The organism is Dubosiella muris, assembly GCF_004793885.1.
GTDB classification, from domain to species: Bacteria; Bacillota_I; Bacilli_A; order Erysipelotrichales; family Erysipelotrichaceae; genus Dubosiella; species Dubosiella muris.
Genome location: NZ_SRYG01000005.1, coordinates 1 through 55450, shown reverse-complemented (window position 1 = coordinate 55450; position 55450 = coordinate 1). Strand labels below are relative to the sequence as shown.

The following is a 55450-nucleotide window of genomic DNA, read 5'->3' as shown; positions in this document are numbered from 1 at the left end:
TTTGCATGCGGGAGTACGCGTCGCCGATTCGATACACCCAGCCAAACAAATCCGGCGTATGCTGCACAAACGTCATGTACGTCGTGCCCACAACGTGGGCGAGATGGTCGCTTTGGAGCGAGTAGGGATCAAAAAAAGTGACGGTATGGCCACTTTCCTTAAGCTGCGAGACGATGGCTTTCGCCGCCGCGTTGTGTCCTCCTCCGGTGGAGCAGGACAACACTAGCGCTTCCATATCGGCTCCATGCTGAATTCTTCTTTATGCTCCTTGCTTGTCAGCAGCCGGACGATGATGGCGGACGCGATCAGCAGGGCGCCGGTTCCAACCGAAACGTTGATATTCAGCGTCAAAATGCAAGGCAGGAACACGATATACGTGACAAGCGTGCGGTAGTAGTTGGGCTTAATGACCAAAATGCACGAAAAGAACAAGAATAAAATTGCCAGAAACGCGATGGGCTGCCAAATCGGCAGGATGGCCGCCAGACTTCCGAAGGAGGATGTGATGCCTTTTCCGCCCTTAAAATCGTGGAAGAGCGGGTAAATGTGGCCGATGACCGGCGCGACCATGACGAGGGCGGCGCCAATCGACGAAAGCGAGTGGCTTGTCAAATGCAAATAGAGGTAGACCGGAAGGAACGCTTTGAAAAAGTCGCCGACCAGCGTGAACGTTCCGCATGCGAATCCGCCGTTTTTAAACGCGTTCGCCACGCCTGGATTGTGGTCGCGGGAGTTGATCCGAATATCGGAAAGTTTGAACATTTTCACATAAAGCAAAGAGTATAGCACACTGCCGGACAAGTAGCCGATCAATGTATAAAGGACGACATCTGTTAACATGGGAAAGCTCCTTTCTATGGATTTTCTACTTAAAATATACTAAATCGTACAAGATCGAACCAAGTAAGATGCCTTATTTGCGAATATTTATTGAAAAAGCGCTTACAAGTGGATACGATAGTACATATCGGAAAGTTTATAAGGAGAATACATTATGAATATTGTGATTATCGGCGACGGGAAGGTGGGTTTCGCCCTGGCGACCCAGCTGGATCACGAAGGCCACAACGTGACGGTGATCGACAACAAGGCGTCCGTTCTGGAAAAGACGATCAACTCGCTGGATGTCGTCGGCGTGCTTGGCAACGGGGCCACGCCGGAAACGCTGAAAGAGGCGGGCGCCCAGCACGCCGATGTCGTGATCGCCGCGACATCCAAAGATGAAATCAATATTATCAGCTGCCTGCTGGCCCGCAAGCTGGGCGCGCGGCACACGATCGCGCGCATCCGCTCCCCCGAGTATGTCGGCTCGCTGAACATGGTCAAGGAAGAGCTGGGGCTTTCGCTGGAAATCAATCCCGAGCTTGTCGCGGCCCGGGAGATCCGCCGGTCGCTGCGGTTCACTTCCTCGATCCGGACGCAGTCGTTCGCCAAGACGAGGCTGGAAATCGCGGAAATCAAGATTTTTGAAAATTCGCCGCTGGCTGGCCGGAAAGTCATAGACATCGCGAACATGTACCGCCAAAGTGTGTTGTTTTGCATCGTCGAGCGGGAAGGGGAGCTGCTCATTCCCAACGGAACGACCGTTATTCGTAAGGGGGACAAGGTGGCGCTGACCGGGCGCACGAAGGAGCTGCAATCCTTCTTTAACGAGTTGCGGATCTTGAAAAACGACAAGATCAAAGACGTGATGATCGTCGGAGGCGGCCGGATCACGTATTATTTGACGTCCATGCTGCTGGATTTAGGCATTGACGTCACAATCATTGAAAAGGACGGGGAGAAGTGTCTGGCGCTTGTGGAGAAATTTCCGCGCGTGACCATCATTCATGGCGATGGAACCGACCACGAGCTGCTTTTGTCGGAAAACCTCGAAAACATGGACGCGTTCATCGCCCTGACCGACAACGACGAGGAAAACGTCATGATTTCCATGTTCGCCAACTCAAAGGGTATCGAGCACGTCATTCCCAAAGTGAACCGCGTCGAGCTGGGATTCATTTTGGAAAAGCTTGGGCTTGAAAACGCGATCACCCCGAAAAACATTACCGCCGACCACATCGTTTCCTACGTGCGGGCGATGCAAAACTCGCTAGGCAGCAACGTGGAGTCGCTCGTCAAGCTCAAAGACGAGCGGATCGAGCTGCTCGAGTTCCGGGTGCGCGACAACTGCCGGTTTCTCAACCGCCCCATCAAAGACGTGGCGTTCAAGCCGGGGATCTTGATCGCGTTCGTGACGCACAAAGGCGAGCCGCGCATCGCGACGGGCGCAACGCGGGTCGTTTGCGGGGACACGGTCGTCGTGATTTCGAAACGGAAAGGGTTGAGTGATATCAATGACGTTTTGGCTCAATCGTAACATCAACAAGCTGAACTGGCGGGTCATTCTGAATATGATTGGCTTCGCCTTGATCGCCTTGTCGGGACTGCTGATGCTGCCCGTCATTGTCGCCTTGCGTTACCGGGAGTTTCATTTGCTTTCGCCGTTTTTGATCACGATTGGCGTGTGCGCGCTGTGCGGGCTCTTTTTGTCGCGGTTGAAAGTGAAGCGAAACGCTTACTTCGCCCGCGACGGGATGATCGCGGTCGGCCTGGTGTGGATTTGCGTCTCGTTTTTTGGCTGCCTGCCGTTTTACTTCTCCGGGCAGATCCCGGCGCTGGTGGATTGCTTTTTTGAAACAGTGTCGGGCTTTACGACGACGGGGGCGACGATTTTGACGGACATCGAGTCGCTGTCCAAATCGCTGCTGTTTTGGCGCAGCTTCACGCACTGGATCGGGGGCATGGGCGTGCTGGTGTTCGTTTTGGCTTTTTTGCCGAAAAACAACGAGCATACGATGCACATCATGCGGGCTGAAGTGCCCGGACCGACGATTTCCAAGCTCGTTTCGCGGCTAAAGACGACGGCGATGATTTTGTACGCGTTGTATATGGCGCTCTCGGTCATCGAGCTTTTGTTTTTGCTGGCAGGCGGCATGCCGCTCTTCGACGCGTTGTGCAATACGTTTGGTACCGCCGGGACGGGTGGTTTCGCTATTTACGGCGCGAGTATCGGCGCGTACGGCAGCGTGTATTTCGAAGTCGTGATCACGGTGTTCATGTTTTTGTTCGGCATAAATTTCAACTTGTATTTTTTTCTCATTCTTCGGGACTTTAAGCCGATTTTGAAAAACGAGGAGCTCCGATGGTATATTGGCATCGTGGCGTTGTCGATCGTGGCGATTACGATCAATATCTTGCCGTTATACCATACGCTGGCCGAATCGCTACGGTACTCGTCGTTTCAAGTCGTGTCGATCATCACGACGACAGGCTACGCGACGGCGGACTTCAATTTGTGGCCGACGCTGTCGAAAATGATTTTGTTTTTTTTGATGGTCGTTGGCGCGTGCGCGGGAAGCACGGGCGGCGGCTTGAAAGTGACGCGGCTGATGATCGTTCTCAAGAAAATCAAGCTGAACGTGCAAAAGCTGTGGCATCCGCACAAAGTGGAGGCGATCATGGTGGATGGAAAGATCGTGGACAAGGAAACGGTCGACCAGGTCATGGCGTTTTTTGGCGCGTGGATGATTTTGATCGCGGCCGCGACGCTCGTGGTCGCGCTTGACGATTTTGATTTTGAAACGACGCTGACGGCGGTGTACACGTGTCTTGGCAATGTCGGACCGGGGTTGGGGCTTTGCGGGCCGACCGGATCGTTCGCGCTGTTTTCGGCGCTGTCGAAAATCGTCTTGTCCCTTTGCATGCTTTTGGGACGGCTGGAAATTTACCCGATTCTCATTTTCCTGTTTCCTTTGCTGGAAATCGACAAAAGAAAACCCGTCTTGCGCAGAAGACGGGAGGATTGAGCTGTTTGCGTTGTCAAACGGCTTTTTTTAACGCCACACGATATAAATGGCGTAGATGATATAGGCGCACAGCATGAGCAGGCCGCGGGCGCGCGACATTTTCTCGCTGCGCATCGTCATGAAATAAAGGAACACGGCGATCACGCACAAGATGACGATGTCGATCAAGTTGAGCGCGGTGACCTGGATCGTCGAAGAGAGCGAGGCGACGCCGAGAATGAACGTGATGTTCATGATGTTGCTGCCGATGGCGTTGCCAAGCGACAAGCCGCTTTCGCCTTTTTTCGCGGCGACCATACTCGTGACCAGCTCAGGCAGCGAAGTGCCGACCGAAACGATCGTCAGCCCGACAAGCGTTTCGGACATGCCCCACGTCTGGGCGATCCATGTCGCGTTGTCGACGACAAGATTGCCACCCAGAATGATGCCGGCCACGCCGACGCAAATCAGGGCGACGCTTTTGGGAACCGGCATGATTTTCGCCTCGTCGTCTTCGTTGTTTTCCTTTGGCTCGTGCGCTTTGGTGTCGCGCACGAGCGAAACGATGTACACCGTCAGCAAGACGAGGAAGCAGACGCCGTTGATCCAGTTGAGCCGGTGGTTGAAGACGGCCAGCAAAAGGACAAACGTAATGAGGATGTTCCAAAGCAAGTCGCGTTTGACGATTTGCCGGTCGATCAGAAACGGGCGCATGAGCGCGGAGCAGCCCACCACGACAAGGGTGTTGAAAATGTTGCTGCCGATGACGTTGGAGAGGGCGAGCTCGTTGCTTCCTGCCAGCGAGGCGGTGACGGAAACGCTCAGTTCGGGCAGCGAAGTGCCCAGCGCCACGATCGTCAAGCCGACGATAAAGGTGGGAATGTGAAATTGATAGGCGATGGACGCGCTGCCATCGACGAAGAGATCGGCTCCTTTGATGAGCAGAGCCATCCCGATGAGTAAAACGATATAAGCCATGTCAAAACCTTTCTTTTAGTATCCCAATGTTTTGAGGGCGTGGACGATTCCATCCTCGTGATTGGAACGGGTGACATGCGCGGCTTTTTCTTTCACAAAGTCTTTGGCGTTTTCCATCGCGAACGAGTCCTTGACGACTTCGAACATGGAAATGTCGTTTTCGCCGTCGCCAAACGCGACGACTTCGTCGGCTTCCCAGCCGTTCAGATTCATTAAATACAGCAAAGTCTTTCCTTTGGAGAAGCCGTAGGGCAGCACTTCGAGCTGTCTGGGCGTCGTTCGAAAAATCTCGAACTTGTTGCCGTATTTTTGCTTCAAATCGTCGTAAATCGCGAGCAGCGGCTCCTCTTCCTGCATGATTTGCAGTTTGTTGATGGGAGCCGTGATCTCCTCGACGGCTTGAATGTATTTGATGTTGGGATAACCGTCGCGCATGTCGGCAAGCCAGCTCCACGGACCGGCGGTCCAGGGATAGTCGATTGGAAGATGCTGGTCTTGCCGAATGGCTTCCTTGACGGTTTTTAAACTTTGCGGGAAGAAGTCGAACAACCCGTCGTCGAAGCAGGCCATCGTTTCGCATTCCATATTCATTAAATACTGGAAGATGGACGCGATTTCTTCGGGCTTCATTTTTTTGAGCACATGGCGCTTTCCGGTCGACAAGTCGTACCACGCGATGCCATCCACTTCAATGAGCAAGCCGTTGTACTTTTCCATTTCCAGCTCTCTGGCGTAAGGAAGAAGCCGCGTATAAGAGCGCCCGCTTGCTAAAATGAGCCGCACGCCTTTTTTTTGCAGTTCGAAAAGCTTTTGCTTTGTGGCGGGCGGAATCGTGTTGGTAGAATCCAGCAGGGTTCCATCCATATCCATAATGATTGCTTTGACCATGGGTATCACCTCGCAAACGATTTTAGCACAAATCCGAAAAAAGAGGGACGATAAGAGCCTGCGCGGCGAAAGAAAATTTATGAAAAAAAGATTTGCGTTTTGAAAAGGGGAATGCTATTATAAATAGGCATTGAGGAGATGCCTGAATAGCTCAGTCGGTAGAGCATCCGGCTGTTAACCGGCAGGTCACAAGTTCGAGTCTTGTTTCAGGCGCCATCATGTAAGAACAGCTGACTTCGGTCGGCTTTTTTTTGCTTGTATCGAAGGAAGCGGTTTGATACAATTTCAAAAACACAAGCATTGCAGCCACCGGGTTGCCGGCATTCGCCTCTGTTCGTTAGGTCTTGGAAGAGCGGGGAAACGAATGCCGTTTTTTGTTGACAGGAGGAAAAACGATGTTTCGAACCATGCGAAGAAAAAGGCAGGCACTAGATGAAAAGACGTGCCGGAAGATTTTGGAAAACGGAAGCGCAGGCGTGCTGGCGCTTTATGGGGACGACGGGTACCCGTACGCGGTGCCGATCAGCTACGCGCTGGAAGGGGACACACTGTTTTTCCATAGCGCGAAAAGCGGACATAAAATCGACGCGATCAAACGCGGCGACAAGGCGTCGTTTTGTGTCATCGACCAGGACGAAATCGTGCCGGCGCGATTGACCACGTATTTTCGAAGCGTCATCGCGTTTGGGCGCGTTCGAATCGTGGAACCGGCATCCGAAAAGCGGCGCGGCATCGAGGCTCTGGCGAAAAAATACGCGCCGGATATCCCGCAAGAGGAAATGGATCGGGAAATCGACCGGACATGGAAGGCGCTGACGGTGCTCGCGCTGGATGTCGAGCATTGCACCGGCAAGGAGGCCATCGAGCTGGTGGAAAAGAAGGAAGGCGTCAAATGATCGTGGATCCATTTGTTCTTGTCTTTGACGCACGCAAAAAGGTATCCTGGAAAAGGAAAAGAAAGAGAGGGAGAAGATGAACTATTTAAAATTGCCGAACACGGATCTGGAAGTTTCGCAAATCGCGCTTGGATGCATGCGGATCGCCGATAAAACCGTCGACGAGGTGGAGCGTCTGGTGCAATGCGCGCTGGATCTTGGCGTCAATTTTTTCGACCATGCCGATATTTATGGCGGCGGGCGCTCGGAGCGGCTGTTTGGAGAAGCGCTGGCGCGCCATCCGGAATGGCGCGAGCGGATGGTGATCCAGACGAAATGCGCGATCGTGCCGGGACAGCGCTATGATTTTTCTTACGACCACATCGTGGACAGCGTGAATCAGTCGCTTGAACGCCTGCACACCGATCACGTGGAGATTTTGCTGCTGCACCGTCCGGACGCCTTGTGCGATCCGCAAGAAGTGGCGCGCGCATTTGACGACTTGTACGAGGCGGGAAAGGTGAAATACTTTGGCGTCAGCAATCATACGCCGCTGCAAATCCTGCTGCTGGAAAAATATTTGAAACACAAAATCGTGATCAATCAGCTTCAGTTGTCCATCGTGCACTCCGTCATCATTGATTCGGGATTGAACATGAACATGACGGACGCTTTCGCGCAGGACAAAGATGGCGGCGTTCTCGACTGGTGCCGCTTAAACGACGTGCAAATCCAGGCGTGGAGCATCGTCCAGGCGTCGTGGGCGGACGGAACGTTTTTGAACAATCCGAAATACGGCCGGCTGAACGAAACGCTGGAACGAATCGCCGCGCGGTACGGCGTCAGCAAAGCGACGATCGCGACCGCTTGGATCTTACGGCATCCGGCGCGTATCCAGGCGATTGCCGGCACGACTTCCTGCGACCATCTCAAGGAAAACATCGACGCGTGCCGTATTGAACTGACTCGTCAGGAATGGTACGACTTGTACATGGCGGCGGAGAAACCGCTGCCTTGACGCGCTAAATTGTAAAATAGGACTTGAATTGAATGACCTTGTGTGCTATTATGGTTAGGCATTGAGGAGATGCCTGAATAGCTCAGTCGGTAGAGCATCCGGCTGTTAACCGGCAGGTCACAAGTTCGAGTCTTGTTTCAGGCGCCATCATGTAAGATCAGCTGACTTCGGTCAGCTTTTTTTTCGTCTTGAAAAACCGGCTCCTGCCGGTTTCTTTTGGTTTAGCGCATTTGCCCGGAACGCAACGCGGCCAGCTCTTTTTGGTATTGCAGCGCCAAGGCGAAGTCCTTTTGGGCCTGCGCCAGTTCGACGAGCCATTCCAGCACGCAAACGCGCAGCGGGTCCATCGAGAACGCCTGCTTCGCCTGCTCCAGCAAGGAAATCGCGGCCGGGAAATTTTCGTCTTTCCACGCGACGATTCCATCCAGCAGCGCGTTCCACGGCATGAAGGTATCGAAAGGATCGCTGTCCTGCGTCAAACAAAGGGCGTCTTTGGCGGTATGGACACGCACCGCAAAACAAGGATCGTCGAGCCGGAAGGCGGCGAAAACGAGGATAAAGTGAAGCACCGGCTTCGTGGCGCCGATTCGGAGGGCGTCTTTCGCGGTTTGTAAGGCGGCATGGATATCGTTTTTCCGAAAATAGGCGAATGCCAGGATCGACAGACAGCCTTGATACAAAACCGGATCGAGCGATTGCCCTTCGTTGATCAAGTTTTTCAAGCATGTGATTGCCGTTTCATAGTCGCCCAGATCCATATGGATTTGCGCTTCCAGCGAAGCCACCTGCACAAAGCGGAAAAGCGAGCCGACTTGAAAGGAAAGCGTCTTGCATACGGCCACGTGGCGATCGGCTTCGAGCAGACGCTGGCGAAAATACGCGTTCATCGCCATGTGCAAGCGGATCAAAAACGATTCCGGGTCGTAGCGCAGCGCTTGTTTAAAATACCGGGTTTCGTCGTGAAGGTCGAGCGCGACCACGCCAAGCAAGTCGTAGTAAACGGCTAGCTCTTTGGAGTCGAAAAACTCGAGCGCCGGTTCGAGTTCGCTTCGCAACGCCTCGATTTCCGCTGCCGGGGCGTCGGCGCATACGCGGTCGTACAACCCCAAAAACAAGAACTGCGGAAACAAAAACGAAGCCATCCACGTCCTGTCCTTCAACAGGGCGCCGGTCAGTTTTTTTCTTTCTTCGCTGCGCAGGGAGGCGCGCGCGTTTTCGAGCTCGTCAAGCCGGGCCAGCCACGCGGTTTTTCCTTTCGAGTCGTTTGAAAAGCGCGCAAAGCCAAACACCCGGGCGAACCGGTTTCGCCCTTCCTCGTCGATGTTGCTCGTTCCTTTTTCAATGGAGCGGATCATGGAGTAGGAATAGTGGGTGGCGTGCGCGAGCGCCTCCAGCGTCCATTCCTGCTGCTTTCGCATCGTGGCGACAAAAAAGCCAAAGATCCGCGCTTCGGTTTGATTCATACGTTTATCCTCTTTTTCCAAAATTATAGCATTTTCATGAAAAATAGCGGCTAAAAAAGGCGAAAGGATCCGTCTTTCCTTGAAAGAATTATTCGTTTATCCAAATAAAAGGATTTTTTTCTATGTTCTTTCTTTTGATTCACAAGATTTCTGGATGGATTGTCTGCCACGAACCTTGTGGCGCTGGCGTGATTTGTCCCGTATCGTAAAAGCAGGGAGGCGGTACGATGAAAATTCTTATGACACAAAACCGCAAAGGGTTTCTTTTGGCGATTCTCGCCATTGTTTTCCATTCCATGCTGATGCTGTTTCAAGCGACGCTGCTCGGCCTCGTATTCGACCATTTAGACAACGTCACGCAGCCTTGGCTGCTCGCGTTGATTGGCGCGTACATCGCGCTGACGCTAGGCTGCTCGCTGTATATCGACTTTGCCAAAGAGTCGCTCAAGCGCGATATTCGCCGTTTTTTGCTTGAAAAAGGCGTTCACGCGTATATGCATATGGACGAGCTCGCATTTGAAAAGCAGGATATGAGCGCGTGCGTCAACACGATGACGACGGAAGTGGATCTTGTGATCGAGCAATACGTGACGCCGCTGCTCAACACGTTTGGTCTGGCCGCGTCGTTTGTGCTCTCGAGCGTGTATTTCCTGTTTCTGGACTGGCGGATGCTCGCGTTTTTATATGCCGGCAGCGCGCTGACGTTTGCCATCAACCGCCTATGCCAGCCCCGGCTGGCGAAAAATCAGAAACAAATCCTGCGCGCGAAAAGCGACTGGATCGCCACGCTGCAAGGATTTTACCGCAATTTTTCCACAATCAAGGATTATGGCTTGGAGGAAAGGGAAAGCGAGGCGCTTGCCCGGTCCAGTGATGGTAGCGTGCAGGCACATTTTCGCGGCGGACTCGAGCTCGCCAACCTCGACTCCGTCGACCTGGATATTGGCATGGCGATGTTTTTTGGCTTGTTGATTTTGTGCGGGACGCTTTTTTCCGGCACGATATCGCCCGGCCTTGCGATCACGGCCATTCAGCTGAGCAACTCCATCGTGGATCCGATCATCAATTTCACGACGATTTGGAACCGGCTCAACGCGTCCAGGCCGGTGCTGGAACGTTTCCTGGCGATGGAAACGACAGCTTCTGCGCCGGAGCCTTTGGCCATCGACGGGCCGGTCGAAACGATTGAAATCGACACGCCCGTCGTCAAAGTCGGGGACAAGGCGCTGCTCCACGACATTCATTTGCGGTTTGAAAAAGGGAAGAAATACATGATCGTCGGGCCGTCGGGGTGCGGGAAAACGACGCTGCTGCGCACTCTCAAAGGCGCGATTCCATCCTCTGACGTACGTCTGAATGGAAAGGCGGGCTTGTCGATGAAGGCGCAGCTTTGCGTTGTCGGCCAGCATATGGCGCTTTTTCCATGGACGCTGGCGCAAAACATCGCGCTCAACGAGCCAGCCGCGCCTTCGACGATCGACGCGCTGCTCGCCCAGGTGCATTTGTCCCATCTCGATCCCGGTCGTCTGATGCGGCTGGACAACGACACGCTCAGCGGCGGGGAGCTACAGCGCGTCCAGCTTGCCCGGGTACTTGCCCAGCATCGGCCTTGGCTCTTTCTGGACGAGGCGTTTTCCGCGCTCGACCACGAAACGACTTGTCGTTTGGAAGCGATGTACGTAGCCGATCCGGACAGATCCGTCATTTCCATTTGCCACAAGCCGGTGATGAAAAACCTCAAGTATTACGACAAAATCATCACGATGGAAAGCGGAACGGTTCAAAGCGTGCTTGATCCAGCCGCGTGGAAACAGAAAAACGGCGCGCTTGCGTCCAGCGCGGCGTAACGTCGTTTCTTTTGGCGGCGGCGGCTTTCTTCTTTGGAAACGGTTTCGTATAATAAACACGAAACAGACGTTAAGAAGGAGGAATGGACGATGTATGATTTTGACAAGGTCATTGACCGGAAGGGAACAGGGTGCGCCAAGTACGACGCGGCGCATACAAACGATCCCGAACTCGTTTCGATGTGGGTGGCCGATATGGATTTTGAAGTGCTTCCCGAAATCCGCGAGGCGATCGTGAAGCGCGCCAGCCACCCGGTGTATGGCTATCCGATTTTGACCGACGGCTATTTGCGGGCGGTCGTGGACTGGATGAAGACCCGGCACGGTTTTCAAGTGGAAAAGGAATGGATCGTGTGCACGGGCGGGGTGGTGCCGGCTTTGAAGCTCGCCGTGCAGGCGTACACGAAGCCAGACGACGCCGTGCTCGTTTTGAAGCCGGTGTACTACCCGTTCGACCGGGCGGTTTTGGAAAACGGCCGGACGCTGGTCGAATGTCCGCTTGATTTGAAAGAAGGCCGATACGCTCTTGATTTCGACTTGTTTGAAAAACAAATCGTGGAAAACGACGTGAGGATGTTTATTTTGTGCAATCCGCACAATCCGCTTGGCATTGTGTGGTCGAAAGACGATTTGCTGAAAATGGGGAAGATCTGCCAAAAGCACGGAGTGCTCGTCGTCAGCGACGAGATCCATATGGATTTTGTATATCCGGGCTATACGCATGTCCCGTTTTTTGAAGTGGATCCGTCGTTCAAGGATTTTTCCATCGTGTGCACGGCGCCGTCCAAAACGTTTAATTTGGCCGGCTTGTGGACGTCGAACATCCTCATCGCCGACCCGGCGCTGCGCAAGGCGTTTGAAGAAGCCAAGTCGCGCTGCGGCGTGACCGATCCGAACATTTTCGGCATGGCAGCTTGCGAGGCGGCGTACACCTATGGCGCAAACTGGGTCGACGAGCTGCTCGTCTACTTGCGTGGCAACATCGAATACATGAAGGCCTTTTTCGCCGAGCACATGCCGATGGTGCGCGTGATCGAGCCCCAGGGGCTGTATTTGGTGTGGGTCGATTTCCGCGGCCTGGGACTGGACGCCAAACAGCTCGAGGAGTTCATGCTGAAGAAGGCGCACGTCTGGCTGGACGAAGGCTATATTTTCGGCCGGGGCGGCGAAGGGTTCGAACGCTTTAACGTGGCATGTCCGCGTTCGGTTTTGAAAAAAGGACTGGAGCAGATCCGGGCGGCGTACAACGAGTTAGTTTAAACTAATTTTAGTTGACTTTCCTAGTCTTTGCCGATATATTTATTAAGGAAAAGCGAAGCGGAAGCGCGCTTTTGAATCGAGAGGGAGGAGTCACATGAAAGAACAATGGCGAGGATTTCGCGGGACAAAATGGCAGGATGAAGTCGATGTCCGCGATTTTATCCAAAACAACTACACTCCATACGATGGAGACGAATCGTTTTTAGCCGACGCGACCGACGCGACGGACCAGCTATGGGGCGAATTGCAGCGGCTGCAAAAAGAGGAGCGGGCCAAAAACGGCGTGCTGGATATGGAGACGGAAGTTGTTTCGAGCCTGACTTCCTATGGACCAGGATACATTAGCGAAGCGTTGAAAGATTTGGAGCAGGTGGTTGGTTTGCAGACGGACAAACCGCTGAAACGCGCGTTTATGCCGTATGGCGGCATTCGTATGAGCGAGGAGGCGTGCACGACGTACGGCTACCAGCCTAGCGAGAAGCTGCATGAGATTTTTACGAAATACCACAAAACGCACAACGACGCGGTGTTTAGCGCGTACACGCCGGAAATGCGTCTGGCGCGCCGCAACAAAATCGTGACCGGACTGCCGGATACGTATGGACGCGGCCGGATCGTCGGCGACTACCGCCGGGTGGCGCTTTATGGAATCGACTTTTTGATTCGGGAAAAAGAGAAGGATCTGGCGTATTGCGGCGATGGCACGATGACCGACGACATCATCCGCCAGCGCGAGGAAATTGCGGATCAAATCAAGGCGCTGAAAGGCATGAAGGAAATGGCCGCTTCGTATGGCTACGACATTTCCGGACCGGCAACCAACGCCAAGGAAGCGGTGCAGTGGCTGTATTTTGGCTATTTGGCCGCGATCAAGACGCAAAACGGCGCCGCCATGTCGGTGGGCCGGATCTCGACGTTCCTGGATATTTATTTTGAGCGCGATTTGCGCGAAGGCGTTTTGACCGAAGCCGAGGCGCAGGAAATCATCGACCATATGACGATGAAGTTCCGCATGGTGAAATTCGCCCGGATTCCAAGCTACAACCAGCTGTTCTCCGGCGACCCGGTTTGGGCGACGCTTGATGTCGGCGGCCTGGGCATGGATGGCCGTTCGATGGTGACGAAAACGTGTTTCCGTTTCCTGCACACGCTGGAAAACATGGGGCCGAGCCCGGAACCGAACTTGACGGTGCTGTACTCGTCCAGACTGCCGGAAACGTTTAAGAAGTACGCCGCGAAAGTGTCGATCGACACGAGCTCTGTGCAGTACGAAAACGACGACGTGATGCGTGTGGAATGGGGCGATGACTACGCGGTGTGCTGCTGTGTGAGCGCGACCCAGACCGGCAAGGAAATGCAGTTCTTTGGCGCCCGCGCCAATTTGGCGAAGTGCCTGCTTTACGCGATCAACGGCGGCGTGGATGAAAAATCCAAAGTGCAGGTGGGCCCGGAATACAAGCCGATTACCAGCGAGATTCTCGACTATGACGAGGTCATGCACAAATACGACATCATGATGGACTGGCTGGCCGGATTGTATGTGAACATTTTGAATCTGATTCAGTATTTCCACGACAAATACTATTACGAGGCGAGCCAGATGGCGCTGATCGACACGGATGTGCGCCGCACGTTCGCGACCGGCATCGCGGGATTCTCGCACGTCGTGGATTCGCTTTGCGCGATCAAATACGCGACGGTCAAGACGATTCGCGACGAGGACGGCATCGTGGTGGATTACGAGGTGGAAGGCGACTTCCCTCGCTATGGCAACGACGACGACCGGGCCGATGAAATCGCGGTGTGGCTGTTGAAGGAGTTCATGAACAAGATCCGCAAGCACCACACGTACCGCGATTCGGAGCCGACGACGTCGATTTTGACGATCACGTCCAATGTCGTGTATGGCAAGGCAACCGGCGCGCTGCCGGATGGACGCAAGGCGGGCGAGCCGTTGGCTCCGGGCGCGAATCCTTCCTATGGCGCGGAACAAAACGGATTGCTGGCTTCGCTCAACAGCGTGGCTAAACTGCCTTACGAGTACGCGCTGGATGGTATTTCGAACACGCAGACGATGAATCCAAGCGCCCTTGGCCATGACGCGCAAGAGCGGATGGACAATCTCGTGCACGTGCTCGATGGCTATTTTGATCAGGGCGCGCATCACTTGAACGTCAACGTGTTTGGCATTGAAAAGCTGATGGACGCCATGGAGCATCCGGAAAAAGAAGAGTACGCGAATTTCACGATCCGGGTATCCGGCTACGCGGTGAAATTTATCGACTTGACGCGTGAGCAGCAGCTGGATGTCATTTCCAGAACTTGCCACGATCGGTTATAAAAAAATAAAAGTCCGGCGCGACCGGGCTTTTTGTATGAAAGGAAGCTATGAACAACAATTTAGGTGCGATTCATTCAATCGAAACGTTTGGCTCGGTCGATGGACCGGGTGTCCGGTTTGTCGTCTTTTTGCAAGGGTGCCGGATGCGGTGCCAGTTTTGCCACAACGCCGACACGTGGCAGACAAAAGAGGGCGACGTAAAGCCGGCCGCTCTGCTGGCGAAGGCGAAGCGCTATCAAACGTATTGGCGCGACCAGGGCGGAATCACGGTAAGCGGGGGAGAGCCGCTGCTGCAAATTGATTTTGTGACGGAGCTGTTTCGGCTCGCGAAAGCCGAAGGCATCCACACGACGCTGGACACGTGCGGGCAGCCGTTTACGCGCGAGGGGGCCATGTTCGCGAAAATCGAGGCGCTGATGGCGGTGACAGACTTGGTGCTGCTCGACATCAAGCATATCGACGAGAAAGCCCACACGCGGCTAACGCGCTGGTCCAATCGAAACATTCTTGATTTTGCCAAGTATTTAGACGAGATTGGCAAGCCGGTTTGGATCCGTCATGTGCTGGTGCCGACCATCAACGACGAGGACCGGTATTTGATCGCGCTCGACCGCTTCGTTTCCTCGTTGTCGAATGTGGAGCGTGTGGAAGTTCTACCGTATCATACGATGGGGGCTTACAAATGGAAGGCGCTCGGTATGGACTATCCTCTGGAAGGCGTCGAGCCACCCACGCCGGCGCGCATCGCGAACGCCAACCGGCTGCTGCATACAGGCAAAGAAACGGATTGATGGCGATACGGCCGTTCCCGCTGCGGGGGCGGCTTTTTTTATGAGCTACAAAAAAGGCTCTTTTCAGAGCCTTGGAAAAGTTTGTTTATAGCCAGCTAAAGAGGTTGAAGAACCCTTTGAAGCGAGGGAAGACCAAACCGGCCGGAACGTCCGGATTACCGTTGTTTCCGCCATTTCCATTCGCGTTGCCGTTTCCGTTGCCGCCCTGGTTGTCGCCACCCTGGTTAACATCCCCGCCGGGATTGCCGCCCTGGTTGTCGCCGCCCTGGCTTGGATCGTCGACTGTATCGTAAATGCAGACGCCGTTGGCGTAGGTGCCGCCGTTGTTGACGCATTCGTCGATCGCGGCTTGCTCGTTGTCTTTGTCTTCATCCGGCTTTTCCTCTTCGGCTGCCACGCAGGCGTTGCCGTTGAGCTCATAGCCTTCCGGACAGCTGCATGCGCCGCCATCCCATGTACCGCCGCTGCCAACACATGCGTTTTCGTCGGTGTTTTCCTCTTGCTTCGTGATACACAAGCCCGCTTCATCGTCCCAGGTGCCGCCATTGGCCGCGCACGCGGTGGACGGGTCGTATACTGGCGCCGAGGAAGTGTCGCCGCGGTTGACATATTCGGTCTTGATGTAGCCCCCTCGATAGTCGGATACGCCGTCCGGCCGCTCGATGGCGTGGTAGTTGCCGTACTGCTGGCAATAATCCAGCAAGTAATGGGAAATATGGAATGCGGTCGCCATGTTCAGCTGCGCGATATCAATATAGTAGCCTTGCTGCTGATATTTTGACGTATAGCCTGACCACACCGATACCGAGAACTGGCTCGTGTAGGCGCAGGACCACTCGTCCTTGACGACGCCAAGCGGAATGCCATACTGCAAACCGTCGTCCGCCCAGTCGGATGTACCGGACTTGGCGTAAACCGGATAGCTCGAGGCGAGAATCTGGTTGTAGTTGTTGTAGCCGCCCGTGACGACTTTTTCAAGCAAGGTCGACATCATGAACGCCGCCTGCTCGGAAATGAGCTCGTTGGTTTGGGCGTTGGACGCGAATTCCGCCTGATCCGAGCGCCGTACGACTTTGCGGATGCGGTGGGCGTCCACGTGCTGTCCCTTGTTGCCAAAGATCGTGTAGGCGCTTGCCTGCTCGATTGGCGAGGCGAACATGTTGGCGCCGCCAATCGCGTATTGTTCGACGAAGTCGTTCGCGACATCCTCTTTGTAGCCTAGTTTTCGACAGTACTCTTTCCAGTAATCCAAACCGGTATCCTTGACGAGGTCGATCATGGCCGCGGCCGCAGTCGTGTTTTTCGATACGCCCAGCGCGTCCTGCAACGACATGTTGCCCTGGTAGCGGCGGTCGGAGTTTTGCAAGTTGGAACCGGTCGTGAAGTAGTCTTTTGGAACGTCCTGCACGGTGTGGGTCGTCGCCCAGCCGAGAATGTCGAACGTTGGCGCGTAGGCGAGCAGCGGCTTCATCGAGGAGCCAGGCTGTCTGGCGTCTTTCGAGTTGTCGCGCTCAGAGTTGGTGTGGTAGTTTCGTCCCGGCCCGACGGCGATGATTTCGCCGCTGGCGTTGTCGATGACGGCGAATCCGACATCGAAGGCTTCATTTGGGAACGGCACGATGTTGCCGTTGCAAATTTCATCGGCCTGCTTTTGCACATCCTGATTGAGGGATGTGTAAATGTCCATCGGGATGATGCTTGGATCCTGTCCGGTCAGCGTTTTGCATTCTTCGATCGTTTGCTGGATGAAAGCCGCGTTTGGATCGACTTTGACGGTCAGGTTCGTCTGGAGCGCGAACTCGAGCCGTGCGTTTTTGGCGAGTTCGTATTCTTCCTCCGTGATGTAGCCGTGCTGGAGCATGAGCCGCAGCGTCGTGTTCCGCCGCTCGGTGGCCGCTTTCAGGAAGTCGACTTCCGAGCCGTTGTCGATGTTGTTGAGCGGGTTGTTGTTGTAGGGAGCGTTGATGGCGCCGGCCAGGAACGCCGCCTCGCCAAGGTTCAGCTCGCTGACGTCTTTGTTAAAGAAATACTTCGCCGCTTTTTGCACGCCGCGCGTGTTCTGTCCCGATCCGAACCAGATCCGGTTTACATAAAAGTCGAAGATGTCTTCTTTGTTGATGCTTTGCTCGGCGATCAGAGCCAAATAAATTTCCTGGATCTTGAGCTTGAGCTGGGTGAGCTTGTTGTATTTGCCCTCGTTTGTGAGTTTTTCCTCCTGGTTTTTCGTGAAGGCGTTGTCGATCATCTGCATGGTCAAGGTCGAACCGCCTTGCGCGAAGCCCCCGCTGCGCAAGTTGGCGATTCCGGCCGCCATGAATCGAGGCAAATCGAATCCGTTATGATCGAAGAAGCGCGAATCCTCGATGGATAAAAACGCGTCGACGAGCGATTGCGGAATTTGCTCGTACGTCACGTCTTCGCGAATTTCGTCGCCAAATTCGAAAATGAGATTTCCCGCTCCGTCAAAGATGCGGGAGTTGGACAAGGTCGACAGGCCGTCCTGCGAAAACCGCATGCCTTCGGGATCGTTGATGATGTTGACTAAAATAAAGAATACGGATATGCAGCCGACCAGAAACAAGGTCAGAATGCAGACGGCGATCTTGTTCCAAATATCGAGTTTTCGCCGTTTCGGCTTCGGAGCGGCCGCGTTGTTTGGTTTCGGGTTATCCGGCATTAATTTTCCTCCTTAAAATACAGTGCTTCGACGACTTTCAAATAGTCAAGCCGTGGATACAGGCCTTCTTTAATAAGATGGCCGTTTTGTTCGAACCAGTCGTACGGAATCGCATAACCGGTCGTCTTCTTGATTGTTCGAATGAGCAGGGGGGCGTCGACAAGATACGTCTTTCCGTAATAGGAAAAACGGATGATGAAGAAGCCGATTCCGCCGTGCCGTTCCACGAGTTCCAAATGCTTGATCTGGTGGGCGTGGATCATTTGCAGCGGCAGCCGCGACTTGTTTTTGGTTTCTTTCGCCTCGAAATCGACATATTTGCCTTTATAAAGACCGTTGTAGTCCGTCGTCGACGGGGTCCGGTAGTACGCCTCGATGATCTTCGCGCGATCGCGGCGCGGGTAGTCGACGCGGACCACCTGGATCGGGGTCGGTTTTTTATAAATCAGCGCGATGTTCAAATCCTTGTAGTACGTGTTGGACGCGTTGATGTCTTTTTCGAGGGTCGCGCCGCGCTTGGAATGATTGTCGATGTTTTTCGCAATCTGGTAAGGCGGGCTTCCGTTTGGGTAGTTGATCATGCTCACTTACTTATTATACCTTAAATGATAATAAAGTTTCTCCATAAAAATGAAAAAGTCATAAATTGGATTCGCGCGCAAGCAAGGATGGCGGATTCATCGTATCATGTTTGGAAAGAACTCTCTATTCTTCCACTTTTCCGGCTGGAAAAATGGAGGAAGATAAAAATCCGAAATCGGACTTGCGTTTTTGTCATAAAAAAGGCATAATGATTAAGTTGATTTTTTCTGGCTTTAAAGGCATAATATTTAAGTTGATTTTTTAAGAGTTCAAAGGCATAATATAATAGTTAATACCGGGGAGGGTCACGATGTCTAAAGATATGAATTTAACAGCTCAAGTGATTTACGAAAAAGAATTTCACGTGGACTTAAAAGGGTATGCGCCTGGAGAGGTGGATGAATTTCTCGATCAGGTCATTGAAGATTATCAAAATTACGATGAGAAGATTGAAGAGCTTGGAAGTGCATTGACTCGTTACGAAGCGAAGATCAAGGAGCTTCAGCAGCAAGTTTTTGCGCTTCAAACGGAAAATCAAAACCTTCAGGAGCAGAAGGATCAGGATTTCGTGAACGCGAATACCGATCAGGTTGATATTTTAAAACGAATCGCCCGTTTGGAAAAAGCGGTTTTTAATCAAAACTAAGGGATCATTGGATCCGTTACTCCAATTCGGCAGTTGCTGGTCGAAAGGCTAGAGGAAAGTCCATGCTCGCACGATCTGCGATGATCGTAGTGTTTGTGCTGGATGAATCAATAAGTCCAGGCACGCGCAAGCGTGACGGCCGGCTTGAATCCTAACCCGTATGGTATGGATGAGAGCCTTTAAAAGTGCCACAGAGACGAGTCTTTATGGAAACATAAAGAGTGGAACGGGTAAACCCCGCAAGCGAGAAACCCAAATTTGGTAGGGGAACCGGCCAAAGCGAATCGGAAGCCGAGGCTGGATGCATTTTGCATAGATAAATAGCTGCCGCCGGGAAACCGGAACAGAACATGGCTTATGAATTGGAGGAGAAAGTGAAACGAATAGTTTCGCTTTTTTTTTTTCGGTGATACAATACAAAACAGAAAGAAGGTGCACGTATGTCTCCAGACCCGCATGAGCGAATTGAACAAAACAGCAACCAGACGGAGGCATGTGCATGACCTCCGAAAGCAAGGAGGTACAAAGTGTTAGAATTTTACAAGACGAATGAACAAGGCGTGACGGCCAGAATCGAATCCCCGGAACCGGGATGCTGGGTCAACGCGATCGCGCCAACGTATGAGGAACGAAACTATTTGATTGAGAAAATCGGTGTTTTGCCCGAGTTTGTCAAGTCCTCGCTGGATGAGGAGGAAAGCGCCCATATCGACTACGACGACGATGTCGACCAGACGCTTGTGATTTTTGACTACCCGAACATGAACGAGGAGGAAGATCCGATCAACCGCCCTCAAAAGGAAAAAGAGCTGACGCTCCAGTATATGACGCTGCCGCTGGGTGTCGTTATTTTAAAGGGCTATATTGTCACGATTAGCTTGTATGAAAACAACAATGTCAACGACTTGGCTTCAGGACGGGTCAAAGGTCTGGATACGAAGCTGAAAACGCGGTTTTTACTGCTGCTTTTGCTCCGGATTTCCCAGCGCTATTTGATTTATTTGCGCCAAATCGACCGGCTGTCGTCGCGGACGGAAAAAAAGCTGTATCAGACGCCCGACAACAAGGAGCTGATCGACATGCTTGGGCTGGAAAAGTCGCTCGTCTACTTTTCGACTTCGCTGAAGTCGGATGAGCTGACGCTTTCCAAGATCATGCGCGGACGGCAAATCAAGCTGTACGAGGACGACGAGGACTTGCTTGAGGACGTCATGATCGAGATCAAGCAGGCGGTGGAGATGTGTAGCATTTACTCGGGCATTTTGTCGAGCACGATGGACACGTTCGCCAACGTCATTTCGAACAACTTGAACTTTATCATGCAAATTTTGACGGTAATTACCATCGTTATGGCGATTCCGAACATGATTTTTGGCTTTTACGGCATGAACGTGAAAGACTTGCTGTTTCCGTTCGCCTGGTTCCCGCTGCTGCTGGCGGTGATCGCCTGCGTCTGCGCGATTTTTATCTTTAAGAAAAAAGACATGTTCCATTGATGAATCTTTGGCGGCTGCTCCTTGAGCATTCGCTTTTTTTATTATGGACAAAAACGATATATAGATATATCATTTAAGAAAAGGGAGAGGTGGAAGTATGAGATATTCGATCATTACCGATCAGGTGGACGAGGATTTGGAACGGGCGCTGGCGAAAATCCAAAGCGAAGGCTTGCGCGAGGTAGAACTGCACAACGTGTTTGGCAAAACGATCGAGCAGTGTGACGACGAGGAAGTGGAGCGGATCCGGACGCTGCTCAAACAGTACGGGATGCGTGTCAGCTCGATCGCGTCGACGATTTTCTTTTTGTGCCCGCTGTACGAGGGCGATCAGGTGAGTTTGTTCAATCCTTCTTTTTATACGATCGAGGGCGATGCCGACGCGCATTTGGAGTACGCTCGCCGCGCGTGCCGCATCGCGAAGGCGCTCGGGGCGCCGGTTGTGCGGGCGTTTCCGTTTCGGGCACCCGACAACCGGAAGGGGCCGTATGGAACCGACGAGGATTTTGAACGGATCGTAGCGCAAATGCGGCGGCTGGCGGCGATCGCGGAAGAGGAGAGAGTCGTGATCGCGATTGAAAACTGCCCGTATTCTCATTTGCCAAAGGGGGAAATGACGCTTAAATTGTGGAAGGCGGTTCAAAGTGACTGGATTCGTCTGCTTTGGGATCCGGCCAACTCGTTCCGGGCCGAAATCAAGCAGGTGCCCGGACAATACCAGTCCTGGACGCTGGAAGAGGAGGCGAAACGACTGCTTCCGATGATCGCCCACATTCACATCAAAGACTACTCGATCGACGTTTCCCAGGCGAAGCCGTTTGTCCATGAGGTGCTTGGACAAGGGGACATCGACTTTCCGGCTGTGCTTCGTGTTTTAAAGGAGGGCGGATACACGGGGGCGCTTTCGCTGGAGCCGGAAGTCGACGCAGAAGGCGCGATCGAGTGCATTCGTCAATTAAAAGCGATGACTTAATTGTGAAAAAAATAACAAATAACTTGCTTCTTATACCGGAATCCGTATACTAAGGGTATGAGGAGCGAGACATATGGTGATTTCTAGAGAAGACTTGATTCGTGATTTTGAAAAGATCCTGCCAAGGCTGGACGAGGAGGAAGTGTTTATTCTTCAGGGCGGCCACATCGTGGCGAAGCTGTGTGTCCCGTGCGGACCGGGATCGCAGGATGAAAAAGTGGAAATGCGTTCCATGCGGACGATGAATCTTTGAGGTTGACAGGCGTTACATTTCACGCCTGTTTTTTTTCAGTGTAAGATATTTACGAAAGGATTGGTAAATGTCTATGGAAGCGAAAGGAAGTACCTTGCTGAAGGTCGTTGGCTATATTTTTGTGATTTTAGGTATTTTGTCGCTGTGCATTCAAATTGGCGGCTTGATTTCGGACGATATCATCGCCACGGTGCAGGGAAGCGTCATTGGCGAGCTGTTTATTTTGGATTCGGGCACGCTGGCTGTCGGCATGCTCGTTTCGGTTGCTGAACTGGCAGCTGGCTATATGGCGGTGAAAATGGCGTCGAACCTTTTGTACGCGAGAACGTTGCGTTACTACGGAATCGGCCTGCTTGTGTTGTTTGTCGTGGAGGCTTTGTTTTACTTTGGCGCCAATGGCAACGTGAGCTGGATCGCGTACGGGATCTTGTTCGTGCTGTCGGCGTTGTATGTGATTGGCGCCTGGATGAACGAGAAAGCGGCGAAGTAAAAGGACAACGATGAGGCGGTGAAACGAAGGCGGATCCGCTTTTTTTGTGTCGAAACGAAAAAAAAACTTCACGAATTTCGTGAAGTGAATTGATAAAATGGCAGCGCGTACGGGGTTCGAACCCGTGATACAGCCTTGAGAGGGCTGTGGCTTAACCGCTTGCCGAACGCGCCATGTGCATAAACGATTTTAGCACAGGAAGAAAAAAAAAGATACCTCTTTTGGCATCTTTTTTTACTTTTTTTTGATTAAATAGCGCCAAGCACTTTGCCGACGCAGCGGATATCCATGCCCGGCGTGAATTCGATGTCCGGATATTCCGGATTTAAAGAGTGCAGGGAATTGGCGCGGTACTCTTTGATGAACGAGTTGCCGTCAATGATGAAGATCCCGATCTCGCCGATGTTGACCGAAGGCTGGGACGCGATCTTGACGAGATCGCCATCCATGTATTTTGGTTCCATACTGTGCCCGTCGACCCGCAGCACGTAGTCGATCTTCCGGTTGAGCGCGGTATCCGGCAGCTCGATCGTTTCCTGTTCGACGTCGTCGCCCAGATAGTTTCCGGCGCCAGCCGCCGGAGAAACCTGGAAAAACGGAATCGAAAGCGATTGCGGCAGATCCAGATTTTCCGGATTGGAGTGGTCGAGGATCTTGTTGATCATCTCGTCCACGAGGTTTTGCTGCCAGGGCTCCAGCGCCCGGAACTTTTCGATGTGGTAGCGCTCGACTTCCGAAAGCGACTTGCCGTCGTCCTCCCAGTCCATGATGCTGTTCGGCGTCGTGTCCAGGATCCGGCACAAGCTTAAAATCGTGTCGGCGTCCGGCTTGTTGTCGCCCCGCTCCCAGTTGGAGATCACGTTTTTCGTCTTTCCAAGCATTTTCGCGAGTTCGCCCTGCGTGATCTTTTTCTTTTTACGTGATTTTTTGATTTGTTGTGGTAATGCCATGATGCACATTGCCGTATTCATTCGCAAGGCGTCGGCGAACGAATGCGGCGCCTCCTTTCTATTTTTGTCGATCGTTTCGTTGCCAGGAGTCGCATTTTCGGTTCCGGATCCGAAAAATATAGACTTTTCCTGTTTTAATACTATCAAAACAGGGCACAGAAGTCTATAAAAAATCAGAAAAAATGAGACGTTCCATATTGCACCGCCACAAAAACTGTGTTAATATCCATTTGCACAGAAAAAATGGTAAAAAGCCATTGGAAAGGAAGCGTAATTATGAGTTATGAGTTTATGGATATGATCAATGATCATGTGGAAACCCGTCTTCAAGATGAGCAGGAGCGGCTTGTGAAGCAGGAGCGCGCCAAAGAGCTTCGCACCCACCAGATCGTTTTCGCCATTTGTTCCTCGGTGTTTTTTCTGCTGACTTTTCTTTTGGAAACGCCGCATTAGCGAGGAAAAAAGCATGGGGTTTGCCTGCGGTTCTGGTTTTGGGTATGATGAAACCATGAAAAAGGAGGCGTTTCCCATGTCATTAAAAACCCATTTGGATGCGATTCGCGAATACGGACACAAGATTGGTCCGGCGGAAGTCAACACCAACACCGCGCCGGTGGAATACTATGTCGAGGACGAGAAAGGGCGCCGCACCCCGATCACCAACAACGAGGCGCTGCAATTTATCGCCAACGCGAAGATGGACGATCCGGCCGGGGGCATCAACACGTACGATAATTATACGAAACTCTTTACTATTTTAGGTATTCGTCCAAAATGGTAATCAAAGCCGATTTCTTTGGAAATCGGTTTTTTTGTGGGAAAATAGCGGAAAAACCATTCTTGAAACCGTTTACAGTTTTATGAAAAGGGTATACAATACTAAATATCTTTGAGTAGAGAAAGGAAGAGGAAAAGGTTATGGAGTTTGATTCTTCAAAAATGGTCACGTTTTTATTGATCGTGATCGCAGTCGCGCTGTTGGCGCTTGTGTACGCCGCTAACTTGTTTGTGACCGTCAAACGCGAAAGCTCGGGCAACAAACGAATGAAAGCGCTCAGCTCGTACATTCATGAAGGGGCGATGGCCTTCCTGAAAAGAGAGTACAAAATCATTATCATTTTCATCGTAATCGTCGCGCTGCTGCTGACAGGACTTGGATTCATTCCGTCGCTGCAAGGCATCGACGGCGTGGGAATCAACGGCGCGATCTGTTTCGTGATCGGCGCGTTGAGCAGCGGTCTGGCCGGCTTTATCGGCATGCAGGCGGCGACGATGGCCAACGCGAAGGTGGCGCAGGCGGCCCGCGAAAACGGCATGTCCAAAGCGCTGAATGTCGCCTTTAACGGCGGTTCCGTTCTTGGAATCAGCGTGGTTGGCTTTGGCTTGTTTGGATTGGCCTTGCTGTATGTGGTCTTCACCTACGTTCTGGGCGATCCGATCCAGGCGGTTCCGGTCGTGGCCGGCTACAGTCTTGGCTGCTCGTTTATCGCTTTGTTCGCCCGTGTCGGCGGTGGAATTTACACGAAGGCGGCCGATGTCGGCGCGGATCTTGTTGGAAAAGTGGAAGCGGGAATTCCGGAAGACGATCCAAGAAACCCGGCGGTTATCGCGGACAATGTCGGCGACAACGTCGGCGATATCGCGGGCATGGGCTCCGATTTGACGGAATCGTACGTTGGCGCGATCGTGTCGGCCATCTCGCTGGGACTGACCGTCACGATTCTTGGCGAGAACTACACGCTCCAGGCGGCTTTGTTCCCGTTTGTGGTGGCGGCTGTCGGCATTATCGCCTCGATTTTGGCGCAGCTGTTCGTGCGGATGAAATCGTGGGACAACCCGCAAAAGGCGCTGTCGATCGCGACATACGTGGCGACGGGCATCGTCATTATCGCGGCGTTCATGGCAAGCACATGGCTGTTTGGAACGATGAATCCGTTTTTCTCGGTTATGACAGGCTTGATCGTCGGGATCCTGCTTGGAAAAATCGCCGAGTACTACACGTCGGATGAATACCGGAAAGTGAAGGAAATCGCGGCGGAATCCCAGACGGGTCACGCCACGAATATTATTTCCGGGTTCTCGGTTGGAATGGAATCGACGATGCTGACCGTCGTCGTTCTCGTGCTTGGAATCATCTTGTCGTTCATGTTCTTCGACATGTACGGCATCGCGCTGGGCGCTGTCGGCATGTTGTCGACGTGCGGCATCACGGTTTCTGTCGACGCGTACGGGCCAATCGCGGACAACGCGGGTGGCATCGCCGAAATGGCGGAGCTGGATCCGGGTGTGCGCAAGATCACGGACCGTCTGGATTCGGTTGGAAACACGACCGCGGCGATGGGAAAAGGCTTCTGTATCGGCTCGGCGGCGTTTACGGCGCTGGCGATGATTGTCGCGTTCGCCGAGGCGGCCAACTTGTCCGTTATCTCGCTTTTGCAGCCGGGCGTTTTGGTCGGTTTGCTGTTTGGGGCGATGCTTCCATACTTCTTCACGTCCTTGACGATTCGCTCGGTTGGAAAAGCGGCCAACCATATGATCAACGAGGTGCGCCGCCAGTTCAAGGCGGATGCCGGCATTATTAAAGGAACGTCCAAACCGGATTACGCGCGCTGCGTCGACATTTCCACGCAGGCGGCGCTCAAGGAAATGGTCGTGCCGGGCTGCATCGCCATCGTTTCGCCGGTGCTGGTGGGCGTGCTGCTTGGATGCGAAGGCCTTGGCGGCATGCTGCTGGGGGCGCTTATCTCGGCCATCATGCTGGCTGTGTTTATGGCCAATTCCGGCGGCGCGTGGGACAACGCGAAGAAATTTATCGAGAGCGGCCAGTTTGGCGGCAAAGGCTCGGATACCCACAAGGCGGCGGTTACGGGCGATACGGTCGGCGATCCATTCAAGGATACGGCGGGACCGGCGATGGATATTTTGATCAAATTGATGTCTGTCATTTCCTTGATGCTCGCGCCGGTTCTCGTGCAAATGGAACCGTTGCTCAGCTTCCTGTTCAAGTAATGAAAAAGATAGAAAGACCGATCTGTCGGTCTTTTTTTCAATTCTATTTTTTGATACGATAATGACAACGGAACAGAAAGAGAGGAGAGGTCATGATGATGGGGGTGCGGTTGCAGGAGTTGTTCAATTTGATGAGTCAAAATGAATACCGGTCAGCCACATATTTTGCGCAACGTTTGAATGTCAGCTTGAAAACCGTGCGAAACGATATAAAAAAGCTGGATTGTATTTTGAATCACCATGGCGCGTCGATCGAATCGAAGGCGCACAATGGGTATCGGATGGTGGTGGAAGAGCCGGAAGCGTTTGAGGAATGGTTCAACAAAAATGTGGAGGAACGGCCGGTGGAAGGACAAAACCGGAACGTGGTCGTGCTTGAAAAGCTGTTGAACGCCCATGGCTTTGTGAAAATCGACGATTTATGCGAAATGCTGTACATTTCCAGAACGAGCATATCCGCCTCGCTGCGACAAATCGAGGACATGTTCAAAGAGTACCGGCTGAAAATCATTCGCAAGCCGGCGTGCGGGATCCGAATCGAGGGCGAGGAGTTCGACATCCGGCGTCTTCTTTGCTATTGCCAGCTCAAATACCATTTTTTTGACAATGAACGCGTCGACGCCAATTCCGATTCGGTGTGGCTTGGCCAGACAATCGTTTCTTTGCTGAACAAATACGACTTGCATTTGTCGGAAGTCGCGCTTGATAATTTCGCGAACTATGTATACGTGGGGATGAAACGGATTTTGAGCGGTTATATCGTCAATTTGAATTTGAACGTGGAAAGCTTTAGTGCGATTGGCATTAAGGAATCGTCTTTTTGCAACGAGCTGGTCGAGCTGCTGGAATCGCAGTTTGGCGTGACGTATACGGCCGACGAGAAAAACTATATTTTGCTGTATTTGGGCGGCAAGCAAATGACCGCGGGCGGCAACTATCCAATCGAAAGCGACGACAACTTTATTTTCAATCGCGAAATCGACCAGCTTTCCTACGACATGATCGAGCTCATACGGCGGGAGTTCCAAATTTCGTTTTCCAACAATTTCGAGCTACGGATGACATTGAACCGCCATCTTGTCCCGTTCGACATTCGAATGAAGTACGGCTTGCCGCTGACGAATCCGATGATTGACGAAATCAAGAAAAACTACTCGCTGGCGTACGACATGGCTATTCGCGCGTCGAGCATTTTGAAGAAGCATTATAAAACCGACCTTTCCGAGGACGAGATCGGCTATTTGGCGCTGATTTTCGCGCTGCAAATCGACAAGGATTCAAACGATCCAATTAAGAAGTCGAACGTTTTGATCGTATCGAACGCCAATTCGTCGACGATGAACGTGTTCAAGCAAAAATACGAGCAGGCGTTTTTCTCGTCCATCAACCATTTGTATGTGTCGGATTCGCTCGGCTTGCGCAATTTCGATTTTTCGCTTGTCGACTACGTGTTCACGACCGTGCCGATCTTGATCGAGATTCCGAAACCGATTTTCGAAATCAACTCGTTTATGGAAGGAAACGACATGCAAAGCATCGAGGAGGCGCTTTGGCGCGCCGAGTCCAACGAGCTCCGTCGCTTTTACACGCCGAAGCGGTTTTTGACGAACTTGAAAGGGCGCGATAAAAACGCGATCCTGAAGGAAATGTGCGAAATCGTGGAAAGTCAGGAAACTGTGTCGAGCGACTTTTATGAACTGGTCATGGCGCGTGAGGAATATCCGCATATGATGTACAAAAATCAAATCGCGCTGCCGCATCCAAACCGGATTTGCTCGACATACACGTTCGCGTACATCGCCGTTCTGGACGAGCCGATTGAATGGAACGACGAAATGATCCGTGTCGTTTTGCTGTCGTCGCCCGGATCCCAGGACAGCAAGAACCGGCAGAAGTTTTACGAGCTAACAGCCCGCTTCGCCCTGGACCATGAAGCGGTCGCCTCCTTGATAGAGGATCCGCAATTTACCAAATTTATCGAACTGCTGGGGATATAATAAAAGCCGCTTTGCACGAGCAGGGCGGTTTTTTTTGTGGTAAGCCGCAAAAAGATAGTGTATTTTTATAACGTTTTATTGCCACATATGGCAGGCAGTTTCAGGGAAAAATAGAAAACGGAAGAAAAAGGAAACTTTCAGGAGAACGAAATGTGGTAATTTGTAACGTGGTCGAAACATTGTGTGAAAAATCGTGATAAAAATCGAAAAAAAATGTAGAATTTATCAGATTTCATAGGTATAATTGCATTGTAAACGGTTGCTTACCATATTGAATGTGGCAAATGTTTCTATGGTGATTTTGCATCCATTGCATATAATAAATGGTGTGAGGCAAGGTAAAGCGCTCACATTTCTGGAGGTAGTGACCATATAGTATCTATGTGGTACAAATAAAAAGTAGAAAGGAGAGAAGAAATATGTTAACTGTAAGATTGTTCTGTGCTGCTGGAATGTCAACAAGCTTGCTGGTGAACAAGATGATCGAGGAAGCCAAAAAAGAAGGCAAGGAAGTGGATATCGTCGCATATCCTGTCAACGAACTTGACCGCCGTCTGGATGGCGTGGATGTCGCTCTGCTTGGACCGCAAGTTGGTTACATGAAGAAAAAAGCACAAAAGATCGCCGGTGACGCGGGAGTTCCTCTCGATGTGATCCCAATGGCTGACTATGGACGCTGCAACGGAAAAGCGGTTCTTGGGCTCGCTGAAAAACTGGCTAAAAAATAAGTAAAAGAAAAAAAGGAAAATAGGAGAGAAAAAGATGAGTGAATTTATTAATGATAAAGTCATACCTCCAGTGATGGGCTTTATCAACACGAAACCTATGCAGGCGTTGAAAGACGGTTTGCTGTATTCGATGCCATTGATGATCGTAGGTTCTGTATTCTTGCTTTTGCAACAGTTCCCAATTTCTGCAGTTGGTGACTTTCTGACCAGTGTTGGTTTGTACGACATCTTCACGACGACGTACGCGAACACATTCAACATTATGTCTTTGATCGCTGCTATGGGTATCGCCTACACCTACGCGAAAAACGAAGGATTCGAAGGTATGCCGGCCGCGGTTATCTCGCTGTCTGTTTGGCTGATGTCCCAGCCTCAGTCGGTTATGTTCAACGACGAAGCCGTTGGAAGCGTCATCGACCGTACTTGGCTTGCCGGTCAAGGTATGGTTGGCGCCCTGATCTTCGGTGTCATCGTTGGTATGATTTACTGCTGGTTCCTGAAAAAGGACATCACGATCAAAATGCCTGCCGGCGTGCCTCAAGGTGTTGCCAACGCGTTTACGGCGTTGATTCCAGCCGCGGTTATCATCGTTGGATGGACGGCTATCGTTTACGTCGTTGAATTGGCCGCTGGTACGACGGTCATGGAATTGGTTTACAGCGCGATCCAGGCTCCGCTGCAAGGCTTGACGGACAACCTGGGTGGTGTTATCGCTCACCAGTTCCTCGTTACGTTCCTGTGGTGGTTTGGTATCCACGGTGCGACGGTTGTCGGCGGTGTCATGGGTGGTATCCTGACAGCCAACGTTTCGGACAACCAGGCGATTCTCGACTCCGGTCGCGAACTGACGGTTGCCAACGGTGGACATATCTTCACTTCGCAGCTGATTGACCAGTTCTGTACAGTAACCGGTTCCGGTTTGACTCTTGGTCTTGTTGTTTACTTGTGCTTCTTCGCCAAATCCGAGCAGTTGAAGTCCATTGGTAAACTCGGTTTGGGCCCAGGCGTCTTCAATATCAACGAGCCGATCCTGTTCGGTACGCCAATCGTATTGAACCCGATGCTCGCGGTTCCGTTTATCTTGACTCCGGTACTGTCCGGTGCCTTGACTTATCTGCTCATCCAATGGGGCATCCTGCCGATGTTTACCGGTGTCGTTGTTCCTTGGACAACCCCTCCAATCATTTCCGGTCTGTTGGTTAACGGATGGAAAACGATGGTATGGCAGGCAATCGTCATTGTGGGATCGTTCTTCACGTACTTCCCATTCATCAAGATGTACGACAACCAGCTGTATAAAGAAGAGCAGGAAGCCGCTGAATAAAAACACAAATTACATTATTATAAGGAGAAATAAAGATGGAAGGTTTAGAATTAATCTGTTTCCAAATCATCTCTGCATCCGGTGGAGCGAAATCCGCGTACATGGCTGCTTTGGAAGCTGCGAAAGAAGGCAACTACGAAGAAGCTGAAAACATGATCAAGGAAGGCGACGAAATGTTGAACCAGGGTCATGCACCGCACGCGACACTCGTTCAGCAGGAAGCAGCCGGCAATTCTCCGGAAGTTTCTTTGATCCTGATCCACGCGGAAGACCAGATGATGGGTGCTGAAACGTTCAAAGCGATGGTTGAGCAGATGATCGACGTGTACAAAGAAATTGATGCTTTGAAAGCGAAGCTTGCTTAATAAAATGAAAGAGATCCAATACGAGGATCTCTTTTTTTTATGGTTATATGATTCGATAAACGGAAATGGAAAGAATAATATAGAAGCAGAAGGAGAAATGTATGCTCAGACGATTTTATTATTCGGATTTATTTATCGACGGACAGGAAATCACGCCGTATTATATGCCGCAGTTTATTTTATCCCTTGGAAAGTCAAAGCCATCTCCCGGTTTTCCGTTTATTTACAGCTGTAACGTGACTGACCGGGGCATTGAGCTCCACAGTTTGCCGTATCCAAAAATCGGCCACGACATCGCGTACAAAGACATCAAATACATTGACTTGTATGTCGTAAAACGCGTATGGGGTATAGCATGGACAATGCTGATCGCGCCTGAGTTCAATCTGGATTTGATCGTCCACACATACGATCATGATGAGGAAATCGAAATTCCCGCCTGTTTTGAGGGAAAAAGGATGTGCGAAAAGATTCGGGAAAACGGTGTGCCCGTTTACGACCGGTTTCATATTTACGAACAGTTCCCGGACGCCCAGTCATTTCGGGCTGGTTTTGCACAACATTTCCTTGAGTGCTATCCGGCTTTGGCCGAAAAATACAATTTAGATGATCCAAGGATGGGCTTTAAAAAGTCGGTTTCTTTAAAGGAAATTTGGAAGAAACGCTAAAGGCGCTGTCTTGCGGTAAAGCCGATGCGCGGGTCGTCGAGCCCGTATTCGGCTGCCAGCGCGTGGTAATGCTCGTCGAAATAGCTGGCGAAGTCTTTCTTGAACGACTCTTCATTTGTAAAGCGCTCGAACACGCCAAACGCGTCATGGACATAAATATGGTTTTCTTTCAAACGCTGTATCGCTTCCACAAAGGAATATGTGGCGGGAAACTCGATTTCCAGTTTTGGATCGTCCCGTCCGTTGTCTTTTAAATGCACGACAAGATCGAAATTGTAGTAGGGAACGAGCATTGAAAGGAAAGTTCCACCTTCCCATTTTCGTCGAATCACGAACAGTTCTATGCTTCCGATTTCGGTATAGGGGATGTTTTTTCTCTGATTTGGCTTCGTCAGTCGTGTCAGTTCCAAGCTGTCCAGTGTGAAATGACAAACGGTTTGCATACCGAAAACGGCAGGCAGAAAATAAAAAGGGACAACGAGAATCAAGCTGGCATTGCTTGTTTTGCGCTTGGTGTCGATCCAGAGGTTGCCATAGTAAAATTCGTTAAGCATAAAAAGAACCTTCTTTCTTTTTTTCCACCATAGCACGTTTGAAAGCGGTTGACAAACGTTTTCATCTTTTTCTTCTTTCTCTTATTTTTTCTGATTATTTGATTGTTTGCTAGGATGAATCGCGATATAATAAAAATGGAATTAATATAATCGGAATTTTCTAAATGCAGAGAGGAGAACAAAGTGTTAAAAAACTTTTATTATGTGGACGCGTTTGTAGACGGACAGGAAAAGACGCCCTACTACATTCCGCAATTCATTCTTTCGAATCGAAACGCGCCGCTTGGTTACCCGTTCATTTACGGCTGCGACTTTCGGTATGACGGTTTGTATTTGCATCGGCTGACCAATCCCAACGACCGGTTTTCGATTCCGTATTCCGAAATCAAATGGATCGACTTGTACGTCGTGCGTCGGCGCTGGGGAACGACGATCCTGACGATGATGATTCCGTGCTTCGATTTCGACTTGATCGTCCACACGGAGCATGACGAGTACGAAATCGAGTTTCCGGCCTTCTTTGGATTTCTGGAAGTGATGGAACGTTTGAGAGCGGAAAATATTTATGTGATGGATGTGCTCGACGTGTTTAAACGGTTTCCGGATCAGGAAGCTTTCAAATCATATTTTGGATCGTATTTTGAGAAAAATTATCATACCATCGCCCAAGAACATGGACTAGACGATCCGCGTATTGGCTTTAAGAAAACATCTTGGTAGAAAGGGACAACATGAAACAACGCTATTACTACGCCCAGTTGATGACGGGCAAAAAGAAACGTTCGTACGCGAGCAAGGCGAAAAATTTCACAAAAAAGATTTTCGCGATGTCGGGATTCGCCGTCGACGCGTCGATGAGTATTTCGCATCCGTTCATTCGTGGCTGCGATTTCAAATACAACGAAATCGAGTTGTACCGCATACAGGATCCAAACGATACGATTTCGATTCCGTATTCCGGAATCAAATGGATCGACTTGTACGTCGTGGCCAGACGATGGGCTGGCGGCGGCATGCTCATAGCGCTCAACGTCATGTACAACTTCGATTTGGTCATCCATCTTGAACATGGCGGGGAAATCGAAGTGGAGTTTCCAGCCGACTTCGCGTTTAAGAAAATCATGGAAGAGCTGCGACCCGCCAGCGTGCCGGTCATCGATGTCTTCGACGTGTTTGTCCATTTCCCGGACGAAAAGACATTCAAGAAGGAGTTTCCGACTTATTTTGGTGAGCATTACCACGATTTGGCGATGCAGTACGGCCTCGAAGATCCGCGCGTGACATTCAATCCAATGTAAAGCCAATCATTATAGCATTCCTTTTGCGATTAAGGTTGTGTTTTGCCATAGTTTGAGGTAAAATTCTCATAGAAAGCGATTACATTTTGGAAAAATGAAATCAAAAGGAGGATATTATGTTAACTATTAGATTGTTCTGCGCCGCAGGCATGTCGACGAGCCTTCTCGTGAATAAAATGATCGAAGAGGCGAAAAAAGAAGGAAAAGAAGTGGATATCGTGGCATATCCGGTCAACGAGCTGGATCGTCGTCTGGCGGGTGTTGACGCCGCTTTGCTGGGACCACAAGTTGGGTATATGAAGAAAAAAGCGCAAAAGATCGCCGGAGACGCGGGTGTGCCTCTTGATGTAATTCCAATGGCTGACTATGGACGCTGCAACGGAAAAGCCGTATTGGAACTGGCGGAAAAACTGGCCGCAAAATAAACAAACGAAGGAAGAAAAAATGCTCAAATGTCGAATCTGAGCATTTTTTAAAAGAAAGGAAATTTTATGTTAGATTTAGGCATTGATATTGGAGGAACCTTTATTAAATACGCCGTCGTGGACGACGAAAACAACATCGTGCGGCGCTGGAAACGCGAAACGATCCCGTGCGACACGGCCGCGGCGTTTTACGACTACTTGTGCGCGGATTTGCCGGTCGAAAACATTCGCTACGTCGGTGTGAGCGTGCCTGGCGTCATCGCGCCCGATTCGACGATTTTGTCGCAGGCGGCCGCCAATGTGCGCATTACCTACAAAACGAATGTGATCGAGGAAGTGGAAAAACGTCTGCACCGGCCGACGCACGCCTTGAACGACGCCAAGAGCGCCGGTCTTTGCGAGATGCGCATCGGCAACGGCAAAGGCACGTCGTCCAGCGCGTATTTCGTCATTGGAACCGGAATCGGCGGGTGCGTTTGCGATGACCGGCACGTTTGGGAAGGCGTGGATCGAATCGCGGGCGAGTTTTCCAATTTGGCGTGCGGCTTCCACGAAGACGGATCCATCGCGCATTTGTGGGAAATCGCGTCGATGAACGCGCTGATCGACATTTACAATCGCGACGCCAAGGAAGAGGCGAAAAAACGCTACGGGACGGAAATTACCGAGCTTTACCACCAGGGCGATCCTGTCGCCATCCGGGCGCTCGACGAGTGGTGCAAAAACATCTGCCTCGGCTTTGAAACGATTATTTGTTTTTATAACCCCGAAGTGATTTGCGTCGGTGGCGGCATCTCGAAAGAAGACTGGTTCATCGAAAAACTGCGCGACACGATGCGGCAGGAAGCGCTGGGCCGTGCGTTTTCGGACATTTGCACGACGCGCATCGAACGGTGCCTGTATGACAACGACGCCAATTTGCTTGGCGCGATTTTGTTTGCCAGACAAAAACAATCAGAAGCCTAGCCGCTTCTGATTGTTTCTTTTGCTTGCGATTTCGTTCAACTGAAAAAACAGCGCAGCGGCTGTTTTTTATGCTTCGACTCTCTTTTTGAGAAGAAACCAAAGACGATTGTGGGGCTCGTTCTTTTTTTGTATTTTCACTATAAAATGAGCGCCAAGGGAAAACAATCGAATTCACTCTCAACTGGGGAAAAGCAGGATGAAAAAATTGAAAGCCAAAAAAATAAACATTGAAATCAAACGATAGGGTACGATTATGACAAGAAAAAGCGAACAAAGAAGAAAGATAATTTATGAACGAATTCAACGGGAAGGTTCCGTCAAAGTGACGGAATTATCCAACGATTACAATGTTTCCTCCGAAACGATTCGAAAAGATCTCGATGTCTTATGCGAACAAGGCAAGATTGAGAAAAAGCACGGATCGGCCAACCGAATCGACAAGTATTCCCACATTCCGCTGCGCGTCAAACGCGAAGACCACCGCGAGGAAAAAATCCGGATGGCCGCCTGCGCCAGCAAGCTGATCGAGGACTACCAGACGATTTGGCTGGACGCGGGATCCAGCGTGTATACGATGCTGCGGTTTTTAAGTCCCCGAAAAAACCTGACGATCGCCACCAATTCCATCGAAATCGCGACCGCCCTGGCCGGCAGCCACCACCGGCTCATCGTGGTTGGCGGCTTGCTCGAACCCATCGGCCAGTCTCTTGTCGGCCCTTTCGCGAACGAGCAAATCGCCGCGCTCCATTTCGATCTCGCGTTTTTAGGCAGCGATGGATTTAAAAACAGCGAAGGCCCGACGACCTTCGCGTATGAGGAAATTCAAATTAAACGCACCGCGCTCATGCACGCCGCGCGAAGCGTGCTGCTTGTGGACGATTCGAAAACCGAGGTTTGCGCCCCTTATCAATACGCCCGGTTTCGGGAATTCGACACAATCGTCACGACTGCCGATCCGTCGAATTTTCCGGAGCCGGAGAAGGTGATTGTGGCTTAATGTCGACCACGACATATTCGCTCGTTCCCATCGTGCGAGCCGGAAAGCCCCAGGCGTTGACACCCGATGAGGTGATCGCGGTCATCCGCCCCTCGTCGTTGATGCCGTAGCGCAAATCGCAGTTCCAGTACACATCCAGCAAATAGCCAAACGGATACAGCTGGCCGTTGTGGGTATGGCCCGACAACATCAAATCCACTTTTCCGCTGTCCAAAAGCGCTTTTGTATCCACCGGCTGGTGGTCGACAAGCACAGTGAACCGCGCCGGATCGAGGGAGTCGAGCAAATCGGCGGCTTCGAGCCGGGTTTTCAAAGCCGCGTCCTGGCGACCAACGATAGTGATCGAGCCGCACACAGCGGACTCGTCGTTCAAAATCTCAATGCCGGCCTGCCGCAAGGCACGCTCGAAATCGGCCTGGGTGTAGGTTTTCACGCGGCGCTTTGGCTGCAAGTCGTGGTTGCCATAAATGTAAAACACGCGGGCGCGCTCCCGTAGCGGGCGCAAGGACGCCACGCCTTGTTCCATGTCCGCTTTGGATGTTTGCTCATCAAACAAGTCGCCCCCAATCAGGACGATATCCGGATCGGTGCGCGCCATCGAATCGACAAGCTGCGCCAGCGAGGCGCCATCCATACCGTTTGGATAATGCAAGTCCGAAAAAAACAAAAGCCGGGTCGGCGCGATCTTTTTATCGGTTTCCAGCGCGTAGTCCATTTCGACGCGGCGCTGAAAATGCGTGTAGCCATACGCCGTATAGGAAAACGCGGCCGCCACGCAAAGCGCCACCATCCAGAGCCGGAATGGCTTTTTAAGCACCCGGGTCAAAAGCTGGACGAGCAAGGTAAAGACGAGAATGTAGACGACAAACGGAAAATACAGGGAATATTTATACATGCCAGGCACAAGAAAGAGCGTTAAAGCGAGAGCGACGGCTTTCCGGTTCCAGGCTGGACGCGCCCTGGTCACGATTTGAAACAAGTCCCAAATCAAAAACACGACGTACGCGCAAATGAGAATTTGAAAAAATAGCATAGAAACACGCCTCCAGTGGAAGTGTAGCATTTTGGCAGGCGGGGAAAAAGCGTCGTGATTAAAAACGCGTAAGGAAAGGAGGCCCTATGGCGACAGTCGTAACGGATCTGGACGGCACATTGCTCGTCCATGGAAAACTGGATGAACACTCGATCGCCGTCTTCAAGGCGCTGCAGACGAAGCATCGTCTCGTGCTCGCCACCGGCCGGGATCTAGAAAGCGTCAAGCCGTTTGTGCAAGCGCTCGAAATGGAACGGTTTCAAAATGGCGCCGTCATCCTGCTGAATGGCGGAGAGCTCATCGACTTTCAGGACGGGGAGCATGTAAAAGAGCCAGCCATGACGAAAGACCAGGCCAAAGACGTGCTCAAACGGCTCGCTCATCACGCGTGGCAGCTGTATGTCGTCGCCAACGGCGCGCACGAACGAACGCCTTCGCCGCTCGAACCCCTCATGCGGTGCATTCCGCTTCGCAAAGTGCGAAATGTGCTGCGTCATCCCCGCATGCAGACGCTGCCCGAAACGATCGACAAGATCGCGGTGCTTGGCTACTGGGGAACGGGACGCCGCGTCGCCGCCATGGAACGCGCCACCCATACCCGCTACATTCGAATCGGCCGGTTTTGGGACGAGATCGTGCCCGAAGCGTGGGACAAGAAGAACATGGTCGCGCGCTATTTAAAAAAACACGGCGAATCCGCAAAGGATTTGTTCGTGTTCGGGGACGGGGAAAACGATGTCCGGATGCTTGGGCTGACGGCGCATTCGTTCGCGCCGCGAAACGCGCTGCCCGCCGCGAAAAAAGCCGCCCGGCATTTATTTGAGCCGGGCGACGTGGCCAAAATCGTCGAATCAAAGATCCTTCGTTTGTAAGATGTGAATCGAAAGGGCGTACGAGCCCGCAATCAAGCCAAGCGAGACGAGCACGAGCAGCGCGACGATCCCGGGCGAAAAAACAAACGGAACGACGGGATTGGCCGGCTGGATCAGCTTGAGCCCGAACACGCAGGCGAGCCCCAATATGAAGACGGCTTTGTCGGCGCCGCTGGAGGACCACCGAAACAAGACGGGAATGAGAACGCTTGTCAGCAACGCGGAAAGCGCAAAGACTTCCGCGAACACGATTTGGCTTTGGGCGGCGTCCAAATGCCAAATTAGACACGATCCAAGTCCGGCCAGCATGCCAAACCCGTTGGCTCCAAATAGGGCGAGGATGTATTTTTCGCGTACGTACTGCTTGCGGGAAACCGGAAAGACGAACAAGGCGGGCCAGCCGTTGTCCAGCTGGTCGGTCGTGATCGTGCTCGTCGTCCAGCCGGTCACGATCGCCGCCAGCATCAGGGAAAACCACGGCAGGATGGAAAAGAAGCCGGTGATCGTCAGCAGGGCGAGAATGAGCGGGATGTGGAGGAGGTTTAAAATAGAAAAGTCTTTCGCAAACAGTCCTTTCATACATTTTCTTTCCTTTCTTATTGAAATGCCTTCTTGATTTTTTCAATACCACCGGGATCGTCGATCCAGTTTTCCACATACCCGCATTGTCCGCATACGTAGCGGATCGCCGGGATCTTCTCGATCAATGTCCAGCGCGACGTGTAAATATTGTTGCCGCTCGCGTAGCGGCGCGGATCGTTCGGCACGCGAATCATCGGGGCCGCGCCGCATTTCGGACAAACGCGGAACGGGTTCATTACAGCTCCTTGCGTTCCATGATTTTGACCGAGATCAAAAAGGAAACGCTCAATATCAGCGCCATGGCCACGCAGGCGATCCATGGCACGAGCGGATTTTGAAGCCAGGCGCTTTGCGACAGGGACACGGCGGAATCGGAAAGCGTGACGATTAAAAACGTGGTCGCCATGATGATGGCGATGTTGACGACGCGTCCTTTTTCGATGCCGAATTTCAAATAGCAGGGAAGCGCGAAGCCGCCCATGCACACGACAAGAAGTAGCAGGACAAGCGCGATAAACACCAGGGCGCCTGCTTTCAGCGCGCCCAGGGCGACGGCGATCAAAGCGATGGCGAACGGAACGAGCGCGCCCAGACCGAGGATAAGCAGATATTTTTCACACACGTACTGCTTGCGGGTGATGGGAAGAGTGAACAGCGCCTTGTAGCCGTTGTCGAACTCGTCGTAGCTGATCGTGCTCAGCGCGTCGGTTACGAGCATGAACGCCAGGTAGGGGATCATGAACTCCACCGAGCCACCCGGCATGAACACCATCGCCACAACGATGGCGCCTGTCAAATACAGAAAGATGCGGTTTTGCATCGCGATATAAAAATCTTTGATCAATAAGCCTTTCATATAGTTTCTCCCTGGACAACCATCGTGAACACGTCGTCCATCGAGGCGGGCTCGACGACGATTTGCGGAAAGTTGTCGATATAATATTGTTTCTGGTTGGTCAGCACCGCCCAGCCATATGGCGTTTTCGTCTTGCGCAAAGCGTAGGCGTCATCCAGCGCCTGGCCGTCCTTGATTTTCAGGATGGCGTACTGGTCGAGGGCGTCCATCGTTTCGTGCAGGACGATCTTGCCCTCGTGCAAAATGTAAAACTCGTCGCACAAATGTTCCAGATCCGAGGAAATGTGCGAGCTGATGACGATGGAGCGGCCCGGTTTTTCCATGAAGACGCGTAGCATGTCGAGCAGCTCCTCGCGCACGATGACGTCCAGGCCGCTTGTCGGCTCATCCAAGATGAGCAGATTCGCGTCGTGCGTCAAGGCGCAAATCAGCTTGAATTTCGCCTTCTCGCCGGTCGAGAAGCTTTTGATTTTCGATTGTTTCGGCAGGTGGAAGCGGTCCACGAGCTCGTCGAACATCGCCGCGTCGAAGCGGGTGTAGGATGCCTTTAAAATCTGGCGGACGTCCTTGATCGGCAAATACGCGTTGACGATCGAGTCGGGAAACACGACGCCGATGTTCTCCTTGTCACGCGGGCTGAGCGAATCGACCGGCACACCATCGATGGAAATCGAGCCTTCGTCGATGTGGATCAAACCGAGCACGCTTTTGAAAAACGTCGTTTTGCCCGCGCCGTTGGTGCCCAGGATCGCGGTGATGGTGTCGTCCTTGATTTCCAGGTCGAGATCGAGCTCGAACTCCGGATACTTCTTTTTGATTTTATTTGCTTTTATCATATTTTTCCTCCATCAGCAAATGAAACATCGTCACGAGATCGGTTTTGGAAAAGCCGAGGCGTTGCGCTTTCGAGATCCACTCCTCCAGTTCGTCTTCCAGCACTTTTTGCTGTTCCTCCAACACGACGTTGAGAGAAATCGCGGCCACGTAGCTGCCTTTGCCGTGCACGGTGTGAATAAACCCTTCGTCGTCCAATACGTCGTACGCTTTTTTTACCGTCAGCGCGGAAATTTTATAATCTTTCGCCAGCGCCCGCACCGAGGGGAGCGGGTCGTTCTCCTTGAGATCGCCGGATTTGATCAGCTGTTTGATCTGGTCGGCGATTTGTTCGTAAATCGGGGTCATGGACGATGTATTGATTAATAATTGCATGGTTTTCACCTTATAAACACTATATAACAGTGATAAACACATGTCAACAGTGGAGTCGCTTCAACTCGAAATAAGCGGAAGGATACGATATAATGAAACCATGAACAAGGAGGAAGATTATGAAAAAACTAGGGTTTGGATGCATGCGGTTTCCGCTGCTGGATGAAAACGACGTGAAATCCATCGACAAGCCGCAAGTCGAGGCGATGTTCGACCGGTTTCTGGAACAAGGCTTCACGTATGTCGACACCGCGTATCCATATCACGAAGGGGAAAGTGAACGCGTCGTGAAGGCGGCGCTCGTGGACCGGTATCCGCGCGAGGCGTACAAGCTGGCCACCAAGCTGCCCACGTTTCTTTTGAAGGAAAAGGAAGACTGCGCCCGGTATTTTAACGAGCAGCTGGAAAAAACAGGCGCCGGTTATTTTGACTACTACTTGATTCACTGCCTGACGACCGACTTGTATGAAACGGCGAAAAAATGCGACGCGTTCGCGTTTGCCGCCGCGATGAAAGCAGAAGGAAAAGTCAAAGAGTTCGGCTTCTCGTTCCACGACACGCCCGAAAAACTCGACGAGATTTTGACGGCGCATCCGGAAGTCGATTTCGTTCAGCTGCAAATCAATTATCTGGATTGGGAGGCGCTCAACGTGCAGTCGCGCGGCTGCTACGAAGTGGCTCGAAAACACAAAAAGGAAATCGTCGTCATGGAGCCGGTCAAAGGCGGCAGTCTGATCCGGGTACCGGACGAGGTGGCGGCGACATTCAAAGAAGCCGATCCGAACCGGTCCATCGCGTCGTGGGCGATTCGTTTCGCCGCGTCGCTCGATGGCGTGCGGATGGTGCTTTCGGGCATGTCGAACACGGAACAAATGGAAGACAACTTGTCGTACATGGACGCGTTTGAACCACTGAGCGAGGCGGAAATGGACATGGTGCTGCGCGCCGGAGAACAAATTCGAAAAACGATCGCCATTCCTTGCACCGCGTGCGAATACTGCGTGGCGGGCTGTCCGATGCACATTTGCATTCCGGACTATTTCAAGTTGTACAACGAGCGCAAACAAACGCTTTCCGCCGGAAAGTCCAAAGCGTATGACGAATTGCACGCCACGCACGGCAAGGCGAGCGCGTGCGTCGCGTGTGGGCAGTGCGAAAGCATATGTCCGCAACATTTGCCGATTATTGAAAACCTGCGGCTGGTGGCGGAAACGTTCGAAGGATGATGGAAAAGAAAAAAAGCGAGTCGGCTCGCTTTTTTTAATGGTTGTTTGTTTCGTTTTCGACTTCGATTTTGGCTTCAATCGTTTCCGGGTGCAGTTTTTCATGCACGCGTTCCGAAAGGGATTTTACCTTTCGGGTGTGTCCGTTTTTCGATTCCTGTTCCTGCTCGATTCCGCTCAGCTCCCAGTGAATTAGCCACGTCATGGCGGCTTTGATGACGATGAGCATCGCGATTTGTAAAATCTCGTCCATGTTGCGGACGGTGACGGTGCGTAAAATCTCGCTGCCAAGCTTGAACGTCAGTCCGATGGACTGCCCGTGCAGCAAATAAATGCGCGCGTTGGGATCCTTTTTCAAAAGCTTGTAAAACGCGAAAAATGTCGTGTATACGATAATGCCGATCGAGAGCAGTTCCATGAAGTCGATGGAAAGCCCCGCGATGACCGCGACGAGATGGGTAATCAATTCATGCATGATGTGCAGAGGTCCTTTCTTTTATTTTCCAAGGCAAAATTTTGAAAACAGCGTGTCGATTAAATCGTCGCGCGAAACGTCGCCAAGAATTTCTTTCAGATGGTCGTGGGCGGCCATAATGTCGATCTCGATCAGATCCGGCTCGATTTCCATTTCCATCGCCTGCTTCGCTTTTATCATATCCGCGCGCGCGGATTTGAGCAAACCAATTTGCCTTTCGTTGGAAAGAAGCGGTTCCTCGTTTAAAATGTTTTGCTCGTACAGCTCGTTCAACGCGTGCAGCAGCGGTTCGATATCCTGGTTTTTCGCGCTGACGCGCAAACCTTCGCCCGGTTTCGAGATATCGGCCTTGTTCCAGACGACAAGGCGGAGCCGGCCGCTTGTTTGCTCGAGCAGCTGTTTGTCCTCATCGGTCAGCGGCGCGCTGGCGTCCAAAACGACGAGAATCAAATCGGCTTCGTCAAGCTTTTGCTTCGATTTTTGGATGCCGATTTTTTCGATTTCGTCATCGGCTTGCCGCAGCCCGGCCGTGTCGATCAAATTGAGCTGGACGCCCCCGACATGGATGCGCCCCTCGACGATGTCCCGCGTCGTGCCCGGAATGCTGGTGACAATGGCTTTGTCTTCTTCCAGCAGCGCGTTCAGCAAAGAGCTTTTGCCGACGTTGGGCCGGCCGACAAGGACGGTGTCGATGCCGCGCTTGACGATTTGCCCGTTTTGCGCCCGTTCCAGGATGCGGTCGATTTTTTTGAGCCACGCTTCGGTTTTGGGCAGCAGGTTTTCGAACGTCAGCGTTTCCACGTCGTCGTATTCGGGATAGTCGATGTTCACTTCGATGTTGGCGATAATGTCCATGATGTCATCAATCAAAGGCTCGATTAGCCGGCGCACGCTGCCCCGTATGCCTTGAAGCGCCATATCCGCGCTCGTGTCGCTCGCGGCCTCGATCATGTCTTCCACCGCTTCGGCTTGCGACAGGTCGATGCGGCCGTGATAAAACGCGCGCATCGTGAACTCGCCGGGCTTGGCGAGCCGGGCCCCGTTGGCAAGAGCCAGCGTCAAGATCTTGCGGGTGATGAACACGCCGCCATGGCAGTTGATTTCGACGACATCCTCGCGCGTGTACGTTTTGGGCGCGCGGAAGACGGAAACGAGCGCCTCGTCGACAGGCTTGTTTTGGTCGTGCACAAACCCATACGTAATCGTATGCGACGGCTTGCGCGTCAAGTCGACGGAAAATATTTTATTCGCGATCGCGATGGCTTGGTCACCACTCAGGCGGACGATGGAAATCGCCCCTTCCTGAAGCGGTGTCGAGATCGCGGCAATCGTATCAGAAAACATAGGAGAACTCCTTTCACTTGTCCATTGTAGCATGATTTCGCTATACTGAAAGTATTTAGCGGGACAACCCGCGAAAAGAGGAACGAAGGGATACCGTTGGAAGGAGAGAGAGGAGCTTCCTCGCGCAAGCAGGCGGGTATCCGCTCCTGGATTGAGATGAAAACTTATGCGTGGACGGACACGGACGCCATCGTCCAAAGACTCGACGAGGGGGGCATCGTCGCGTTCCCAACCGATACGGTGTATGGGGTCGGCGTGCCGTACGGAAACCTGGACGATTTGGAGCGTCTGAAGCAGGCGAAACGACGCCCGGAAGAAAAGCCGATTCCGATGATGATTTCCGACTTGCGGCAAATCGAGCAAGTCGCGTACGTGAGCCCGAAAACCCGCCGGCTGATCGACGCCTTCATGCCCGGCGCCCTTACGATCGTCGTACGGCGCAAAGACAGCGTCGATCCGGCATATACGAATGGAAAAGACACGATCGCGCTGCGGATGCCCGACCTGGAACCGCTTTTGGCGGTGATCCGTCAAATCGGCCGTCCGCTCATGGTGACGTCCGCCAACATGTCAGGCGAGCCCACCGCCCTGACGTACGAGGACGCTCTTTCCCAGCTGGGCCACATTGACGCGATCGTCCAGGGAACGTGCCGCGACTTGCAGGCGAGCACGATCGTGGACTGCACGAACGACGCGTTCGTGATTTTGCGCGAAGGCGCGATTCCGGAAGAAAAAATCCGCGAAGTATTGTAACCCTCTTTTTTCGAGGTTTTCGCTATAATAGAGAAAATAGAGAAATGAAAGGAAAGGATACAATGTTTCAACTTATCACAGATTCCACAAGTGATTTGACAAAGGAGGAATGGACGCGCGATGGCGTCGAGGTCGTTCCTTTGAATGTTGAATTTGCCGGAAAGCATTTTCAGGACCGGCTGACGCTGACACCAGACGACTTTTACGGCTTGCTTGCCGAAAGCGAGGAACTTCCGAAAACCTCACAGCCGGCTCCGGGACAGTTTTTGGAGGCGTACGAGCGCTATCCGGATCAGGAAATCGTCGTGCTGCCGATGTCAAGAGAGCTGTCAGGCACGTACCAGTCCGCCTTGCTGGCGAAACAAATGAGCGGACGTGACGATATTTACGTCGTGGATACGTTGCAGACGGCGCAAGGATTGCGCTTTCTTGTGGATGAGGCCATTCGGCTGCGTGACGAAGGCAAAACCGCTCAGGAGGCGGCGCGCGCCATCGAGGATTTGAAAGAGCACATCCAGCTGATCGCCGTCGTCGACACGCTGGAGTATTTATACAAAGGCGGCCGGCTTTCCAAATCGGTCATGATGGCAGGCAATTTTTTGCACATCCACCCCATCATTGGACTGGAAGACGGAAAAATCGTGATGTTTTCCAAGGCGCGCGGCAAAAAGTCGATTCTTCGTGAAGTGGAGAAACTGATCGACGCCCACGACATCGACCCGGAACGCGCCTACTTTGGCTATTCGGGCGCGAAAGGTAGCGTCGACCTGGTTTCGTTTCGCGATCCGCTCGCGAACAAGTATGGCTTCGCCACGCATATGACTTCGCAAATCGGCTCCCTCATTGGCACGCATACGGGCCCGGGCCTGCGGTTGATTGTGTATCGGTTTCGTTAGAGAAGATCCATCCGGATCTTTTTTTTGTTTTGGAAGCGAGATGACGATGGGAAAAAAATGTTGACAAATCAACTAATCCAAGTACAATCAAGAAAAACGAAAGGGAGAAAAATCATGGTAAAAATCATTGTGGATTCCGGAAGCGACTTGACCTTGGAGCAAGCCGGACAACTTGGAGTCGAAATCGTACCATTGCATATTGAACACGAAGGAAAGACGGCGCTTGACCGGGTGGAAATGGATCCCGACACGCTGTACGAGAAGCTTGCCAACAGCGACCAGCTGCCGAAAACGTCGCAGCCTTCGCCAGCTGCTTTTATGACGATGTATGAAAAATTTCCAAACGACGAGCTGCTCGTTTTGCCCATCGCCAAAGAACTGTCCGGCACGTTTCAATCCGCGAACCTGGCGAAGTCGATGAGCGAGCGTGACAACATCTTTGTGGTGGACAGCCAGCAAGTGACTTTGCCGTTGATGGTGCTTATTTTGGAAGCGGTCGCGATGCGGGAAAAAGGCTGGAACGCCCGGCAAATCAAAGAGGCGCTTGAAGCGATGCGCGGCCAGGTGAAGGTAATCGCGGTCGTCGACACGCTCGATTACTTGCAGAAGGGCGGCCGGTTGTCCAAAGCGGCGGCCATCGCGGGCAACTTTTTGAAAATCAAGCCGTTGATTGGTGTCCAGGAAGGGCAAGTCGTCGTGCTCTCCAAAGCGCGAGGCAAGAAATCGGCGATTCAGGAAGTCCGGCGGCTGATGGCGCAAGACGAGGTCGACTTGAATACGGCGATCTTTGGCTATACGGGGCAGGAAGGCACGGAAGATTTGACGTCGTGGACGGAGGAAATTTTGGATGTTTATCCGTTTGCGAACGTGTATACCCAGCAAATCGGCGCGGCGATTGGCACGCATGTGGGTCCGGGCGCCAAAGCGATCGCTTATCGAACGAAGTAAATTGACAAATGGACCGACATTTTGTAGGATAACCTTGTTAAGGCGTTGAACGGGATAGGCACAAAGTCGGTATCTTTTAGAGAGCTTTCGGGTGGTGCAAGAAAGCAGAAAAAGGCTTTGGAAGAAAGACCCGGGAGCTGTCTGTATTCCTGCATTAAAGGATTCCCACAAGGGAACAAGGCCGTCCGGGCAACCGGAAGGCGAATCAGGGTGGTAACGCGAGCACTTCGTCCCTGGAGTGCTCTTTTTTATTGGAAAAGGAGATCATATGGCAGAAAAAAACAAAGCGGTTCAAAATAAGCTGTCGGAACAGGAAAAAGTCCGCCGGCAGAAGATGGAAGACCTGCGCGCGATGGGCGTGGATCCGTTTGGATCGGCGTTTAAACGGACGCATCGTTCAGGGGATATCATTCCGGTGTATCAGGAAAAAACCAAAGAAGAGCTGGAGGCGCTGCAAATCCCTGTCACCATCGCCGGCCGGATCATGACGAAGCGCCGGATGGGAAAAGCCGGTTTCATGCACATTCAGGATTTGGACGGGCAAATCCAGATTTATGTGCGAAAAGACACGATTGGCGACGACGCCTACGAGATTTTCAAGAAAAACGATTTGGGCGATATCGTCGGCATCGCGGGCACGCTCATGAAAACCGACCACGGTGATTTGGCGGTTCGGGCGAAAGAGTACACGCATCTTTCCAAAGCGCTGCGGCCGCTGCCGGAAAAATTCCACGGTTTGACCGATACGGAAGAACGGTTCCGCCGCCGGTATGTGGATTTGATCATGAATCCGGAAGCGAAGAAGATCGCCATCACCAGACCGCGCATCATCCGCGCCATTCAGGAATATTTGGATGGCCAGGGCTTGATGGAGGTGGAAACACCGGTTCTCCAGCCGATTTTAGGCGGAGCGGCCGCCAGACCGTTTGTGACCCATCACAACACGCTGGACATGCCGTTCTACTTGCGCATCGCGACCGAGCTGCCGTTGAAGCGACTCATTGTCGGCGGATTGGAAGGCGTGTACGAGATTGGCCGTCTGTTCCGCAACGAAGGCATGGACGCGACCCACAATCCGGAGTTTACGACGGTGGAAGCGTACGTGGCGTATTCGGATTTGCACGGCATGATGGACTTGATCGAAGGCTTGTTCCGGTTCGTATCGCAAAAAGTGCTCGGCACGACCGATGTGGAGTACCAGGGCACGATGTTGCATTTTGGCGAGCCGTTCAAGCGCGTCACGATGTGCGAGGCGATCCGGGAGAAAACAGGCATCGACTTTAAGCAGGAAATGAGCTTTGAAGAGGCTAAAGCTCTGGCGGCCGAGCATGGCATTGAATTGGAGAAAAAGCACAATTCCGTCGGCCATATCATTTCGCTTTTCTTCGAGAAGTATGTCGAGGAAACGATCGAGCAGCCGACATTCGTGTACGAGTATCCGATCGAGATCTCGCCACTGGCGAAAAAGAACGCCGAGGATCCGCGCTTTACGGATCGCTATGAGCTCTTTATTTGCGGTCACGAGTACGCGAACGCCTTCTCGGAACTAAACGATCCGATCGACCAGAGAGAACGGTTCGAAAAACAGCTCGAGCTGCGCGATCTGGGCGACGACGAAGCCAACGAAATGGATGTCGACTACGTCGAGGCGCTCGAATACGGCATGCCGCCAACGGGAGGTGTCGGCTTGGGAATCGACCGCCTGGTGATGCTTTTGACGGACCAGCGAACGATTCGCGAAGTCCTGCTGTTCCCGCACATGAAAAACAAATAGGAAAATCGAAGTCCGCGAACGCGGGCTTTTTTTTGCCTGTGGTGAAATCGTGTGATTTTTGGATTTGAAAGTGTGAGAAATCAAAAGGGAAAGTCGGTACAATAAAGCCATCAAACAACGAGAAAGAGAAGATGGAGGAAAAGAAAAGATGAAACCGATGGAAACCTGGTGGAAAGAAAGTGTGATTTATCAAATTTATCCACGGAGCTTTAACGATTCCAACGACGACGGGATCGGTGATTTGAATGGAATCCGGGAAAGGCTTGACTATTTGGCGGATTTAGGCGTCGATGTGCTTTGGCTTTCGCCTGTATACCAGTCGCCCAACGCGGACAACGGCTATGACATTTCCGACTACCAAGCGATCATGGATGAATTTGGGACGATGGAGGACTTTGATCTTTTGCTGAAAGAGGCCCATGAAAAAGGGTTGAAAATCGTGATGGATCTGGTTGTCAACCACACCTCGGACGAGCACGAATGGTTCGTTGAAAGCCGAAAATCCAAAGACAACCCGTATCGCGACTACTATATTTGGAAAGATGGAAAGGCGGATCAGGCGCCCAACAACTGGGGTTCGGCGTTTTCCGGCCCGGCGTGGAAATACGACGAGCAAACGGGACAATGGTATTTGCACATTTTCGCGGAAAAGCAGCCCGATTTGAACTGGGAAAACGAGCGGGTCCGCCAATCGGTTTATAAAATGATGACCTGGTGGCTGGATAAGGGAATCGACGGATTCCGCATGGATGTCATCAATCTCATTTCGAAAGACCAGGCGTTTCCGGATGGCGAAACCCATGGTGGAGCGTATGGCAATTCGATGGAGTTTTGCTGCAACGGGCCGCGCGTGCACGCGTACTTGAAAGAGATGAACAAGGAAGTGCTGTCCAAATACGATATCGTGACAGTTGGCGAAGCGCCCGGAGCGACGATCGAAGAGGCGCAGCGCTACGCGGGCAGTGAGGAAAACGAGCTGAATATGGTGTTCCAGTTCGAAATGATGGACATCGACCATGGAAAATATGGAAAGTGGTCACCGATGCCTTTTGATTTAAAAAAGATGAAAGCCAACTTCAAAAAGTGGCAGGAAGGACTCGACGGTCGGGGATGGAACTCGTTGTACTGGGACAACCACGACCAGCCGCGCATCGTTTCCCGCTGGGGCAGCGACAAGAAGGCGTGGCGCAAAAAGTCCGCGAAAATGCTGGCGCTCTGCTTGCATATGCATCAAGGCACGCCGTACATTTACCAGGGCGAGGAGCTGGGGATGACAAACGTCCGCTTTCCTTCGATCGACGCGTACCACGATATCGAGATTTTGAACGCCTATCGGGAACTCGTAAAGGAAACCGGCGCGATGCGCGAGGAAGAGTTTATGGAGGGCGTTTACAAATTGTCGCGCGACAATGCCAGAACGCCGATGCAGTGGAGCGACGAAGCGTATGCGGGATTTTCTTCGGTTGAGCCATGGATCGGCGTCAACCCGAATTATACCGAGATCAACGCGAAACAAGAAATCGCCGATCCAGATTCGGTGTTCCATTTTTATCAGCGTCTAATCGCTTTGCGGCACACGAACAAAGTCGTTCCGTATGGAACGTATCGTCAATACATGGAGGAGGACGATAACGTCTACGTGTTTACACGGGAATACGAGGGACAAAAGCTGCTTGTGGCGTGCAATTTCAGCGAGCAGCCGCAAACCGTCGAATGGCCGGACGCACTGCTGGAGGAAGGATACACGCCATGGATCGGCAACGATTCGCTTAAACCTTTTGAAAAAGCGGTGACGCTGACACCTTACGAGGGAATTGTGTGGATCAAAGAAGAGACAAAAAAAGCGTAGTGTATCTTATGCGATGTTTGTAAAATGATTTGATTTCTCTAGAACAATATGTTTAAATAGTAAAACAGTCAGATGACTCCATCACTGACTGTTTACAGCCAACGAAGATCCTTGTCCCATCAACGAGGGTCTTCAACTCTCCCGAAAGCTACCAGGTTTTATCCTCCTTTGGTAGCTTTTCTTTTGAGAGAAAAAAGTTTGAAATTTTTTTCGAAAATTCGTTGACATTTCCGAAAGTTCGGGATATTATAAATGAGCGTTACGGAGGTTTAGCTCAGTTGGGAGAGCGTCTGCCTTACAAGCAGAGGGTCAGCGGTTCGAGCCCGTTAACCTCCACCATTTATGCCGACTTAGCTCAATTGGTAGAGCAACTGACTTGTAATCAGTAGGTTGTGGGTTCAATTCCTATAGTCGGCACCATGTGACCCGTTAGCTCAGCTGGTAGAGCATTTGACTTTTAATCAAAGGGTCGGGCGTTCGAATCGCCCACGGGTCACCATTTTTATTTGCAGGTGTAGTTCAATGGTAGAACTTCAGCCTTCCAAGCTGACTACGTGAGTTCGATTCTCATCACCTGCTCCATTGTTCGTAAAGCAAAGCGTCTTAGGACGCTTTTTTTTTGTTTCTGGTTGTTCTTTTTATTTTTTTTTAAGCTCCGTTTAAGGATGCCGAGGTACGATGCCTCCAGAAAGACGGAAGGAGCGAATGAAATGAAACCAACCAAGAAACCACCAGTATATACGATGCATCGCGTACGAAAGGGGTGGCTCGCGGCAGGCGTGTGCGCGGGCATGGTGTGCGCAAGCTTGTCGGGGGCGGCGGGCGGCTACGCGTATGCGACGCTACACGGAAATCAAGACGAATCGACGGCCACGCCGGCGCAAAGCGTGATGGCTTCGCCGGAAACCGATTTGAGCGCGGTCGTGGAATCGTGCCGGCAAAGCGTTGTGGAAATCACAACCGAAACAAGAGAGGACAATCCGGTTTTTTCCGGCTACGCCATTGAGCAAGGAGCGGGAAGCGGCGTGATCGTAAGCGAGGATGGATACATCATCACAAATCATCACGTGATTTCCGGCGCGTCTTCCATTGCGGTCAAAACGACCACCGGGCAAACCTATGAAGCAAGCGTCGTGGGGAGCGACGAAGTCAGCGACGTGGCGGTGTTGAAAGTGGACGCGCAAGGACTGCCGGCCGCGCGAATCGGCACTTCCTCCAATCTTCAAGTCGGGCAGACGACGATCGCAATCGGCAATCCGCTCGGTTCGCTGGGCGGAACGGTAACGACTGGTATTTTGTCGGCGCTGGATCGGGAAATTGAAGTCGACGGGGAACCGATGACGCTGCTGCAAACGGATGCGGCCGTGAATCCGGGAAATTCCGGCGGCGGCTTGTTTGACGCGTCCGGCTCCTTGATTGGCATCGTGAACGCGAAGACGAGTTCGGAAGGCATCGAGGGGCTTGGATTCGCGATTCCGGTCGACGAGGCGATGGCGGTAGCGCAACAGCTGATGAACGATGGCGCCGTAACGAACCGGGCCGCGATGCATGTAAGTTTAGTCGACGATTCCCGACAGGGGGCGGCTGGCGTTTATATCGCGCAAATCGTGGAAAACGGGGCGGCGGATCAAGCGGGGCTGCGCGTCATGGACCGAATCGTTTCGATTGATAAAGAAGCGGTTGATTCGGCGGCGGATGTGAAGAAAATCGTTCGAAGCCACCAAGCGGGCGATACGCTGACGATGGAAATTGAGCGGGATGGTTCGCGGCAGACGGTGGAGCTTGTTCTTGGCTCGTCACAAAATTAAATCTGGGGTAGATTTTCGAAATATAAACGTGTATACTTATATCTGCTTACAGTCATCCCAAATAATGTAAGCACGCCGGAGACATGGAACATGAGCTGTGTCTCGGGTATATTTTCCTTTCTGAGCGGACGATGTCCGCTCGTTTTTTTTAAATATCTTATTTTCCGGGAAGAATGGAAGAAAACGGGGGAAACGCTGGAAAACATTGCGATTTTTGAGCATTGTATGCATGATTTTGGATAGGGCTTACTATAATGAAAGTGGCTCAAGAAAAGCCTCAAAGGGACGGACAATGGAGAGAAACGGAGGCAAAACATGGAGAATAAAAAGACATGGATCACCGTGCTGATCGTGGTGATCATCGTGATTGCGCTAGTTGCGGCAATCTGGGCCGGCAACAAAGGCGAGACGACGGAAGAAGAGCAGATCCAGGAGGATCAAGTGACGGAAACGCAAACAAATCCGGAGCAGGAAGCCCCGAAAAACGACGCGCAAGTCAATGAGGAAGGCGACGCCGCCCAGCAGGCGGAAAACCAGGTGGATGCTGAAACCGAAATGGTGGAAGGCACGGAACAATCGTAAAAGAAAAATGCAGCGAGTGATCTTGCTGCATTTTCATTTCTTTTTCTTGTCAGTCCATCTGGTCTAAAACGATTTCAAGGCCGCTTGTGATGGTGTACAGCGGATGATCAGTCAAATAAACCGGACATCCAATCAATTCCTGCAGCTTTTTCGGCAGCCCAGTCAATGTCATGGAGCCGCCGGAACACACGATGCCGCGAAGCAGGATGTCTTTTTGGGTTTCGATGGGAACAGAGGCGAGAAAGCCGAGGATCCATTGCGCCAAATCGTTAACGAGCGGCGCGAGCAAAAAGGCGATCTCGTTTCCGCTTAGAGTCATTGTCGTTAAGGTGTGGGTTTGGGTGTTGGAGCCCTGGATCGTGACGTGAAGAGGATCGGTTTCCTGAATAACGGTTCCAAGCGTTCGCACGATGTCTTCCAGTGTCGCTTCGGTCACGGTTATATTATGGGACTTTTTCAGCCAGTTGCGAATGAGCTGTCCGATTTGAATGCCTGCGAAAGGCCCACGGCTGTACTGTTTGATATCGCCTTCCTGAAAGATGGCGATATCACAGTTGCTGTAGCCGATATTCATGACGCAGCTGGCTACGGGCAGCGAAAGATCGAGGCGGGAGCCAATGGCGGCAAACCAGATTTCGCGATCATAATACACTTTGCTGGCGCCCAAATCGAGCAGTGCGTTTTTGATTTGCTCGCAGCCTTCGTTGGAGAGGCTGGTCGGATACGAAAACAGCACGGTCGTTTTTGTGAAAAAACGAAAAATCTTAAACTGGTCGCACAGCTGTTCGAGAAGCAGCGTCAAAGCGGCGATATCGACTCGGGTATTGGAAATAGGGGAAACGACCCGGACGGAATTGGATTCCAGTCCTTTCATTTCAAACGCCTCGCGTCCAATGGCGAGAACGTGGTTGTGCTCGTCGAGCGCGATCATACAAGGCTCGTCGAAGATGATTCCATCGTTTAAAGAAATCAGGCGGATCGAGTTGGCGCCAAGATCAATTCCAATTTGGATCAAAAAGATCACTTCCTTTCTATAGACGGGCTAAAACGCGGTCTTGTTCAAAACCTATGATACAATAAAAAGGCGGAGGACAGAAAATGGAACCGATCAAACTGGATCCAATGGATCTAATCGTCACCCTTTCGGATTTGACAAGCCACAAATCATTTAAATATTTTACACTACTCGTCGGATTTAAGGAAGTGTTTGCCTGGTTGGATGTGCACGTGATCGTATATTCTTTGGAAGACGAGGCGCCGGCGTGGTATGCGAACGTGTTTGACTGCGAACGCTCTGAAAAGAAAATCGAAGCGCTGAAAGCGTTGAAAACGAAAGTGGTTTTTGGCGAACCAAGACAAATCGCGTATTCTTATTTGTTTTTGTATCAGGGAGAGCGGCGGCTGTTGTGGATGAAACGAATCAATTACGAAAACCTGGTTAAGGTGTGCAAAACTGTCATTCAAGCACGGAGTGAAGAAATTTCAAAAAAATTTGAAAAACTCGTTGACATACCGAAGAGCCTCTGGTAATATTTCCAATGTAATCACGAACAAGACATGGAGGTTTAGCTCAGTTGGGAGAGCGTCTGCCTTACAAGCAGAGGGTCAGCGGTTCGAGCCCGTTAACCTCCACCATTCTTTTTGTGGAGGAATAGCGAAGTGGCTAAACGCGGCTGACTGTAACTCAGTTCCTTATGGTTCGGCAGTTCGAATCTGTCTTCCTCCACCATTTTTTTATTTTGGGGTATAGCCAAGCGGTAAGGCACAGGACTTTGACTCCTGCATTTCTCTGGTTCGAATCCAGATACCCCAGCCACTATTTATTGCAGGTGTAGTTCAATGGTAGAACTTCAGCCTTCCAAGCTGACTACGTGAGTTCGATTCTCATCACCTGCTCCATTTATAAAGAACCGATCCTGTAAAGGATCTTTTTTTTCGTGAAAAAGTGTGGGAAAAGAATTGGGCTTTTTCGTTTGACAAAGCGTTTTTTGCGTGTTAATATTCACTACGCAGTCAACGGAACCGCCTTGGGCTGGACCTATGACGCGATTGATATTGTGACCCGTTAGCTCAGCTGGTAGAGCATTTGACTTTTAATCAAAGGGTCGGGCGTTCGAATCGCCCACGGGTCACCATTTTTATTTGCAGGTGTAGTTCAATGGTAGAACTTCAGCCTTCCAAGCTGACTACGTGAGTTCGATTCTCATCACCTGCTCCAGTTTGAATGCATAAGCGTCGATGGACGCTTTTTTTCCGCTCACAAAACTGTCATTAAAAAATATTTAAAAATATTTATAAAAATGATTGACAGCCAAGAAGCGCCATGATATATTATGTGAGCGCTGATGAGGCGCGGAAGTTCGATCTTTGAAAACCGGAGACACAAATTTGAAGAAAAGACACAACAAATAGAGAAGAGGTCTTGAAGCAAGTTGTGGAGAAAAAAAGACACTGAGAAAACAGTAAGAGAAAAACAGTTTTCGAAAGAAGAAAATCTTGAAGAAAGCACATTGAAGAAACAAAGAGAACCAACTGATCAAGTAGGCAAGGGCGTACGGAGGATGCCTGGCCACTCGAAACTGAAGAAGGACGCACCGAACTGCGAAAAGCGGCGCCGAGCTGTAAGGAAGCGAAGACACGCCGATATCCGAATGGGGAAACCCGGCATCTTGAAAGGGATGTCATCTCTAGGATGAATAAATAGTCGTAGAGAGAGGGACCCGGGGAACTGAAACATCTAAGTACCCGGAGGAAAAGAAAACAAGAGTGATTCCCCGAGTAGCGGCGAGCGAAAGGGGAGCAGCCCAAACCGTTCTGAGGGACGGGGTTGAAGGGGGTTCAGGAAAGCAGAGACAGACCATAGGCAAACGCGAACGGAAGCGCGGCCGAAGAGGGTGAAAGCCCCGTAGCCGAAATGGGAAGAGGAAGCGAGAACGACCCTGAGTACGACGAGACACGAGGAATCTTGTCGGAAGCAGGCGGGACCATCCGCCAAGGCTAAATATAAACGAGTGAGCGATAGAGAAAGAGTACCGTGAGGGAAAGGTGAAAAGAACCGCGGGAGCGGAGTGAAAGAGAACCTGAAACCGTATGCCTACAAGAAGTCAGAGCCCGTCAAGGGGTGATGGCGTGCCTTTTGTAGAATGAACCGGCGAGTTGCGTTGCGATGCGAGGTTAAGCGAGGAAAGAGCGGAGCCGAAGCGAAAGCGAGTCTGAAGAGGGCGGAGAGAGTAGAGCGATGCAGACCCGAAACCGGGTGATCTAGCCATGGGCAGGTTGAAGCAGAAGTGAAATTCTGTGGAGGACCGAACCGACTACCGTTGAAAAGTTAGCGGATGACCTGTGGCTAGGGGAGAAATTCCAATCGAACCCGGAGATAGCTGGTTCTCCCCGAAATAGCTTTAGGGCTAGCGTCGGCCGATGAGCAAGGGAGGTAGAGCACTGAATGCATGATGGCCCCAACCCGGGGTACTGAATGCAATCAAACTGCGAATGCCCTTGAAGAAAGAGGCCGGCAGTCAGACTGTGGGTGATAAGGTCCATGGTCGAGAGGGAAACAG

General features: G+C 51.7%; 54 protein-coding genes, 13 tRNA genes, 1 rRNA gene, 1 other RNA gene and 1 other annotated feature (1 of these 70 cut by a window edge). Of the genes, 50 read left to right on the top strand and 19 right to left on the bottom strand.

Going from position 1 to position 55450, the window contains the following annotated elements:
- A protein-coding gene (locus tag E5336_RS03470) for an MGDG synthase family glycosyltransferase (protein WP_135979691.1) crosses the window boundary here: on the bottom strand, positions 1–235 show its 5' portion. Its footprint begins 893 nt before the window's first position; the window shows 235 of its 1128 coding nt (coding positions 1–235); the start codon lies at positions 233–235; the stop codon falls past the left edge of the window.
- Complete coding sequence (locus tag E5336_RS03465; RefSeq protein ID WP_135979690.1) at positions 223–840, bottom strand: glycerol-3-phosphate acyltransferase; 618 nt, start codon at positions 838–840, stop codon at positions 223–225. The genes E5336_RS03470 and E5336_RS03465 overlap by 13 nt, the downstream gene beginning before the upstream one ends.
- Positions 841–994: 154 nt before the next feature.
- Between E5336_RS03465 and trkA the strand changes: the two genes are divergently transcribed.
- Positions 995–2359, top strand: coding sequence for a Trk system potassium transporter TrkA (gene trkA, locus E5336_RS03460; protein ID WP_135979689.1), 1365 nt, complete (start codon positions 995–997; stop codon positions 2357–2359).
- Positions 2337–3848 (top strand): TrkH family potassium uptake protein, encoded by a 1512-nt coding sequence (locus E5336_RS03455; RefSeq protein WP_135979688.1) that lies wholly within the window; start codon positions 2337–2339, stop codon positions 3846–3848. Before trkA ends, E5336_RS03455 begins: the two co-directional genes overlap by 23 nt.
- 27 nt (positions 3849–3875) lie before the next feature.
- Here the strand turns inward: E5336_RS03455 and E5336_RS03450 are convergent, their stop codons facing one another.
- Both E5336_RS03450 and E5336_RS03445 read right to left on the bottom strand, forming a co-directional pair.
- Positions 3876–4805 carry a calcium/sodium antiporter gene (locus E5336_RS03450; RefSeq protein WP_135979687.1) on the bottom strand — a complete coding sequence of 310 codons (930 nt, stop codon included), beginning with the start codon at positions 4803–4805 and terminating at the stop codon, positions 3876–3878.
- Positions 4806–4820: 15 nt separating this feature from the next.
- Positions 4821–5693, bottom strand: coding sequence for an HAD family hydrolase (locus E5336_RS03445; RefSeq protein ID WP_135979686.1), 873 nt, complete (start codon positions 5691–5693; stop codon positions 4821–4823).
- 140 nt (positions 5694–5833) lie between these two features.
- On the opposite strand from E5336_RS03445, the gene E5336_RS03440 reads away from it, so the two are divergent.
- The 4 genes from E5336_RS03440 to E5336_RS03425 all read left to right on the top strand — a co-directional run bounded on the left by E5336_RS03440 (position 5834) and on the right by E5336_RS03425 (position 7733).
- Positions 5834–5909, top strand: a tRNA-Asn gene (locus E5336_RS03440).
- Between the two features lie 179 nt (positions 5910–6088).
- A complete protein-coding gene (locus E5336_RS03435; RefSeq protein ID WP_135979685.1) occupies positions 6089–6589 on the top strand; it encodes a pyridoxamine 5'-phosphate oxidase family protein in 501 nt (166 codons plus the stop codon).
- A gap of 76 nt (positions 6590–6665) precedes the next feature.
- The gene (locus E5336_RS03430) at positions 6666–7586 is read left to right on the top strand and encodes an aldo/keto reductase (protein ID WP_135979684.1); all 921 of its coding nucleotides are present in this window, start codon (positions 6666–6668) and stop codon (positions 7584–7586) included.
- Positions 7587–7657: 71 nt separating this feature from the next.
- Positions 7658–7733, top strand: a tRNA-Asn gene (locus tag E5336_RS03425).
- Between the two features lie 74 nt (positions 7734–7807).
- Here E5336_RS03425 and E5336_RS03420 read toward each other — a convergent pair.
- Positions 7808–9049, bottom strand: coding sequence for a helix-turn-helix domain-containing protein (locus tag E5336_RS03420; RefSeq protein WP_135979683.1), 1242 nt, complete (start codon positions 9047–9049; stop codon positions 7808–7810).
- A 227-nt stretch (positions 9050–9276) separates the two neighbouring features.
- Between E5336_RS03420 and E5336_RS03415 the strand changes: the two genes are divergently transcribed.
- The 4 genes from E5336_RS03415 to pflA all read left to right on the top strand — a co-directional run bounded on the left by E5336_RS03415 (position 9277) and on the right by pflA (position 15288).
- Positions 9277–10896 carry an ATP-binding cassette domain-containing protein gene (locus E5336_RS03415; RefSeq protein WP_135979682.1) on the top strand — a complete coding sequence of 540 codons (1620 nt, stop codon included), beginning with the start codon at positions 9277–9279 and terminating at the stop codon, positions 10894–10896.
- A gap of 90 nt (positions 10897–10986) precedes the next feature.
- Positions 10987–12156 carry a MalY/PatB family protein gene (locus E5336_RS03410; protein ID WP_135979681.1) on the top strand — a complete coding sequence of 390 codons (1170 nt, stop codon included), beginning with the start codon at positions 10987–10989 and terminating at the stop codon, positions 12154–12156.
- 94 nt (positions 12157–12250) lie between these two features.
- Positions 12251–14497: a formate C-acetyltransferase gene (gene pflB, locus E5336_RS03405; RefSeq protein ID WP_135979680.1), complete on the top strand. Its 2247-nt coding sequence runs from the start codon at positions 12251–12253 to the stop codon at positions 14495–14497.
- Positions 14498–14544: 47 nt separating this feature from the next.
- Positions 14545–15288 carry a pyruvate formate-lyase-activating protein gene (gene pflA, locus E5336_RS03400; RefSeq protein ID WP_135979679.1) on the top strand — a complete coding sequence of 248 codons (744 nt, stop codon included), beginning with the start codon at positions 14545–14547 and terminating at the stop codon, positions 15286–15288.
- Positions 15289–15373: 85 nt separating this feature from the next.
- Here the strand turns inward: pflA and E5336_RS03395 are convergent, their stop codons facing one another.
- Together E5336_RS03395 and recU are read right to left on the bottom strand one after the other, a co-directional pair.
- Positions 15374–17965, bottom strand: coding sequence for a transglycosylase domain-containing protein (locus E5336_RS03395; RefSeq protein ID WP_135979678.1), 2592 nt, complete (start codon positions 17963–17965; stop codon positions 15374–15376).
- Positions 17965–18546, bottom strand: a complete 582-nt coding sequence (gene recU / locus E5336_RS03390; protein WP_135979677.1) for a Holliday junction resolvase RecU — start codon at positions 18544–18546, stop codon at positions 17965–17967. The genes E5336_RS03395 and recU overlap by 1 nt, the downstream gene beginning before the upstream one ends.
- Before the next feature lie 311 nt (positions 18547–18857).
- Between recU and E5336_RS03385 the strand changes: the two genes are divergently transcribed.
- From E5336_RS03385 to E5336_RS03360, 6 genes are all read left to right on the top strand, one after another.
- Entirely contained in the window at positions 18858–19193 is a 336-nt protein-coding gene (locus E5336_RS03385) for a DivIVA domain-containing protein (protein ID WP_135979676.1), read from the top strand.
- A 21-nt stretch (positions 19194–19214) separates the two neighbouring features.
- Positions 19215–19556, top strand: an RNA gene (gene rnpB, locus E5336_RS03380) — RNase P RNA component class B.
- Positions 19557–19720: 164 nt separating this feature from the next.
- A complete protein-coding gene (locus E5336_RS03375; RefSeq protein ID WP_135979675.1) occupies positions 19721–20689 on the top strand; it encodes a magnesium transporter CorA family protein in 969 nt (322 codons plus the stop codon).
- A 97-nt stretch (positions 20690–20786) separates the two neighbouring features.
- Entirely contained in the window at positions 20787–21662 is an 876-nt protein-coding gene (locus E5336_RS03370; RefSeq protein WP_135979674.1) for a sugar phosphate isomerase/epimerase family protein, read from the top strand.
- A gap of 73 nt (positions 21663–21735) precedes the next feature.
- Positions 21736–21915, top strand: coding sequence for a hypothetical protein (locus tag E5336_RS03365; RefSeq protein ID WP_135979673.1), 180 nt, complete (start codon positions 21736–21738; stop codon positions 21913–21915).
- A 67-nt stretch (positions 21916–21982) separates the two neighbouring features.
- Positions 21983–22405: a hypothetical protein gene (locus E5336_RS03360; RefSeq protein ID WP_135979672.1), complete on the top strand. Its 423-nt coding sequence runs from the start codon at positions 21983–21985 to the stop codon at positions 22403–22405.
- A gap of 98 nt (positions 22406–22503) precedes the next feature.
- Here E5336_RS03360 and E5336_RS03355 read toward each other — a convergent pair.
- Positions 22504–22578 (bottom strand) — tRNA-Glu (locus E5336_RS03355).
- Positions 22579–22653: 75 nt separating this feature from the next.
- Positions 22654–23355, bottom strand: a complete 702-nt coding sequence (locus E5336_RS03350) for an XRE family transcriptional regulator (protein WP_168353541.1) — start codon at positions 23353–23355, stop codon at positions 22654–22656.
- Between the two features lie 276 nt (positions 23356–23631).
- Between E5336_RS03350 and E5336_RS12355 the strand changes: the two genes are divergently transcribed.
- The 8 genes from E5336_RS12355 to E5336_RS03315 all read left to right on the top strand — a co-directional run bounded on the left by E5336_RS12355 (position 23632) and on the right by E5336_RS03315 (position 31446).
- Positions 23632–23808 (top strand): hypothetical protein, encoded by a 177-nt coding sequence (locus E5336_RS12355; protein ID WP_168353540.1) that lies wholly within the window; start codon positions 23632–23634, stop codon positions 23806–23808.
- 76 nt (positions 23809–23884) lie between these two features.
- A complete protein-coding gene (locus tag E5336_RS03345; protein WP_135979670.1) occupies positions 23885–24136 on the top strand; it encodes a hypothetical protein in 252 nt (83 codons plus the stop codon).
- A gap of 137 nt (positions 24137–24273) precedes the next feature.
- Positions 24274–26364, top strand: a complete 2091-nt coding sequence (locus E5336_RS03340) for a sodium-translocating pyrophosphatase (protein ID WP_277820767.1) — start codon at positions 24274–24276, stop codon at positions 26362–26364.
- Positions 26365–26456: 92 nt separating this feature from the next.
- Positions 26457–28361 (top strand): BglG family transcription antiterminator, encoded by a 1905-nt coding sequence (locus E5336_RS03335; protein WP_135979669.1) that lies wholly within the window; start codon positions 26457–26459, stop codon positions 28359–28361.
- 419 nt (positions 28362–28780) lie between these two features.
- Positions 28781–29089: a PTS sugar transporter subunit IIB gene (locus tag E5336_RS03330; RefSeq protein WP_135979668.1), complete on the top strand. Its 309-nt coding sequence runs from the start codon at positions 28781–28783 to the stop codon at positions 29087–29089.
- Positions 29090–29162: 73 nt separating this feature from the next.
- Entirely contained in the window at positions 29163–30413 is a 1251-nt protein-coding gene (locus tag E5336_RS03325) for a PTS sugar transporter subunit IIC (protein ID WP_277820766.1), read from the top strand.
- A gap of 35 nt (positions 30414–30448) precedes the next feature.
- Complete coding sequence (locus E5336_RS03320) at positions 30449–30778, top strand: PTS sugar transporter subunit IIA (RefSeq protein ID WP_135979666.1); 330 nt, start codon at positions 30449–30451, stop codon at positions 30776–30778.
- 101 nt (positions 30779–30879) lie between these two features.
- Positions 30880–31446, top strand: coding sequence for a hypothetical protein (locus E5336_RS03315; RefSeq protein WP_135979665.1), 567 nt, complete (start codon positions 30880–30882; stop codon positions 31444–31446).
- On the opposite strand, the gene E5336_RS03310 is transcribed toward E5336_RS03315, so the two are convergent.
- Positions 31443–32000 (bottom strand): hypothetical protein, encoded by a 558-nt coding sequence (locus E5336_RS03310; RefSeq protein WP_135979664.1) that lies wholly within the window; start codon positions 31998–32000, stop codon positions 31443–31445. The genes E5336_RS03315 and E5336_RS03310 overlap by 4 nt on opposite strands.
- A 183-nt stretch (positions 32001–32183) precedes the next feature.
- Between E5336_RS03310 and E5336_RS03305 the strand changes: the two genes are divergently transcribed.
- From E5336_RS03305 to E5336_RS03285, 5 genes are all read left to right on the top strand, one after another.
- The gene (locus tag E5336_RS03305) at positions 32184–32720 is read left to right on the top strand and encodes a hypothetical protein (RefSeq protein WP_135979663.1); all 537 of its coding nucleotides are present in this window, start codon (positions 32184–32186) and stop codon (positions 32718–32720) included.
- A gap of 11 nt (positions 32721–32731) precedes the next feature.
- Complete coding sequence (locus tag E5336_RS03300; RefSeq protein ID WP_135979662.1) at positions 32732–33298, top strand: hypothetical protein; 567 nt, start codon at positions 32732–32734, stop codon at positions 33296–33298.
- A gap of 116 nt (positions 33299–33414) precedes the next feature.
- Positions 33415–33723 (top strand): PTS sugar transporter subunit IIB, encoded by a 309-nt coding sequence (locus tag E5336_RS03295; protein ID WP_135979661.1) that lies wholly within the window; start codon positions 33415–33417, stop codon positions 33721–33723.
- Positions 33724–33789: 66 nt separating this feature from the next.
- Positions 33790–34689: an ROK family protein gene (locus E5336_RS03290; protein ID WP_135979660.1), complete on the top strand. Its 900-nt coding sequence runs from the start codon at positions 33790–33792 to the stop codon at positions 34687–34689.
- 253 nt (positions 34690–34942) lie between these two features.
- Entirely contained in the window at positions 34943–35686 is a 744-nt protein-coding gene (locus E5336_RS03285; protein WP_135979659.1) for a DeoR/GlpR family DNA-binding transcription regulator, read from the top strand.
- Here E5336_RS03285 and E5336_RS03280 read toward each other — a convergent pair.
- Positions 35631–36719 carry a metallophosphoesterase gene (locus E5336_RS03280; protein WP_168353539.1) on the bottom strand — a complete coding sequence of 363 codons (1089 nt, stop codon included), beginning with the start codon at positions 36717–36719 and terminating at the stop codon, positions 35631–35633. The two genes, E5336_RS03285 and E5336_RS03280, sit on opposite strands and share 56 nt — an antisense overlap.
- A gap of 86 nt (positions 36720–36805) precedes the next feature.
- Here E5336_RS03280 and E5336_RS03275 point away from each other — a divergent pair, with 86 nt between their 5' ends.
- Entirely contained in the window at positions 36806–37591 is a 786-nt protein-coding gene (locus tag E5336_RS03275; protein WP_135979657.1) for an HAD family hydrolase, read from the top strand.
- Here the strand turns inward: E5336_RS03275 and E5336_RS03270 are convergent.
- The 5 genes from E5336_RS03270 to E5336_RS03250 are packed head-to-tail and all read right to left on the bottom strand — an operon-like array spanning position 37571 to position 40238.
- The gene (locus tag E5336_RS03270; protein ID WP_135979656.1) at positions 37571–38170 is read right to left on the bottom strand and encodes an ABC-2 transporter permease; all 600 of its coding nucleotides are present in this window, start codon (positions 38168–38170) and stop codon (positions 37571–37573) included. The two genes, E5336_RS03275 and E5336_RS03270, sit on opposite strands and share 21 nt — an antisense overlap.
- Positions 38171–38187: 17 nt before the next feature.
- Positions 38188–38409 carry a hypothetical protein gene (locus E5336_RS03265; RefSeq protein ID WP_135979655.1) on the bottom strand — a complete coding sequence of 74 codons (222 nt, stop codon included), beginning with the start codon at positions 38407–38409 and terminating at the stop codon, positions 38188–38190.
- A complete protein-coding gene (locus E5336_RS03260) occupies positions 38409–39029 on the bottom strand; it encodes an ABC-2 transporter permease (RefSeq protein WP_135979654.1) in 621 nt (206 codons plus the stop codon). The genes E5336_RS03265 and E5336_RS03260 overlap by 1 nt, the downstream gene beginning before the upstream one ends.
- A complete protein-coding gene (locus E5336_RS03255) occupies positions 39026–39865 on the bottom strand; it encodes an ATP-binding cassette domain-containing protein (protein WP_135979653.1) in 840 nt (279 codons plus the stop codon). The genes E5336_RS03260 and E5336_RS03255 overlap by 4 nt, the downstream gene beginning before the upstream one ends.
- Positions 39849–40238 carry a GntR family transcriptional regulator gene (locus E5336_RS03250; protein WP_135979652.1) on the bottom strand — a complete coding sequence of 130 codons (390 nt, stop codon included), beginning with the start codon at positions 40236–40238 and terminating at the stop codon, positions 39849–39851. Before E5336_RS03250 ends, E5336_RS03255 begins: the two co-directional genes overlap by 17 nt.
- Before the next feature lie 119 nt (positions 40239–40357).
- On the opposite strand from E5336_RS03250, the gene E5336_RS03245 reads away from it, so the two are divergent.
- A complete protein-coding gene (locus E5336_RS03245) occupies positions 40358–41464 on the top strand; it encodes an aldo/keto reductase (RefSeq protein ID WP_135979651.1) in 1107 nt (368 codons plus the stop codon).
- Between the two features lie 34 nt (positions 41465–41498).
- Here E5336_RS03245 and E5336_RS03240 read toward each other — a convergent pair whose 3' ends face one another.
- Entirely contained in the window at positions 41499–41936 is a 438-nt protein-coding gene (locus tag E5336_RS03240) for a DUF1622 domain-containing protein (RefSeq protein WP_135979650.1), read from the bottom strand.
- Positions 41937–41957: 21 nt separating this feature from the next.
- Positions 41958–43280 carry a tRNA uridine-5-carboxymethylaminomethyl(34) synthesis GTPase MnmE gene (gene mnmE, locus E5336_RS03235; protein ID WP_135979649.1) on the bottom strand — a complete coding sequence of 441 codons (1323 nt, stop codon included), beginning with the start codon at positions 43278–43280 and terminating at the stop codon, positions 41958–41960.
- Positions 43281–43436: 156 nt separating this feature from the next.
- Between mnmE and E5336_RS03230 the strand changes: the two genes are divergently transcribed.
- From E5336_RS03230 to E5336_RS03180, 11 genes are all read left to right on the top strand, one after another.
- Positions 43437–44033, top strand: coding sequence for an L-threonylcarbamoyladenylate synthase (locus E5336_RS03230; protein WP_135979648.1), 597 nt, complete (start codon positions 43437–43439; stop codon positions 44031–44033).
- 62 nt (positions 44034–44095) lie between these two features.
- On the top strand, positions 44096–44929 hold the full coding sequence (locus E5336_RS03225) for a DegV family protein (RefSeq protein WP_168353538.1): 834 nt from the start codon (positions 44096–44098) through the stop codon (positions 44927–44929).
- 114 nt (positions 44930–45043) lie between these two features.
- Complete coding sequence (locus E5336_RS03220) at positions 45044–45877, top strand: DegV family protein (RefSeq protein WP_168353537.1); 834 nt, start codon at positions 45044–45046, stop codon at positions 45875–45877.
- Between the two features lie 36 nt (positions 45878–45913).
- Positions 45914–46115 (top strand) — a binding site (T-box leader).
- A gap of 30 nt (positions 46116–46145) precedes the next feature.
- Entirely contained in the window at positions 46146–47651 is a 1506-nt protein-coding gene (gene lysS / locus E5336_RS03215; protein WP_135979645.1) for a lysine--tRNA ligase, read from the top strand.
- 157 nt (positions 47652–47808) lie between these two features.
- Positions 47809–49500 carry a glycoside hydrolase family 13 protein gene (locus E5336_RS03210; RefSeq protein ID WP_135979748.1) on the top strand — a complete coding sequence of 564 codons (1692 nt, stop codon included), beginning with the start codon at positions 47809–47811 and terminating at the stop codon, positions 49498–49500.
- 263 nt (positions 49501–49763) lie between these two features.
- Positions 49764–49839, top strand: a tRNA-Val gene (locus E5336_RS03205).
- Positions 49840–49844: 5 nt separating this feature from the next.
- Positions 49845–49920 (top strand) — tRNA-Thr (locus tag E5336_RS03200).
- A 3-nt stretch (positions 49921–49923) separates the two neighbouring features.
- Positions 49924–49999 (top strand) — tRNA-Lys (locus E5336_RS03195).
- Between the two features lie 9 nt (positions 50000–50008).
- Positions 50009–50082 (top strand) — tRNA-Gly (locus E5336_RS03190).
- A gap of 128 nt (positions 50083–50210) precedes the next feature.
- Positions 50211–51308, top strand: coding sequence for a S1C family serine protease (locus E5336_RS03185; RefSeq protein ID WP_135979644.1), 1098 nt, complete (start codon positions 50211–50213; stop codon positions 51306–51308).
- A gap of 315 nt (positions 51309–51623) precedes the next feature.
- Positions 51624–51890, top strand: coding sequence for a hypothetical protein (locus E5336_RS03180; protein WP_135979643.1), 267 nt, complete (start codon positions 51624–51626; stop codon positions 51888–51890).
- 49 nt (positions 51891–51939) lie between these two features.
- Here the strand turns inward: E5336_RS03180 and E5336_RS03175 are convergent, their stop codons facing one another.
- Entirely contained in the window at positions 51940–52905 is a 966-nt protein-coding gene (locus tag E5336_RS03175; protein ID WP_168353536.1) for a rod shape-determining protein, read from the bottom strand.
- An 83-nt stretch (positions 52906–52988) separates the two neighbouring features.
- Here E5336_RS03175 and E5336_RS03170 point away from each other — a divergent pair, with 83 nt between their 5' ends.
- From E5336_RS03170 to E5336_RS03135, 8 genes are all read left to right on the top strand, one after another.
- Complete coding sequence (locus tag E5336_RS03170; protein ID WP_135979641.1) at positions 52989–53420, top strand: hypothetical protein; 432 nt, start codon at positions 52989–52991, stop codon at positions 53418–53420.
- A gap of 29 nt (positions 53421–53449) precedes the next feature.
- A tRNA-Val gene (locus E5336_RS03165) sits at positions 53450–53525 on the top strand.
- A gap of 10 nt (positions 53526–53535) precedes the next feature.
- A tRNA-Tyr gene (locus E5336_RS03160) sits at positions 53536–53619 on the top strand.
- A gap of 11 nt (positions 53620–53630) precedes the next feature.
- A tRNA-Gln gene (locus E5336_RS03155) sits at positions 53631–53706 on the top strand.
- 9 nt (positions 53707–53715) lie between these two features.
- A tRNA-Gly gene (locus tag E5336_RS03150) sits at positions 53716–53789 on the top strand.
- A 160-nt stretch (positions 53790–53949) separates the two neighbouring features.
- A tRNA-Lys gene (locus tag E5336_RS03145) sits at positions 53950–54025 on the top strand.
- Between the two features lie 9 nt (positions 54026–54034).
- Positions 54035–54108, top strand: a tRNA-Gly gene (locus E5336_RS03140).
- Between the two features lie 316 nt (positions 54109–54424).
- Positions 54425–55450: ribosomal RNA gene (locus tag E5336_RS03135) — 23S ribosomal RNA — on the top strand; the annotation flags it as partial.

What these genes read in the sequence shown, in the direction of transcription:
- E5336_RS03465 (WP_135979690.1), bottom strand. Translation starts at nt 840, where the DNA reads ATGTTAACAGATGTCGTCCTTTATACATTGATCGGCTACTTGTCCGGC.
- trkA (WP_135979689.1), top strand. Translation starts at nt 995, where the DNA reads ATGAATATTGTGATTATCGGCGACGGGAAGGTGGGTTTCGCCCTGGCG.
- E5336_RS03455 (WP_135979688.1), top strand. Translation starts at nt 2,337, where the DNA reads ATGACGTTTTGGCTCAATCGTAACATCAACAAGCTGAACTGGCGGGTC.
- E5336_RS03450 (WP_135979687.1), bottom strand. Translation starts at nt 4,805, where the DNA reads ATGGCTTATATCGTTTTACTCATCGGGATGGCTCTGCTCATCAAAGGA.
- E5336_RS03445 (WP_135979686.1), bottom strand. Translation starts at nt 5,693, where the DNA reads ATGGTCAAAGCAATCATTATGGATATGGATGGAACCCTGCTGGATTCT.
- E5336_RS03435 (WP_135979685.1), top strand. Translation starts at nt 6,089, where the DNA reads ATGTTTCGAACCATGCGAAGAAAAAGGCAGGCACTAGATGAAAAGACG.
- E5336_RS03430 (WP_135979684.1), top strand. Translation starts at nt 6,666, where the DNA reads ATGAACTATTTAAAATTGCCGAACACGGATCTGGAAGTTTCGCAAATC.
- E5336_RS03420 (WP_135979683.1), bottom strand. Translation starts at nt 9,049, where the DNA reads ATGAATCAAACCGAAGCGCGGATCTTTGGCTTTTTTGTCGCCACGATG.
- E5336_RS03415 (WP_135979682.1), top strand. Translation starts at nt 9,277, where the DNA reads ATGAAAATTCTTATGACACAAAACCGCAAAGGGTTTCTTTTGGCGATT.
- E5336_RS03410 (WP_135979681.1), top strand. Translation starts at nt 10,987, where the DNA reads ATGTATGATTTTGACAAGGTCATTGACCGGAAGGGAACAGGGTGCGCC.
- pflB (WP_135979680.1), top strand. Translation starts at nt 12,251, where the DNA reads ATGAAAGAACAATGGCGAGGATTTCGCGGGACAAAATGGCAGGATGAA.
- pflA (WP_135979679.1), top strand. Translation starts at nt 14,545, where the DNA reads ATGAACAACAATTTAGGTGCGATTCATTCAATCGAAACGTTTGGCTCG.
- E5336_RS03395 (WP_135979678.1), bottom strand. Translation starts at nt 17,965, where the DNA reads ATGCCGGATAACCCGAAACCAAACAACGCGGCCGCTCCGAAGCCGAAA.
- recU (WP_135979677.1), bottom strand. Translation starts at nt 18,546, where the DNA reads ATGATCAACTACCCAAACGGAAGCCCGCCTTACCAGATTGCGAAAAAC.
- E5336_RS03385 (WP_135979676.1), top strand. Translation starts at nt 18,858, where the DNA reads ATGTCTAAAGATATGAATTTAACAGCTCAAGTGATTTACGAAAAAGAA.
- E5336_RS03370 (WP_135979674.1), top strand. Translation starts at nt 20,787, where the DNA reads ATGAGATATTCGATCATTACCGATCAGGTGGACGAGGATTTGGAACGG.
- E5336_RS03365 (WP_135979673.1), top strand. Translation starts at nt 21,736, where the DNA reads ATGGTGATTTCTAGAGAAGACTTGATTCGTGATTTTGAAAAGATCCTG.
- E5336_RS03360 (WP_135979672.1), top strand. Translation starts at nt 21,983, where the DNA reads ATGTCTATGGAAGCGAAAGGAAGTACCTTGCTGAAGGTCGTTGGCTAT.
- E5336_RS03350 (WP_168353541.1), bottom strand. Translation starts at nt 23,355, where the DNA reads ATGGCATTACCACAACAAATCAAAAAATCACGTAAAAAGAAAAAGATC.
- E5336_RS12355 (WP_168353540.1), top strand. Translation starts at nt 23,632, where the DNA reads ATGAGTTATGAGTTTATGGATATGATCAATGATCATGTGGAAACCCGT.
- E5336_RS03345 (WP_135979670.1), top strand. Translation starts at nt 23,885, where the DNA reads ATGTCATTAAAAACCCATTTGGATGCGATTCGCGAATACGGACACAAG.
- E5336_RS03340 (WP_277820767.1), top strand. Translation starts at nt 24,274, where the DNA reads ATGGAGTTTGATTCTTCAAAAATGGTCACGTTTTTATTGATCGTGATC.
- E5336_RS03335 (WP_135979669.1), top strand. Translation starts at nt 26,457, where the DNA reads ATGATGATGGGGGTGCGGTTGCAGGAGTTGTTCAATTTGATGAGTCAA.
- E5336_RS03330 (WP_135979668.1), top strand. Translation starts at nt 28,781, where the DNA reads ATGTTAACTGTAAGATTGTTCTGTGCTGCTGGAATGTCAACAAGCTTG.
- E5336_RS03325 (WP_277820766.1), top strand. Translation starts at nt 29,163, where the DNA reads ATGGGCTTTATCAACACGAAACCTATGCAGGCGTTGAAAGACGGTTTG.
- E5336_RS03320 (WP_135979666.1), top strand. Translation starts at nt 30,449, where the DNA reads ATGGAAGGTTTAGAATTAATCTGTTTCCAAATCATCTCTGCATCCGGT.
- E5336_RS03315 (WP_135979665.1), top strand. Translation starts at nt 30,880, where the DNA reads ATGCTCAGACGATTTTATTATTCGGATTTATTTATCGACGGACAGGAA.
- E5336_RS03310 (WP_135979664.1), bottom strand. Translation starts at nt 32,000, where the DNA reads ATGCTTAACGAATTTTACTATGGCAACCTCTGGATCGACACCAAGCGC.
- E5336_RS03300 (WP_135979662.1), top strand. Translation starts at nt 32,732, where the DNA reads ATGAAACAACGCTATTACTACGCCCAGTTGATGACGGGCAAAAAGAAA.
- E5336_RS03295 (WP_135979661.1), top strand. Translation starts at nt 33,415, where the DNA reads ATGTTAACTATTAGATTGTTCTGCGCCGCAGGCATGTCGACGAGCCTT.
- E5336_RS03290 (WP_135979660.1), top strand. Translation starts at nt 33,790, where the DNA reads ATGTTAGATTTAGGCATTGATATTGGAGGAACCTTTATTAAATACGCC.
- E5336_RS03285 (WP_135979659.1), top strand. Translation starts at nt 34,943, where the DNA reads ATGACAAGAAAAAGCGAACAAAGAAGAAAGATAATTTATGAACGAATT.
- E5336_RS03280 (WP_168353539.1), bottom strand. Translation starts at nt 36,719, where the DNA reads ATGCTATTTTTTCAAATTCTCATTTGCGCGTACGTCGTGTTTTTGATT.
- E5336_RS03275 (WP_135979657.1), top strand. Translation starts at nt 36,806, where the DNA reads ATGGCGACAGTCGTAACGGATCTGGACGGCACATTGCTCGTCCATGGA.
- E5336_RS03270 (WP_135979656.1), bottom strand. Translation starts at nt 38,170, where the DNA reads ATGAAAGGACTGTTTGCGAAAGACTTTTCTATTTTAAACCTCCTCCAC.
- E5336_RS03265 (WP_135979655.1), bottom strand. Translation starts at nt 38,409, where the DNA reads ATGAACCCGTTCCGCGTTTGTCCGAAATGCGGCGCGGCCCCGATGATT.
- E5336_RS03260 (WP_135979654.1), bottom strand. Translation starts at nt 39,029, where the DNA reads ATGAAAGGCTTATTGATCAAAGATTTTTATATCGCGATGCAAAACCGC.
- E5336_RS03255 (WP_135979653.1), bottom strand. Translation starts at nt 39,865, where the DNA reads ATGATAAAAGCAAATAAAATCAAAAAGAAGTATCCGGAGTTCGAGCTC.
- E5336_RS03250 (WP_135979652.1), bottom strand. Translation starts at nt 40,238, where the DNA reads ATGCAATTATTAATCAATACATCGTCCATGACCCCGATTTACGAACAA.
- E5336_RS03245 (WP_135979651.1), top strand. Translation starts at nt 40,358, where the DNA reads ATGAAAAAACTAGGGTTTGGATGCATGCGGTTTCCGCTGCTGGATGAA.
- E5336_RS03240 (WP_135979650.1), bottom strand. Translation starts at nt 41,936, where the DNA reads ATGCATGAATTGATTACCCATCTCGTCGCGGTCATCGCGGGGCTTTCC.
- mnmE (WP_135979649.1), bottom strand. Translation starts at nt 43,280, where the DNA reads ATGTTTTCTGATACGATTGCCGCGATCTCGACACCGCTTCAGGAAGGG.
- E5336_RS03230 (WP_135979648.1), top strand. Translation starts at nt 43,437, where the DNA reads ATGAAAACTTATGCGTGGACGGACACGGACGCCATCGTCCAAAGACTC.
- E5336_RS03225 (WP_168353538.1), top strand. Translation starts at nt 44,096, where the DNA reads ATGTTTCAACTTATCACAGATTCCACAAGTGATTTGACAAAGGAGGAA.
- E5336_RS03220 (WP_168353537.1), top strand. Translation starts at nt 45,044, where the DNA reads ATGGTAAAAATCATTGTGGATTCCGGAAGCGACTTGACCTTGGAGCAA.
- lysS (WP_135979645.1), top strand. Translation starts at nt 46,146, where the DNA reads ATGGCAGAAAAAAACAAAGCGGTTCAAAATAAGCTGTCGGAACAGGAA.
- E5336_RS03210 (WP_135979748.1), top strand. Translation starts at nt 47,809, where the DNA reads ATGGAAACCTGGTGGAAAGAAAGTGTGATTTATCAAATTTATCCACGG.
- E5336_RS03185 (WP_135979644.1), top strand. Translation starts at nt 50,211, where the DNA reads ATGAAACCAACCAAGAAACCACCAGTATATACGATGCATCGCGTACGA.
- E5336_RS03180 (WP_135979643.1), top strand. Translation starts at nt 51,624, where the DNA reads ATGGAGAATAAAAAGACATGGATCACCGTGCTGATCGTGGTGATCATC.
- E5336_RS03170 (WP_135979641.1), top strand. Translation starts at nt 52,989, where the DNA reads ATGGAACCGATCAAACTGGATCCAATGGATCTAATCGTCACCCTTTCG.